Origin of the sequence: Streptomyces sp. WG7 (assembly GCF_049975785.1) — a bacterium.
Lineage (GTDB): Bacteria > Actinomycetota > Actinomycetes > Streptomycetales > Streptomycetaceae > Streptomyces.
Genome location: NZ_JBNGGE010000004.1, coordinates 57,672 through 111,668 on the forward strand (window position 1 = coordinate 57,672; position 53,997 = coordinate 111,668).

At 72.9% G+C, this 53,997-nt stretch carries 56 protein-coding genes (2 of these 56 running past the window's edge); 27 read left to right on the forward strand and 29 right to left on the reverse strand.

Going from position 1 to position 53,997, the window contains the following annotated elements; translation table 11 throughout:
• The 6 genes in view from ACP4J0_RS06165 to ACP4J0_RS06190 are tightly spaced (at most 34 nt apart) and all read left to right on the forward strand, a layout consistent with a single transcriptional unit that may run on beyond the window.
• A protein-coding gene (locus tag ACP4J0_RS06165) for an SDR family NAD(P)-dependent oxidoreductase (protein WP_426597577.1) crosses the window boundary here: on the forward strand, positions 1–288 show its end. It extends 714 nt beyond the left edge of the window; 288 of the gene's 1,002 nt are visible here — the last part of the coding sequence; the start codon falls outside the window, past its left edge; the stop codon is at positions 286–288.
• Positions 289–322: 34 nt separating this feature from the next.
• Positions 323–1,036, forward strand: a complete 714-nt coding sequence (locus tag ACP4J0_RS06170) for a nucleotidyltransferase family protein (RefSeq protein ID WP_426597578.1) — start codon at positions 323–325, stop codon at positions 1,034–1,036.
• Positions 1,037–1,043: 7 nt separating this feature from the next.
• Entirely contained in the window at positions 1,044–1,970 is a 927-nt protein-coding gene (locus ACP4J0_RS06175; protein WP_426597579.1) for an NAD-dependent epimerase/dehydratase family protein, read from the forward strand.
• The gene (locus ACP4J0_RS06180; protein WP_426597580.1) at positions 1,967–2,629 is read left to right on the forward strand and encodes a spherulation-specific family 4 protein; all 663 of its coding nucleotides are present in this window, start codon (positions 1,967–1,969) and stop codon (positions 2,627–2,629) included. Before ACP4J0_RS06175 ends, ACP4J0_RS06180 begins: the two co-directional genes overlap by 4 nt.
• The gene (locus ACP4J0_RS06185; RefSeq protein WP_426597581.1) at positions 2,626–3,432 is read left to right on the forward strand and encodes an endo alpha-1,4 polygalactosaminidase; all 807 of its coding nucleotides are present in this window, start codon (positions 2,626–2,628) and stop codon (positions 3,430–3,432) included. Before ACP4J0_RS06180 ends, ACP4J0_RS06185 begins: the two co-directional genes overlap by 4 nt.
• 26 nt (positions 3,433–3,458) lie before the next feature.
• A complete protein-coding gene (locus tag ACP4J0_RS06190) occupies positions 3,459–3,788 on the forward strand; it encodes an antibiotic biosynthesis monooxygenase family protein (RefSeq protein WP_219179743.1) in 330 nt (109 codons plus the stop codon).
• Between the two features lie 54 nt (positions 3,789–3,842).
• On the opposite strand, the gene ACP4J0_RS06195 is transcribed toward ACP4J0_RS06190, so the two are convergent.
• The gene (locus ACP4J0_RS06195) at positions 3,843–7,217 is read right to left on the reverse strand and encodes a pyruvate carboxylase (RefSeq protein ID WP_426597810.1); all 3,375 of its coding nucleotides are present in this window, start codon (positions 7,215–7,217) and stop codon (positions 3,843–3,845) included.
• A gap of 316 nt (positions 7,218–7,533) precedes the next feature.
• Here ACP4J0_RS06195 and ACP4J0_RS06200 point away from each other — a divergent pair, with 316 nt between their 5' ends.
• On the forward strand, positions 7,534–8,412 hold the full coding sequence (locus ACP4J0_RS06200) for a CAP domain-containing protein (RefSeq protein WP_426597582.1): 879 nt from the start codon (positions 7,534–7,536) through the stop codon (positions 8,410–8,412).
• 39 nt (positions 8,413–8,451) lie between these two features.
• Here ACP4J0_RS06200 and ACP4J0_RS06205 read toward each other — a convergent pair whose 3' ends face one another.
• Genes ACP4J0_RS06205 through ACP4J0_RS06215 form a run of 3 tightly spaced genes read right to left on the reverse strand, consistent with a single transcriptional unit; the run spans position 8,452 to position 10,870 of the window.
• Complete coding sequence (locus ACP4J0_RS06205) at positions 8,452–9,783, reverse strand: ATP-binding protein (protein ID WP_426597583.1); 1,332 nt, start codon at positions 9,781–9,783, stop codon at positions 8,452–8,454.
• Positions 9,780–10,469 (reverse strand): response regulator transcription factor, encoded by a 690-nt coding sequence (locus ACP4J0_RS06210; RefSeq protein ID WP_426597584.1) that lies wholly within the window; start codon positions 10,467–10,469, stop codon positions 9,780–9,782. The genes ACP4J0_RS06205 and ACP4J0_RS06210 overlap by 4 nt, the downstream gene beginning before the upstream one ends.
• Positions 10,470–10,522: 53 nt before the next feature.
• Positions 10,523–10,870: a hypothetical protein gene (locus ACP4J0_RS06215; protein WP_426597585.1), complete on the reverse strand. Its 348-nt coding sequence runs from the start codon at positions 10,868–10,870 to the stop codon at positions 10,523–10,525.
• Position 10,871: 1 nt separating this feature from the next.
• Between ACP4J0_RS06215 and ACP4J0_RS06220 the strand changes: the two genes are divergently transcribed.
• On the forward strand, positions 10,872–11,084 hold the full coding sequence (locus ACP4J0_RS06220; protein ID WP_426597586.1) for a hypothetical protein: 213 nt from the start codon (positions 10,872–10,874) through the stop codon (positions 11,082–11,084).
• 78 nt (positions 11,085–11,162) lie between these two features.
• Here the strand turns inward: ACP4J0_RS06220 and ACP4J0_RS06225 are convergent, their stop codons facing one another.
• Both ACP4J0_RS06225 and ACP4J0_RS06230 read right to left on the reverse strand, forming a co-directional pair.
• Positions 11,163–12,833: a cellulase family glycosylhydrolase gene (locus ACP4J0_RS06225; protein ID WP_426597587.1), complete on the reverse strand. Its 1,671-nt coding sequence runs from the start codon at positions 12,831–12,833 to the stop codon at positions 11,163–11,165.
• 545 nt (positions 12,834–13,378) lie between these two features.
• A complete protein-coding gene (locus ACP4J0_RS06230) occupies positions 13,379–14,971 on the reverse strand; it encodes an alpha/beta hydrolase (RefSeq protein ID WP_426597588.1) in 1,593 nt (530 codons plus the stop codon).
• Positions 14,972–15,092: 121 nt separating this feature from the next.
• Here ACP4J0_RS06230 and ACP4J0_RS06235 point away from each other — a divergent pair, with 121 nt between their 5' ends.
• Positions 15,093–16,103, forward strand: a complete 1,011-nt coding sequence (locus tag ACP4J0_RS06235) for a MerR family transcriptional regulator (RefSeq protein WP_426597589.1) — start codon at positions 15,093–15,095, stop codon at positions 16,101–16,103.
• Between the two features lie 61 nt (positions 16,104–16,164).
• Here ACP4J0_RS06235 and ACP4J0_RS06240 read toward each other — a convergent pair whose 3' ends face one another.
• Complete coding sequence (locus tag ACP4J0_RS06240) at positions 16,165–16,431, reverse strand: hypothetical protein (RefSeq protein ID WP_426597590.1); 267 nt, start codon at positions 16,429–16,431, stop codon at positions 16,165–16,167.
• A gap of 212 nt (positions 16,432–16,643) precedes the next feature.
• Positions 16,644–17,963: an MFS transporter gene (locus ACP4J0_RS06245; RefSeq protein ID WP_426597591.1), complete on the reverse strand. Its 1,320-nt coding sequence runs from the start codon at positions 17,961–17,963 to the stop codon at positions 16,644–16,646.
• Between the two features lie 71 nt (positions 17,964–18,034).
• Here ACP4J0_RS06245 and ACP4J0_RS06250 point away from each other — a divergent pair, with 71 nt between their 5' ends.
• Positions 18,035–19,048: a GlxA family transcriptional regulator gene (locus ACP4J0_RS06250; RefSeq protein ID WP_426597592.1), complete on the forward strand. Its 1,014-nt coding sequence runs from the start codon at positions 18,035–18,037 to the stop codon at positions 19,046–19,048.
• An 84-nt stretch (positions 19,049–19,132) separates the two neighbouring features.
• Here ACP4J0_RS06250 and katG read toward each other — a convergent pair whose 3' ends face one another.
• Positions 19,133–21,355, reverse strand: coding sequence for a catalase/peroxidase HPI (katG, locus tag ACP4J0_RS06255; protein WP_426597593.1), 2,223 nt, complete (start codon positions 21,353–21,355; stop codon positions 19,133–19,135).
• 24 nt (positions 21,356–21,379) lie between these two features.
• The gene (locus ACP4J0_RS06260; protein ID WP_426597594.1) at positions 21,380–21,826 is read right to left on the reverse strand and encodes a Fur family transcriptional regulator; all 447 of its coding nucleotides are present in this window, start codon (positions 21,824–21,826) and stop codon (positions 21,380–21,382) included.
• Between the two features lie 203 nt (positions 21,827–22,029).
• On the opposite strand from ACP4J0_RS06260, the gene ACP4J0_RS06265 reads away from it, so the two are divergent.
• Together ACP4J0_RS06265 and ACP4J0_RS06270 are read left to right on the forward strand one after the other, a co-directional pair.
• Positions 22,030–23,130, forward strand: coding sequence for a DUF475 domain-containing protein (locus ACP4J0_RS06265; RefSeq protein WP_426597811.1), 1,101 nt, complete (start codon positions 22,030–22,032; stop codon positions 23,128–23,130).
• Positions 23,131–23,258: 128 nt separating this feature from the next.
• Complete coding sequence (locus ACP4J0_RS06270) at positions 23,259–23,681, forward strand: DUF350 domain-containing protein (RefSeq protein WP_426597595.1); 423 nt, start codon at positions 23,259–23,261, stop codon at positions 23,679–23,681.
• Between the two features lie 12 nt (positions 23,682–23,693).
• Here ACP4J0_RS06270 and ACP4J0_RS06275 read toward each other — a convergent pair whose 3' ends face one another.
• From ACP4J0_RS06275 to ACP4J0_RS06300, 6 genes are all read right to left on the reverse strand, one after another.
• Positions 23,694–25,127: a WGR domain-containing protein gene (locus tag ACP4J0_RS06275; protein WP_426597596.1), complete on the reverse strand. Its 1,434-nt coding sequence runs from the start codon at positions 25,125–25,127 to the stop codon at positions 23,694–23,696.
• A gap of 127 nt (positions 25,128–25,254) precedes the next feature.
• The gene (locus tag ACP4J0_RS06280; protein ID WP_426597597.1) at positions 25,255–26,415 is read right to left on the reverse strand and encodes an oxygenase MpaB family protein; all 1,161 of its coding nucleotides are present in this window, start codon (positions 26,413–26,415) and stop codon (positions 25,255–25,257) included.
• Positions 26,416–26,428: 13 nt separating this feature from the next.
• Complete coding sequence (locus ACP4J0_RS06285; RefSeq protein ID WP_426597598.1) at positions 26,429–27,595, reverse strand: polyprenyl synthetase family protein; 1,167 nt, start codon at positions 27,593–27,595, stop codon at positions 26,429–26,431.
• Entirely contained in the window at positions 27,588–27,872 is a 285-nt protein-coding gene (locus tag ACP4J0_RS06290) for a polyprenyl synthetase (protein ID WP_426597599.1), read from the reverse strand. The genes ACP4J0_RS06285 and ACP4J0_RS06290 overlap by 8 nt, the downstream gene beginning before the upstream one ends.
• A 138-nt stretch (positions 27,873–28,010) precedes the next feature.
• Positions 28,011–28,202 carry a hypothetical protein gene (locus tag ACP4J0_RS06295; protein WP_426597600.1) on the reverse strand — a complete coding sequence of 64 codons (192 nt, stop codon included), beginning with the start codon at positions 28,200–28,202 and terminating at the stop codon, positions 28,011–28,013.
• 196 nt (positions 28,203–28,398) lie between these two features.
• The gene (locus tag ACP4J0_RS06300) at positions 28,399–29,472 is read right to left on the reverse strand and encodes a polyprenyl synthetase family protein (RefSeq protein ID WP_426597601.1); all 1,074 of its coding nucleotides are present in this window, start codon (positions 29,470–29,472) and stop codon (positions 28,399–28,401) included.
• A gap of 150 nt (positions 29,473–29,622) precedes the next feature.
• Between ACP4J0_RS06300 and ACP4J0_RS06305 the strand changes: the two genes are divergently transcribed.
• Entirely contained in the window at positions 29,623–31,572 is a 1,950-nt protein-coding gene (locus ACP4J0_RS06305; protein ID WP_426597602.1) for a TerD family protein, read from the forward strand.
• A 13-nt stretch (positions 31,573–31,585) separates the two neighbouring features.
• Here the strand turns inward: ACP4J0_RS06305 and ACP4J0_RS06310 are convergent, their stop codons facing one another.
• The 7 genes from ACP4J0_RS06310 to ACP4J0_RS06340 all read right to left on the reverse strand — a co-directional run bounded on the left by ACP4J0_RS06310 (position 31,586) and on the right by ACP4J0_RS06340 (position 37,901).
• Positions 31,586–31,759, reverse strand: coding sequence for a hypothetical protein (locus ACP4J0_RS06310; protein ID WP_426597603.1), 174 nt, complete (start codon positions 31,757–31,759; stop codon positions 31,586–31,588).
• A gap of 63 nt (positions 31,760–31,822) precedes the next feature.
• Complete coding sequence (locus tag ACP4J0_RS06315; RefSeq protein WP_426597604.1) at positions 31,823–32,698, reverse strand: phosphogluconate dehydrogenase C-terminal domain-containing protein; 876 nt, start codon at positions 32,696–32,698, stop codon at positions 31,823–31,825.
• Entirely contained in the window at positions 32,698–33,507 is an 810-nt protein-coding gene (locus ACP4J0_RS06320) for a sugar phosphate isomerase/epimerase family protein (protein ID WP_426597605.1), read from the reverse strand. The genes ACP4J0_RS06315 and ACP4J0_RS06320 overlap by 1 nt, the downstream gene beginning before the upstream one ends.
• Positions 33,507–34,286 carry a triose-phosphate isomerase gene (locus tag ACP4J0_RS06325; protein WP_426597606.1) on the reverse strand — a complete coding sequence of 260 codons (780 nt, stop codon included), beginning with the start codon at positions 34,284–34,286 and terminating at the stop codon, positions 33,507–33,509. Before ACP4J0_RS06325 ends, ACP4J0_RS06320 begins: the two co-directional genes overlap by 1 nt.
• Entirely contained in the window at positions 34,286–34,768 is a 483-nt protein-coding gene (locus ACP4J0_RS06330; protein WP_426597607.1) for a ribose-5-phosphate isomerase, read from the reverse strand. The genes ACP4J0_RS06325 and ACP4J0_RS06330 overlap by 1 nt, the downstream gene beginning before the upstream one ends.
• Positions 34,769–34,779: 11 nt before the next feature.
• Positions 34,780–36,537 carry a dihydroxyacetone kinase family protein gene (locus tag ACP4J0_RS06335; RefSeq protein ID WP_426597608.1) on the reverse strand — a complete coding sequence of 586 codons (1,758 nt, stop codon included), beginning with the start codon at positions 36,535–36,537 and terminating at the stop codon, positions 34,780–34,782.
• Positions 36,534–37,901, reverse strand: a complete 1,368-nt coding sequence (locus ACP4J0_RS06340; protein WP_426597609.1) for an MFS transporter — start codon at positions 37,899–37,901, stop codon at positions 36,534–36,536. The genes ACP4J0_RS06335 and ACP4J0_RS06340 overlap by 4 nt, the downstream gene beginning before the upstream one ends.
• A gap of 235 nt (positions 37,902–38,136) precedes the next feature.
• On the opposite strand from ACP4J0_RS06340, the gene ACP4J0_RS06345 reads away from it, so the two are divergent.
• The 8 genes from ACP4J0_RS06345 to ACP4J0_RS06380 all read left to right on the forward strand — a co-directional run bounded on the left by ACP4J0_RS06345 (position 38,137) and on the right by ACP4J0_RS06380 (position 46,221).
• A complete protein-coding gene (locus ACP4J0_RS06345) occupies positions 38,137–38,898 on the forward strand; it encodes a FadR/GntR family transcriptional regulator (RefSeq protein ID WP_426597610.1) in 762 nt (253 codons plus the stop codon).
• Positions 38,899–39,040: 142 nt separating this feature from the next.
• A complete protein-coding gene (locus tag ACP4J0_RS06350; RefSeq protein WP_426597611.1) occupies positions 39,041–40,912 on the forward strand; it encodes a LamG-like jellyroll fold domain-containing protein in 1,872 nt (623 codons plus the stop codon).
• A gap of 530 nt (positions 40,913–41,442) precedes the next feature.
• The gene (locus tag ACP4J0_RS06355; protein WP_426597612.1) at positions 41,443–42,345 is read left to right on the forward strand and encodes a PhzF family phenazine biosynthesis isomerase; all 903 of its coding nucleotides are present in this window, start codon (positions 41,443–41,445) and stop codon (positions 42,343–42,345) included.
• A gap of 87 nt (positions 42,346–42,432) precedes the next feature.
• Positions 42,433–42,861 carry a hypothetical protein gene (locus ACP4J0_RS06360; protein WP_426597613.1) on the forward strand — a complete coding sequence of 143 codons (429 nt, stop codon included), beginning with the start codon at positions 42,433–42,435 and terminating at the stop codon, positions 42,859–42,861.
• A 53-nt stretch (positions 42,862–42,914) separates the two neighbouring features.
• Positions 42,915–43,412, forward strand: a complete 498-nt coding sequence (locus ACP4J0_RS06365) for a hypothetical protein (protein WP_426597614.1) — start codon at positions 42,915–42,917, stop codon at positions 43,410–43,412.
• A gap of 78 nt (positions 43,413–43,490) precedes the next feature.
• The gene (locus ACP4J0_RS06370) at positions 43,491–44,297 is read left to right on the forward strand and encodes a DsbA family protein (RefSeq protein WP_426597615.1); all 807 of its coding nucleotides are present in this window, start codon (positions 43,491–43,493) and stop codon (positions 44,295–44,297) included.
• The gene (locus ACP4J0_RS06375) at positions 44,290–45,135 is read left to right on the forward strand and encodes a cytochrome c biogenesis CcdA family protein (protein ID WP_426597616.1); all 846 of its coding nucleotides are present in this window, start codon (positions 44,290–44,292) and stop codon (positions 45,133–45,135) included. The genes ACP4J0_RS06370 and ACP4J0_RS06375 overlap by 8 nt, the downstream gene beginning before the upstream one ends.
• Before the next feature lie 249 nt (positions 45,136–45,384).
• Entirely contained in the window at positions 45,385–46,221 is an 837-nt protein-coding gene (locus tag ACP4J0_RS06380; RefSeq protein WP_426597617.1) for a lysozyme, read from the forward strand.
• A 32-nt stretch (positions 46,222–46,253) separates the two neighbouring features.
• Here the strand turns inward: ACP4J0_RS06380 and ACP4J0_RS06385 are convergent, their stop codons facing one another.
• The 5 genes from ACP4J0_RS06385 to ACP4J0_RS06405 form a co-directional block, all read right to left on the reverse strand.
• Positions 46,254–46,976 (reverse strand): FAD binding domain-containing protein, encoded by a 723-nt coding sequence (locus ACP4J0_RS06385; protein ID WP_426597618.1) that lies wholly within the window; start codon positions 46,974–46,976, stop codon positions 46,254–46,256.
• Positions 46,977–47,160: 184 nt separating this feature from the next.
• Positions 47,161–47,733 (reverse strand): hypothetical protein, encoded by a 573-nt coding sequence (locus ACP4J0_RS06390; RefSeq protein WP_426597619.1) that lies wholly within the window; start codon positions 47,731–47,733, stop codon positions 47,161–47,163.
• Positions 47,730–48,029 (reverse strand): hypothetical protein, encoded by a 300-nt coding sequence (locus ACP4J0_RS06395; RefSeq protein WP_426597620.1) that lies wholly within the window; start codon positions 48,027–48,029, stop codon positions 47,730–47,732. The genes ACP4J0_RS06390 and ACP4J0_RS06395 overlap by 4 nt, the downstream gene beginning before the upstream one ends.
• A gap of 302 nt (positions 48,030–48,331) precedes the next feature.
• Positions 48,332–48,949, reverse strand: coding sequence for a sigma-70 family RNA polymerase sigma factor (locus tag ACP4J0_RS06400; RefSeq protein WP_426597621.1), 618 nt, complete (start codon positions 48,947–48,949; stop codon positions 48,332–48,334).
• A gap of 193 nt (positions 48,950–49,142) precedes the next feature.
• The gene (locus ACP4J0_RS06405) at positions 49,143–49,877 is read right to left on the reverse strand and encodes a hypothetical protein (RefSeq protein ID WP_426597622.1); all 735 of its coding nucleotides are present in this window, start codon (positions 49,875–49,877) and stop codon (positions 49,143–49,145) included.
• Positions 49,878–50,231: 354 nt separating this feature from the next.
• Here ACP4J0_RS06405 and ACP4J0_RS06410 point away from each other — a divergent pair, with 354 nt between their 5' ends.
• From ACP4J0_RS06410 to ACP4J0_RS06425, 4 genes are all read left to right on the forward strand, one after another.
• The gene (locus ACP4J0_RS06410; protein ID WP_426597623.1) at positions 50,232–50,447 is read left to right on the forward strand and encodes a hypothetical protein; all 216 of its coding nucleotides are present in this window, start codon (positions 50,232–50,234) and stop codon (positions 50,445–50,447) included.
• Between the two features lie 141 nt (positions 50,448–50,588).
• Positions 50,589–51,194 carry a flavodoxin family protein gene (locus ACP4J0_RS06415; RefSeq protein WP_426597624.1) on the forward strand — a complete coding sequence of 202 codons (606 nt, stop codon included), beginning with the start codon at positions 50,589–50,591 and terminating at the stop codon, positions 51,192–51,194.
• A gap of 311 nt (positions 51,195–51,505) precedes the next feature.
• Positions 51,506–52,069, forward strand: coding sequence for a Dps family protein (locus ACP4J0_RS06420; RefSeq protein ID WP_426522634.1), 564 nt, complete (start codon positions 51,506–51,508; stop codon positions 52,067–52,069).
• Positions 52,070–52,161: 92 nt separating this feature from the next.
• Positions 52,162–52,326, forward strand: coding sequence for a hypothetical protein (locus ACP4J0_RS06425; protein ID WP_426597625.1), 165 nt, complete (start codon positions 52,162–52,164; stop codon positions 52,324–52,326).
• A gap of 56 nt (positions 52,327–52,382) precedes the next feature.
• Here ACP4J0_RS06425 and ACP4J0_RS06430 read toward each other — a convergent pair whose 3' ends face one another.
• The gene (locus ACP4J0_RS06430) at positions 52,383–52,739 is read right to left on the reverse strand and encodes a PRC-barrel domain-containing protein (RefSeq protein WP_426597626.1); all 357 of its coding nucleotides are present in this window, start codon (positions 52,737–52,739) and stop codon (positions 52,383–52,385) included.
• 173 nt (positions 52,740–52,912) lie between these two features.
• Between ACP4J0_RS06430 and ACP4J0_RS06435 the strand changes: the two genes are divergently transcribed.
• On the forward strand, positions 52,913–53,266 hold the full coding sequence (locus tag ACP4J0_RS06435) for an STAS domain-containing protein (RefSeq protein ID WP_426597627.1): 354 nt from the start codon (positions 52,913–52,915) through the stop codon (positions 53,264–53,266).
• Positions 53,263–53,997, forward strand: the 5' portion of a protein-coding gene (locus ACP4J0_RS06440; protein WP_426597628.1) for an anti-sigma factor RsbA family regulatory protein. It continues 195 nt past the right edge of the window; only the first 735 of its 930 coding nucleotides appear in the window; its start codon is at positions 53,263–53,265; its stop codon lies off the right edge, out of view. Before ACP4J0_RS06435 ends, ACP4J0_RS06440 begins: the two co-directional genes overlap by 4 nt.

The window sequence follows — 53,997 nt, forward strand, 5'->3', positions numbered from 1 at the left end:
GTGGGCCGCACCTTCAACGCCGGGACCGGCGGCGAGATCTCCGTCGGCGACCTGGTGGCGCTCATCGGCAAGGTGATGGACACCGCGCTCGACGTACGGGAGGACGCGCAGCGTCTGCGGCCCGCGAACTCCGAGGTGATGCGGCTCGTCGCCGACGCGAGCCGGCTGCGGGAGGCGACCGGCTGGAGCCCGGCGCACGACCTGGAGCAGGGCCTCGCCCACACGGTGGAGTTCTTCCGCGACCCGGGCAACCTCGCCCGCTACAAGACCGGCATCTACAACATCTGACCACGACCGGCACGTTGACCGAGGGGGGAACCTCATGCACGCAGTGATCCTGGCCGGAGGCAAGGGCGTCCGGCTGCGGCCCTACACAACCGCGCTGCCCAAGCCGCTCGTGCCCATCGGCGACCAGCACGCCATCCTGGAGATCGTCCTGCGCCAGCTCGCCACGGCCGGGTTCACCGGCTGCACGATCGCCATAGGCCACCTCGGTGAGATCATCCGCGCCTACGTCGGCGACGGCTCGCAGTGGGGTCTGACCGTCGACTACGCCACCGAGGAGAGCCCGCTCGGGACCATGGGGCCGCTGCTCACCATGCGCGAGCGGCTGCCGGAGCACTTCCTGGTCATGAACGGCGACATCCTCACCGACCTCGACTACGCCGACGTCCTGGGCCGGCACCGCGCCTCCGGTGCGCCGCTGACCATCGCCACGTACGCCAGGAAGGTGCACATCGACTTCGGGGTCCTGACCACCGACGCGAGCCGGGTCGTCGCCTTCACCGAGAAGCCCAGCATGGACTACCGCGTCTCCATGGGCGTGTACGGACTGACCCGGGCGACACTCGACGGCTACACCGCCGGACTACCGCTGGGCTTCGACGAGTTGGTGCTGGACCTGCTCAAGGACGGCAACCCGCCGCACGCCTACGACTTCGACGGCTACTGGCTCGACATCGGCCGTCCCGACGACTACGACCGGGCCAACGCGGAGTTCACCAGCCGCAAGTCCCTGCTGCTCAAGGGAGCCTGAGCACCGCATGCGCATTCTCGTCCTGGGTTCCACCGGCTATCTGGGCGCCCACGTCGCCGAGCGGCTGCGCGCCCTGCCCGGCGCGCGGGTCCTCGGCGGCGGCCGCTCCGCCGCCGCCGACGTGACCGTCGACCTCGCCGGCGACCCTGTCGACCGGCTTGCCGAGGCTCTGGCGTCGGCGGCCGTCGACACCGTCGTCAACTGCGCGGGCGCGACCGGCGGCGATCCGGTGACGCTCGCCGAGCTCAACGCCCGCGGCCCCGCCGTCCTCTGTGCGGCGTTGCGCCGGGTCCGTCCCACGGCGCGACTGATCCACCTCGGTTCGGCCGCGGAGTACGGGCCGGGGACGGAGCGGGTCAGGGTGCCGGAGTCGGGGCCCACCCGGCCCCTGTCCGCCTACGGGGCCACCAAGCTGGCCGGCACGGTCACGGTCGCCACCTCCGAACTGGACGCGGTGGTCCTGCGGGTCGGCAACCCGGTGGGACCCGGCGCGCCGCCCACCGGCCTGCCCGGCCGGGTCACCGGACTGCTGCGCGCGGCGGGCACGGACCCGGAGGCGGTGCTCCGGCTGGGCGACCTGTCGGCGTACCGGGACTTCGTGGACGTACGCGACGTCGCGCGGGCGGTCGAACGCGCGGTCACCGCGACCGGGCCGCTGCCGCGCCTGCTCAACATCGGTGGCGGCGACGCCGTGCCGGTGCGCCGGCTGGTGCGGACACTCGCGGACACCGCGGGCTTCCGCGGCCGGATCGAGGAACAGGGCGCCGGCTCGGCCCGCTCGGACCAGGTGTCCTGGCAGTGCTCCGACATCACCGCCGCCCGGGCCGCCCTCGACTGGCGGCCGTCGTACTCGCTGGACGAGTCGCTGGCCGCGCTGTGGTCGGCCGGCGCCCGGCCGGCGTCCCTCACCACGGAAGGCGACCGGCCGTCGTGAGCCTGCTGATCCCGCTGTACGTCCACCCGGCCGAGGACCCTGGCTCCTGGCACCGGCTCATCACGGCGGCCGACCGCACGTACGGGGTCGTCATCAACCCCGCGAACGGGCCGGGCCGTGCGCCGGATCCCGCTTTCGCCGCGGCGGCCGGGGCGCTGCGTGCGGCGGGCGCCCGCCTGCTCGGCTACGTCGACACGGACTACGGCACGCGTCCGGCGGCCGAGGTCGCCGAGGACGCCGGGCGGCACCGGGAGTGGTACGGGGCCGACGGCTGCTTCCTGGACCGGGTGAGTTCGGCCGCGACCGAACTGCCCGCCTGCAGAGCGCTGGTGCGTGGTCTGCGCCGGCGGGGATCGGCTCCCGTCGTGCTGAACCCGGGGGTCCACCCGGCACCGGGTTACGCACGGCTGGCCGATCTCGTCGTCACCTTCGAGGGGTCCTGGTCCGCCTACGTGTCCGCGTTCAGCCGGCCGGACTGGACGCTGCGGCACCCGCCCGAGCGCTTCTGCCACCTGGTGTACGGGGTGCCCGAGGCGCTGGTCCCGCTCGCCGTACGCACCGCGCACGAGCGCGGTGCAGCGGTCTCCGGGCCCGTCACCGGCGAGCCACCCAACCCGTGGGCCCGCCTGACCCCCGTACTGACCGGGGCTGAGCGATGAGGAGGGGGCGGGCGCTCGCCGCGCTGCTGGCGGCGCTCACCCTCTCGGTGGTGAGCGGGTGTGCCGGTGCGGACGGCACACCGCCGCCGGACCCGTCCGCCACCGCGGTGTGGCAGCCCCGCCCCGGGCTGGCCTGGCAGTGGCAGCTCGACGGCCGGGTCGATCCGTCGGCCGACGTGCCGGTCTACGACATCGACGGCTTCGAGAACGACGCGGCCGACGTGGACCGGCTGCACCGCGCCGGCCGCAAGGTGATCTGCTACGTCAACGTGGGCGCCTGGGAGGACTTCCGGCCCGACCGGGACGCCTTTCCCCGTACGGTGCTGGGCGAGCCCAACGGCTGGCGGGGCGAACGCTGGCTCGACATCCGCCGGATCGCCGTACTGCGGCCGATCATGGAGCGGCGGTTCGACATGTGCCGGGACAAGGGCTTCGACGCGGTGGAGCCCGACCTGGTGGAGGGGTACGGCAACGAGACCGGTTTCCCGCTCACCGCGCGGGACCAGCTGGCGTACAACCGGATGATCGCCCGCATCGCCCACGAGCGCGGTCTGGCGGTGGGCCTGAAGAACGACCTGCCGCAGATCCCGCAGCTGGTGGACGACTTCGACTTCGCCGTCAACGAACAGTGCGCCGAGTACGGGGAGTGCGCGCGGCTCACGCCGTTCGTCGAGGCCGGCAAGGCGGTCTTCCATGTGGAGTACAGCGAGCCGACCCGGGGATTCTGTCCCGAGTCACGCCGGCTCGGACTGTCCTCGATGCTGAAGAGGCCGGAGCTCGGGGTCTGGCGCGATCCTTGTTGACCGCGGCATACGGCAGGATGGTGCCCATGAGCGTAGTCAAGATCAACGTACTGACCGTCCCCGCCGAGCAGCGCGAGACGCTGGAGAAGCGCTTCGCCTCGCGGGCCCATGCCGTGGAGAGTTCCGACGGGTTCGAGTGGTTCGAGCTCCTGCGGCCGGTGGAGGGCACCGACGACTACCTCGTCTACACGCGCTGGCGTGACGAGGCGTCGTTCCAGGCCTGGATGGAGGGGCCGATGAAGGCTGCGCACCAGGGCGGCGGCGCCGAGGGCGGCGAGCGCCCGAAGCCCGCGGCGAGCGGGTCCACGGTGTGGTCCTTCGAGGTGGTGCAGCAGGCGGCTCCCAAGGAGGCGTGAACGCGGTGGTGGCGGCCACGGCCCGACGAGGCCGGGTCGTGGCCGCCGCCGTGCTCAGCCGAGCTGGACCAGGAGGTCTCCGCCCTCGACCTGCTGGATGCGGTTGATGGCGAGCCTGGTCACCGTGCCCGACTTCGGGGCGGTGATCGTGGCCTCCATCTTCATCGCCTCGATGGTGGCCACCGTCGCACCGGCCTCGACCTCGTCGCCCTCGGCGACGGCGAGCGTCACCACGCCCGCGAACGGCGCCGCGACATGGCCGGGGTCCGACCGGTCGGCCTTCTCCGTGACCGGCACGTCGGAGGCCGCCGACCGGTCGCGGACCTGGATCGGCCGGAGCTGGCCGTTCAGGGAGGACATCACGGTGCGCATACCGCGCTCGTCCGCGTCGCCGACCGCCTGGAGTTCGATGAGCAGCCGGACGCCGGGGTCGAGGTCGACCGTGTACTCCTTGCCGGGGCGCAGCCCGTAGAAGAAGTCCTTGCTGTCCAGGACGCTGGTGTCGCCGTAGGAGGCGCGGTGGGTGTCGAACTCGCGCGCCGGTCCGGGGAACAGCAGCCGGTTGAGGGTCGTCCGGCGTTCCTTGGCCAGGCCGGTGCGGTCGTCGGCGGTCAGTCCGGGCAGGGGCCTGGCCTCGGCGCGGCCCCGCAGGGCCTTGCTGCGGAACGGCTCGGGCCAGCCGCCGGGCGGGGTGCCCAGCTCGCCGCGGAGGAAGCCGATGACGGAGTCGGGGATGTCGAACCGGTCGGGGTTCTCCTCGAAGTCCGCCGGGGAGACGCCGGCGCCCACCAGGTGCAGGGCCAGGTCGCCGACCACCTTGGAGGAGGGCGTGACCTTCACCAGTCGGCCGAGCATGCGGTCGGCGGCGGCGTACATGGCCTCGATGTCCTCGAAGCGGTCGCCGAGACCGAGCGCGATGGCCTGGGTGCGCAGGTTGGAGAGCTGCCCGCCGGGGATCTCGTGGTGGTAGACGCGGCCGGTCGGTGAGGCGAGTCCCGCCTCGAAGGGGGCGTACACCTTGCGGACGCTCTCCCAGTACGGTTCCAGGTCGCCGACGGCCTGGAGGTCGAGGCCGGTGGGCCGCTCCGTGTGGTCGGTGGCGGCGACGATCGCCGACAGGGACGGCTGCGAGGTGGTGCCCGCCATGGACGCCACCGCCCCGTCGACGGCGTCCGCGCCGGCCTGGATCGCGGCGAGGTAGGTGGCGAGCTGGCCGCCGGTGGTGTCGTGGGTGTGCAGGTGCACCGGCAGGTCGAACTCCCGGCGCAGCGCCGACACCAGGGTCGCCGCGGCCGGTGCCCGCAACAGCCCGGCCATGTCCTTGACGGCCAGGACGTGTGCGCCGGCGTCCACGATCCGCTCGGCGAGCCGCAGGTAGTAGTCGAGCGTGTAGAGCCGCTCGGAGGGGTCGGACAGGTCGGCGGTGTAGCAGAGGGCCACCTCCGCGACGGACGTGCCGGTCTGCCGTACGGCGTCGATGGCGGGCCGCATCTGGTCGACGTCGTTGAGGGCGTCGAAGATGCGGAAGACGTCGATGCCGGTGGCCGCCGCCTCCTGCACGAAGGCGTCGGTCACCTCGGTCGGGTACGGGGTGTAGCCCACGGTGTTGCGGCCGCGCAGCAGCATCTGGAGGCAGATGTTGGGCACGGCCTCGCGCAGTGCGGCCAGCCGCTCCCACGGGTCCTCGGCGAGGAAGCGCAGCGCGACGTCGTAGGTGGCGCCGCCCCAGCACTCCAGGGACAGCAGCTGGGGCAGGGAGTGCGCGACCTGCGGGGCGACGGCGAGCATGTCCTTGGTGCGGACCCGGGTGGCGAGCAGCGACTGGTGGGCGTCGCGGAACGTGGTGTCGGTGACGCCGATGGTGGGCGAGGCCCGCAGCCACCGGGCGAAGCCCTCCGGGCCCAGCTCGGCGAGGCGCTGCCGGGAGCCGGCCGGAGGTTCACCCGCGGGCAGCAGCGGCAGCTTGGTCAGCGGGTCGACGATGTCGGGGCGCTCGCCGTGCGGCTTGTTCACCGTGACGTCGGCGAGGTAGGTCAGCAGCTTGGTGCCGCGGTCGGCGGAGTGGCGGGCGGTGAGCAGGTGCGGGCGCTGCTCGATGAAGGAGGTGGTGACCCGGCCGGCCTGGAAGTCGGGGTCGTCCAGCACCGCCTGCAGGAAGGGGATGTTGGTGGCGACGCCGCGGATGCGGAACTCGGCCACGGCGCGTCGGGCGCGGCCCACCGCGGTGGGGAAGTCCCGGCCCCGGCAGGAGAGCTTGACCAGCATCGAGTCGAAGTGGGCGCTGATCTCCGTCCCGGCGTGGGTGGTGCCGCCGTCGAGACGGATGCCGGAGCCGCCGGGCGAGCGGTAGGCGCTGATCCGCCCGGTGTCGGGGCGGAAGCCGTTGGCGGGGTCCTCGGTGGTGATGCGGCACTGGAGGGCCGCGCCGCGCAGGGTGATGTTCTCCTGGGCGAGACCGAGGTCGGCCAGTGTCTCGCCGGCGGCGATGCGCAGCTGGGACTGGACGAGGTCGACGTCGGTGACCTCTTCGGTCACCGTGTGCTCGACCTGGATGCGCGGGTTCATCTCGATGAAGACGTGGTTGCCGTCGCGGTCGACGAGGAACTCCACGGTGCCGGCGTTGCGGTAGCCGATCCGCCGGGCGAAGTTCACGGCGTCGGCGCAGATCCGCGCCCGCAGCGCCGGGTCGAGGTTCGGTGCGGGGGCCAGCTCGATGACCTTCTGGTGGCGGCGCTGCACCGAGCAGTCCCGCTCGAAGAGGTGGATGACGTCGCCCTGGCCGTCGGCGAGGATCTGGACCTCGATGTGGCGGGGTTCGACGACGGCCTTCTCCAGGAACACCGTCGGGTCGCCGAACGCGGAGGCCGCCTCCCGGGACGCCGCCTCGATGGCCTCGCGCAGCTGGGCGGGTTCCTCGACGCGGCGCATGCCGCGCCCGCCGCCGCCCGCGACCGCCTTCACGAACACGGGGAAGCCCACGTCGTCGGCGGCGCGGACGAGTTCGTCCACGTCGGTGGAGGGCGCGGAGGAACCGAGGACCGGCACACCTGCCTCGCGGGCGGCGGCGACGGCACGGGCCTTGTTGCCGGTCAGTTCGAGGATCTGGGCGCTCGGTCCGACGAACGTGATGCCGGCCTCTTCGCAGGCGCGGGAGAGTTCCGGGTTCTCGGACAGGAATCCGTAGCCCGGGTAGACGGCGTCGGCTCCCGCCCGGCGTGCGGCGCGGACGATCTCCTCCACGGAGAGGTACGCGCGCACCGGATGTCCCGGCTCCCCGATCTCGTAGGCCTCGTCGGCCTTCAGCCGGTGCAGCGAGTTGCGGTCCTCGTGCGGGAAGACGGCGACGGTGCGCGCGCCGAGCTCGTAGCCCGCGCGGAACGCCCGGATCGCGATCTCACCGCGGTTGGCGACCAGCACCTTGCGGAACATTGTTGATCCCTTCAGCCTGCCGGGTGACGAGACCATGGTGTCGGCGCCACCTCCGGTACGCCATGTGAGCCGGGCCACTCATGGCTCTGTTCTCGTGCGTCCCGACGCGGGTCGGTGCGGCTCGGTGCGGCTCGGGACCTCAGCGGACTTTGGCTGTTCTTTTAAGGCTTTCTGAAGAAGACCTTCGAACTGCCGTTTCCACGCCTGCCCCGTCCTAGGCTCTCGAACACCCCCCACAGTCCCGGTGGGCGCGGTCGCGTCCACCGGGTCCGGAGGGTGTTCCGTCAGCCGACAGACAAGCCGAGGTGTCCTGCGCATGGGTTCCCGCCGAGCCGCTCGCCCGTCCCGTTCCCACGCCCGGCCCCGCGGCGGGCTCCGGACACGCGGTGCCGCGCTGGTGCTCGGCGCCGTCACCGTGACGGCGGGCGTCGGGATCACCCTGGCCGTCGCCCAGGGCGAGGACGGCAAGGCCTCGGACCGGGTCGCCACGAACGCCGCCGGTGAGGCGCCGGGCGCCGAGGAACCGGCGGGCGGTGCGACGCCGTCGGCCTCCGCGTCGGCGAGCCCGATCGCCACGGCGAGCAGCTCGCCGAGCCGGAGCGCCGAACCGAAGGACGAGAAGGAGCCGAAGACGTCGGCGAGTCCGGCCACCAGCCCGGCGAAGGCGGCCGCCCCCGCGTCCAGGGCGCCCGCGCGGACGACGGCGAAGAGCGGCGGCGGCGACCGGGCGTCGGACGGTGGCGGCAGCGGCACGGGGTCGGGCACCGGATCGGGTTCGGCATCGGAGTCGGGATCGGGCTCCGGTGGGGTCGGCGGGTCCGAGGCGCAGGTTCTCGCGCTCGTGAACGAGGAGCGGGCCGCGGCCGGCTGCTCGCCGGTCACGGCGAACAGCCGGCTGACCCGGGCCGCCGACGACTACAGCGACGTCATGGCGAGCAGCGGCGTGATGTCCCACACGGGCCCCGACGGCTCCACCATGGCGAGCCGCGTCGAGGCCGCCGGCTACCAGTGGTCCACGCTGGGCGAGAACATAGCGCGGGGGCAGGCGGACGCCGCCTCGGTGATGGACTCCTGGATGAACAGCCCCGGCCACCGCGCGAACATACTCAACTGCTCCTTCAAGGAGCTGGGCGTCGGCGTCCACTTCGGCGACGGCGGCCCCTGGTGGACCCAGAACTTCGGTACGAGCCGCTGACGTCCGTCACCGGACCCCGCCTCCGGGTCCGCCCGTCCGTCACCGGCCCTCGCCTGCGGGTCCGCCCCCGCTCGTGCCGGCGAGCAGGAACGAGACCCGCACCCGTGCGCCTCCCAGCGGCGCGCGGGTGATCGTCAGTTCGCCGTCGGCCGCGCGGGCCGCCCGGGCCACGATGTCCAGGCCGAGGCCGGTCGAGCCGCCGACGCTGACGCCCCGGGTCAGCGCGGCCTCGGGGTCCGCCACTCCGGGGCCGGCGTCGTCGACCGTGAGGAACACGTGCCCGTCCGCCCGCTCCACGCGGACGGCGAAAGCGGTGCCCTGCGGGGTGTGCCGGAAGACGTTGCCGATCAGTGCGTCGACGACGGCCGCGAGGTCGTCCTCGGGGAAGGCGACGGGCGCCGGGCGAGGGGTCAGGGAGCGCTCGTACGGCCGGCCCTGCTGGGTGGCGAGGACCGACCAGAAGTCCAGGCGCATGGCGACCACCTCGGCGACGTCGCACGGTCTCGCCGGGCCCGCCGCCCCGCCGGGCTGTGCCGCGGCCAGGGGTGTGCGTGCCGCGGCGATGATCGAGTCGAGCTCGCTCTCCAGTTGTCCGGCCGCCTCCGTCACCCGCCGCGCGCTCGGGGTCGCGCCCATCCGGTCGGCCTCCAGGTAGAGGGCGGTCAGCGGGGTGCGCAGCCGGTGGGAGAGGTCGGCGACCAGCTCGCGTTCGACGGCGAGCAGGTCGACGACCCGGTCGGCCATGGTGTTGAACGCCACTCCGGCCTCCTGGAGCTCGGGCGGGCCGTCCGGTTCCACCCGTACGTCGAGGTCGCCGGAGCCGAGGGCCAGCGCGGCACGCTTGAGACCGCGGGAGGAGCGGACGACACGGGCGCCGAGCCGGTCGGCGACCAGCACCGAGCCGCCGACCAGGCCGAGCGCGAGCAGCGCCATCACACCCCATGACGCGGCCACGCCCCGGGTGAGGTCCGCGGCGGGCACGTAGGCCTCCACGACCGCGACCCGGTCGCCCCGCAGGACGACGGGCTGGAGGTAGACCCAGCCGTCCGCGGTGTCGACGGCGAGCGTCTCCCGGCCCCGCACGGCACGGTCCAGCGCGGTCTCGGGCGCGTGCGGCGTTCCGACGAAGCCTCCGTCGGGCAGCCGTACGACGAGCTGGTCGGACGAGCCGAGCTCGGCGACGGCCTGCTGTACGTCGGAGCGCCGGGTGGTCAGGGCGAGCACCGGAGACAGGGCCGAGGCGCGCTGCTCGGCGGCGGTGGTGACCCGGTCCCGGGCCTGTTCGCGGACGAGGAGGGCGAGCGGGATGAGGAACGACAGCGCCACCATCGAGGTGACGGCCAGGGCGATCCCGGCGAGGGCACGTCTCATGGCGAGCTGACCAGCTTGATGCCGATACCGCGGACGGTGTGGAGATATCGGGGCTTTCGTGCCTTCTCGCCCATTTTGCGGCGGAGTGCGGACAGGTGGACGTCCACCGTCTGGTCCTCCACGTAGGGCTGCTGCCACACCTCGGTGAGTATGCGCTGCCTGGATATGACCTGGTCGGCGTGGGCGGCCAGATAGGCGAGCAGGTCGAACTCGCGACGGGTGAGGAGCAGTTCCCGGCCGGCGAGCTGCGCGGTGCGCGCGGTGGGGTCGATGCGCAGGTCGGCGACCTGGAGGACGGGCCGCCGCGCGGCACGGACGTCGGCGGGCACGGACCGGCGCAGCACGGCGGCGAGCCGGGCGGCGAGCTGGCCGCCGGAGAACGGCTTGACCATGTAGTCGTCGGCGCCGGCGTTGAGCAGGCGGATGATCTCGGTGTCGTCGTCGCGGGCGGTGGCGACGAGGACCGGGACGCGGGAGATGCCCCGGATCATCCGCAGCACGTCGAGCCCGTCGAGGTCGGGCAGCCCGAGGTCGAGCACCACGATGTCCGGCGGGCTCTGGGTGATGTCGCGCAACGCCTCGAACCCCTGGTGAGCGGTCTTCACCGCGTAGCCGTGTCCGGTCAGGACCTCGATCAGCGCGGCCCGGATCACAGGGTCGTCCTCGACGACAAGTACGGAGGCCATGAGCAGGCACGTTAGCCGGTCCGTCACTATGGTGTCGTGTCCCGCCTCCTTCGCTACCTGATCATCTGGCTGTCGTGCACGGCAGCCAGTGTCACGGCTGTCATCATCACGATCCACTTCGTGGTGGGCTCGACCCGGCCGACCGCGCCGGTCGCGCAGTCGGCGCCGAAGGAGCTCCCGGCACCCACGGCGTCCCCCCGGCCCACCGCGTCCAAGACCGTGAAGCCGTCCCCCAGCCCTTCGGCGACCAGCCGAAAACCCAGCCCGGCGCCCGCCCGTACCAGCGAGAGGCCGCCCGAACCGAGCCCGACACCGACGCCGGCCGCCCGCACCACGCCCCCGCAGCCTCCGGCCGGCGGCGTCGACCCGGGGTGCCGGGACGGCGGGGCGGGCGTGTACACGGTGCCTTCCGAAGGCGGCAAGGCGACCGTGCGGTTCGGCGGCAGCGAGGTGTGTCTGATCTCGGCCGTGCCCGACCGGGGCTTCACGGTGAGTACGAGCCAGAGCGAGCCGCAGACGCTGACGGTGACGTTCTCGGCGAGCCGTCACCGTTCGGAGATCACCGCGACGACGCAGCCGCAGAGCCGGGCCGACGTCCGCGAGGTGTCGTGGTGACGCCCCTCGTGCGAACGCGCCGGTACCGGCCGGCGGAGGCAGGTGGCCGCCGCCGGCCGGTGAGGCAGCCGTACGCGGTCACGTCGTGACGCAGGCGGTCCCGTTGAGGCTGAACGCGGCCGGGGCGGTGTTGGTGCCGCCCTTCTGGGCGGTGAAGCCGAGGGTGACCGTGCCGCCGGCGGGGATGCTGGCCGTGTAGGGGGCCGGGGCGACGCTCACCGCGCCGGCGTCCTGGGTCGGGGTCCCGCCCCACATGTTCGTGATGGTCTGGCCGTCCGCGAAGGCGAAGGCGAGCGTCCAGGGGCTGACGGGCGCGGTCCCGGTGTTGCGGACGGCGATCTCGCCCTGGAAGCCGCCCGGCCACTCGCCCACCACGCGGTATCCGACCGAGCAGCCGGCACCGGGGGTGCCGCCGCCCTCGTCGGTGGTGACGTCCACGGTGGCGGAGCGGGCCGAGCGGTTGCCGGCCGCGTCGCGGGCGTAGACGGCGAAGGTGTAGGTGGTGCCGGCGGTGAGGCCCGTCACGGTGGCGGTGCTGGTGGTGGAGGCGGCGACCTCGGTCTCGCCGCCGTCGCCGATCCGGACGACGTCGTAGCCGGCGACGCCCACGTCGTCCGTCGCGGCGGCCCAGCCGAGGGTGACGGACGTGTCCGTGACCGCGGACGCGGTCGGCGTTCCCGGGGTGGTGGGCGCCTGGGTGTCGTCCGGGCCGGGGCTGCCGTAGACCGTGGCCTCCTCGGACGTCTGCGCGATGCCGTCGGCGCCGTGGAAGATGCGCTCGCCCCAGGAGCTGAGCCGGCCGGGGTCGAAGTCGAGGGCGAGGTCGAGGACCGGGTCGGTGTTGCCGCTCCAGGACCAGGCCAGGTAGCCGAGGTCGAGCTGCTCGGCGGTGGCCATCATGGTGTCCTCGTCCGGGTCGCCCCACTGGTCGGCGGGGCCGCCGAACTCACCGATGAGGATGGGAAGTCGGGCGTCGACGAAGGCGTTCAGGTAATCGGTGATCTCCTGGGCGGTGTCGTAGACGCTGTACATGTGGATCGAGAAGATCAGGTTGCCGGTGGGGTCGGCGTCGTAGACGGACTGGGCGTTGGCCCGCATGACCCCCTGCCAGTCCTGGCCCCAGTTGGGCGCGTCCACCATGATCGTGTGCTGGAAGCCGGCGTCGCGCAGCTTCTCGACCGCCGCGACGGTCGGCTCGGTCCAGCCGGCGGGGTCGGTGTTGCCCCAGGGCTCGTTGCCGATGTTGACGATGACGTAGTCCTCTTCGCCGGCCAGCACGTCCTTGAGGCCGATCCAGTAGTCGGCGGCGTGGTCGAGCGTGCCGGCGGCGGCGTCCTCGCCGTAACCCGTGGTGTCGTGCACCTCCAGCACGCAGATCAGCCGGTTCGCCTTGCACTGGCCGACGACGGCGGCCACGTCGGCGGGGCTGTTCTCGCTCCAGCGGTGGCCGTCGGACAGGACGACCCGGACGGTGTTGGCGCCCAGCGCCTTGACGTCGGCCAGCGACTGGGTCTCGCCGGGGTACCAGGTGTGGGCGTGGTTGACCCCGCGCATGACGAAGTCGTTGCCGTTGCCTTCCAGCAGCCGGCCGTCGCTGATGTGCAGGCCGGTGGCCTGGGTGCCCGGCGACTGGGCCAGCGCGACGGCGGGACAGAGGGCACCGGCGACGACCAGCCCGAGCAGGGCGGCCAGGCCGGTCAGCAGGCGGGGCAGCGGGCCTTTCGGTGTATCGCGTCTTGCTGTTCGCACGGCGACTCCAGGGCTGAGTAGTGCGGACACGGTGGACGATGAGGGCGCACGGACGCATGGGAACGCATGGGAGCGCTCCCATAGAATCCATTGCGCCGCGTACACGTCAAGACGTGGGACAGAAAACGCTTGCCCTCCGGCCCGGGCCGGTCCCCGGCACAGGGCCGGCCCGGCCCGGCCCGCGCCGCGGCCGCTCGGGCCGATGGCGGACCGGAAACTCGGCAGGGCCGTGATGGCCGGGTCGGGGTGCGCACCTGGCGGCGACGGCATCACCCTGCGGGAAGCGACGTCCTGACCACCGGCGCCGCTCAGGACGTGGCCCGGTCCTCCGGCCCCGGCACACGTCGCGGCAGCGGGCGGTCGCCGTGATCACGCAGCCGCGCCGGTCGGCCCTCGCCCGTCCGCTCCGGCGGTTCCCGGTACGGCGCCGGGAGGCGGCCGGCGAAGTGGTGGAGGAGCACCGCACCGATGGCCGTGCCCAGGACGGAGGGAAGGCGTCGGTGATCCTCGTGGAACCGGGCCGGCCGGTGTCCGCCGGGGACCGGTCACCGCACCGCCCGGCCGGGTGCCTCGGGCGGGCCGTCCCCGCTTCGTCGAGGCAGGTCGCGCCGGCCGACGTGGTCCAGTACCGCACGCATCGCGCGGTGGACCGCCTCGCGCGACTCGTCGGTCGGGTCGACGGTCTCGAAGGAGTGGTGACCGTGCGGCACGTCGACCACCTCGACGTCCGCCCCGCAGTCCTCGGCCGCGGCCAGGAACTCCTCGACCGTGGCGGCGATCTCGGGCATCTCCAGTCCCACGCGCGTGAGTACGACGGGCAGGGCGCCGGCGCCGGCCACCGCGCGCGCCGGGTGGAAGCGGGTGCCGGACAGCCCCCAGTTCGGCAGGGGTGCCAGGACCGGGTAGGTGGCCGCCAGGCAGCGCAGCCACCGCGGAGGCGCCGCCAGCCAGTCCGTCGTGATCAGGCCGCCGCCCGAGAAGAACCACAGCGCGATCCGGTCGGCGTCCACCCGCGGGTCGGCCCGGACCAGTTCCACGGCGGCGGCCACGTCGGCGGCGGCGCGCTCGTAGTCGCCCAGGTCGTGCAGGCGGTGGTCGAGGACCACGCCCACCGCACCGCTGCCGGCCGCGTACCGGGCGTACCCCGTCAGGGCCGGCCAGTCCCTCGGGGTCGGCCGGGCGTCGGCGGGGACCGGGCCGCCGTGCACGAACACCACCGCCGGGCGCGGCTCCTGGGCGTCGGGCAGGTACAGGTCGACGTTCCCGTGCCGTTCGCGGGGGACCTCGGGGACGTCCAGCAGGAACGGCCGCAGATGCGCGGGCTGTTCCGCCTCGTCCGCGGGCTTCAGCCGGTGTCCCTCGCCGGCCGCGGCCTGCAGCAGGACGTCCGCGAGTTCGGCGGGACAGGAGAGCATCGGCCAGTGCCCGGTGGGGAGTTCGAAGAAGCTCACCCGGGGATCGGTCAGGGCCTGCAGCGCGGGATCGCCGCCGAAGCCCACCAGCATCTGGACCATCTCGATGCTCGCGCCGTTGCCGGTGCACAGCACGCCGGTGGTGGGCACCGAGGTCACCGCCCCGGTCAGCCGCAGGGGCTGGAGCAGGGTGCCCAGGGGTTGTGGCGCGGCGAGGGCGGTGAGCCGGTCCAGTGCCGCGTCGGGAACGCCCGCGGTGCTGCCCCAGATCCGCCACTCGTCGTGCGCCGGGGGTGCCAGTACCGCGTCGGCCCCCGCCCCCCGGCCCGTCCCGGGCCGCCCGGCCAGCCGCTCGCGCAGGGACTGGTCGGGGACGGCGGCCAGGGCCGGGACGCCGTCCCGCGGCATGCCCGAGTCCAGGTGGACGATCCTGTCGACGCGCTCCGCCCGCCGGTCGGCGGCGCCGAGCGCCGGGTGGATGCCGTAGTCGTGGCCGACCAGCACGATCTTCCGGTCCCTCGCCGTGCCGACCGAGTCGATCACCGCGAGCACGTCCGCGATATGGGTCTCCAGGTCGGTGCCGGACACCGTCCCGCCGCGCGGGCCGTCGAGCCCGGTGAGGGCGACCGTGTGCGCCTGGGCGCCCGCGGCGGTCAGGCGCGCGGCTGTGTCCTGCCAGACGTGTGTGCCGGTGAACATGCCGGACACCAGGATGAACGCGGTCATCGCTTCTCCTCCGTACGCAGTCCGGTACGACGCCCGTTGCGGCGTCGTACGCCCGCGGACCGGCCCGATCACCGGCCCCCGCTCGCCGGTACGGTAGGAACTCCCCCTGAGGGAGGTTCAAGTGCTCACGTCGTACGACGGTCTGTGCGGCATCGGGGAACTCGCCGAACGGGCGGGTGTCACCGTCAAGACCGTCCGCTTCTATTCCGACCGCGGACTGCTGCCGGAGGCCTCGCGCAGCACCGGCGGCCACCGGCGCTACGGCCCCGAGGCGCTCGACCGGCTGCGTCTGATCCGGTCCCTGCGGGCCCTCGGCCTGTCGGTCCCCGAGGTGCGCCGGGTTCTCGACGACGAGGACGACGAGAACAACGGGCACCACAGGGACAACGAGGACCTGGCGGGCGGTGAGGGCCGGGCGGGCGGCGCGCTGGAGGCCGCGGTCGCCGGGCGGCTGCGTGAACTCGGCTCGGAGCTGAAGGCGTTGCGCTGGCGGGAGGCGGCGCTGCGGCTGGTGCAGGAGTGTCCGCCCGGGGAACGAGCCGGTCGGCTCCGGCTGATCGGCGCCGTGTCCGCCCCGCCCAGCACGGCGCCACTGGTCCGGTTCTGGCGCGGCTGGCTGCCGCCGCGGATGCCGGCCCGGGCGGTGGGCGCGTTCCTGGAAGTCGCGGTGCCGCAGCCGCCCGACGATCCGGCCCCGGCCCAGGTCCTCGCCTTCGCCCGGTTGAACGCCCTCACGCTCGCCCCGTGCCCGGGCACCGCACAGCCCCAGCCCGAGGCGCACCGGACCGCCGGGGCCCGGGGATCGGCCGTGCTGTACGCGGGGCTGGCGGAGGCGTACGAGCTGGCGGGCGCGCATCTGCGCCGGGGCCGACAGCCGGAGCCGGGCGAGGCGTTGGACGGCTTCGTCGCCGCGTACACGAGCGCGTACGGCGTCCGGGACACCCCGGACTTCCGCCGGCGGCTGGCCGGGCAGCTCGCGGCCGATCCGCGGATCGACCGCTACTGGGAACTGGTGGGCGAGGTGGTCACCCCGCCGGGGCGACGGCCCGAACCGACCCCCGGCTCCGCACACGACTGGCTGCTCGCGGCCCTGGTCGCGCAGACGGGGGCGTCCCCGGCACAGGCGACGTGACGTGGTGGCGACCCTGGCGCTGATCGGGCCGGAGGGGCGTCCCCGACCAGGCGGCATGACGTCAGGGCACGTCGCCCCGCCAGTCGAAGCAGCGGGGGTCGCCGGGCCTGGGGCCGTACGCGGAGCGGCCGCCCGGGCCGTAGCGGCCTATCTCCGTCGCCAGTGACACACCCCGGCCGCGCTCCGCCCCGGTGAGGTCGGTGATGTCCAGCAGCAGACCGTCCAGCGGGCCGCCCACCAGTTGCGCGTAGACGCGTCCGGTCCGTGGCCCGGGGTCGTCGTGGTCGGCGCCGTAGACCCTGCCCCGCATGAACTCCACCTCATCCATGACACGCAGCCTCGCATCCGCCACTGACAACGGCGTCCGGGCCGTCGGCCCGGTTCGAGGCGTTCCAGCGGGCAGCGGGCGCCCTGCGCGGCGGGGACCAGCCCGCCGCGGGTGCGGGCGCCCGGGCGCCCGGCGAGGCTCACCGCACGCCGTGGGTCCCGCCGTTGTCCGGCCGGCGCCCGTCCGTCGATGCGGGTAGGCGTCACGCCGTCTCAGCACCGTGTCCTACGGACGGCCACCGCTTGTCGCCCCGGCCGGAGTGCCGTGGCCGGGCGCGGCCCGGTACGGCGGACGGTGAGGGCGAGGAGGGCCGCGACGGCGCATGCCGCGCCGAGGACGACCCACACCGGGTCGTAGCCGGCGAAGGTGTCGCGGGCGACGCCGCCCAGGAAGGCGGCCAGGGCCGCGCCGGCCTGGTGGGCCGCGTTGGTCCAGCCGAAGACGATGGCGCTGTCGTCGCCGTAGAACCGGCGGCACAGGGCGATGACCGGAGGCACCGTGGCGAGGTCCAGGAGGCCGAAGAGGACGACGAAGGCCATCATGGGCGGCGTGACGGTCGCGCTCATGATCAGGGGCAGCGTGACCAGCAGGAGGCCACGCAGGGTGAAGACGACGGCGAGCAGCCTGCGGGCGTCGAGCCGGTCGGTGAGCCATCCCGCGGCGACGGTGCCGGCGACGTTGAAGACGCCGATGAGGGCGAGCAGTGCCGAGGCGGTGGTGACCGGCATGCCGTGGTCGTGTGCGGCGGGGGCGAAGTGGGTCCACATGATGCCGTTGGTGGAGGCTCCGCAGACCGCGAACGCGGCCGCGAGCAGCCAGAAGGGGGCGGTGCGCGCGGCGTCGCGCAGGACGGTGAGGGCGCGGCGTGCGGCACCGGGGACGGGCGGGGGCCTGGGGACGAACACGGAGCTGCCGTAGGGGCGTTGACCGGTGTCGGCGGGGTGGTCGCTCAGCGCGAGCCGGGCGAGGAGCGCGGTGGCCAGTGCGGCGAGCGCGAGGGTGACCAGCGCGGGGCGCCAGTCGTGGTGGTCGATGGTCCAGGACAGGGCGGGCAGGAAGACCATCTGCCCGAGGACACCCGCCGAGGCGAGGAAGCCGGTGACCAGGCCGCGTCGCTCGGTGAACCAGCGGTTCGCCACGGTGGTGGCGAGGGTCATGGACAGGGATCCGGTGCCCAGGCCCACGAGGAGCCCCCAGAAGAGGGTGAACTGCCAGGCGGCGTCCATGCCGGTGGTGAGCACCGCTCCCCCGGCGACGAGTCCCAGGGCGGTGAGGACGGTCCGCCGGATGCCGAAGCGGTCCATCAGTGCGGCGGCGAAGGGAGCGGTGAGGCCGTACAGGACCATGTTTACCGACGCGGCCAGCCCGATGGAGCCGCGGGACCAGTGGAAGTCGCGCTGCAGCGGGCCCTGGAGGACGCCGGGCATGGTGGAGAAGGCACCGGCGACGACGATCGTGGTCGCGGTGACGGCTGCCACCCACCAGGCGCGGTGTCCGAGGCGGGCGCGGATGTTTCCGGTCGTGTGGCGCATGGACACCACTCTTCGCCGGGCGCGGGACCCAGACCACTGACCAGATGGACCGCAAGTGAAAGAATCTGGCCATGAGGGTCACGACTGGTGAGGCGAACGCGGTGGACGAGGCGGTACGGGCGGCGCACCGTGTGGTGGTGTTCGTGCGCCCCGGGCTGCTGCCGATGGAACTCGGCATCGTGCACCGCCTGTTCGGAACGGCCGCCGACGACAGCGGGCGCCCTCTGTACTCGGTGCTGACGTGCGCGTCCACGCCGGGCGAGGTCGCCACCGACACGGACTTCAGCGTCAACGTCCCCCACGGGCCGGAGGTCCTGGAGAGCGCCGACACGGTGGTCGTGCCGGCGGCCGTGGAGGACTACGGGCCGCAGGAACGCGGGCGGCTCGCCGGCCCCGTGCGCGCGGCCCTGGCCCGGGTTCCCGGGACCGCCCGGCTGGCGTCCATCTGCACCGGCTCCTTCGTGCTGGCCGCGGCCGGCCTGCTGGAGGGGCGGCGGGCCACGACGCACTGGAAGTCCTGCGCCGAACTGGCCTCGCTCTACCCGGAGGTCGACGTCGACCCGGACGTGCTCTACACCGACGACCGGGGCGTGCTCACCTCTGCGGGTGTGGCCGCCGGGATCGACCTCTGCCTGCACATGATCCGCGCCGACCACGGCGCGGACGTGGCGAACACCGTGGCGCGCGGCACCGTGGTGCCGCCCCATCGCGAGGGCGGCCAGGCGCAGTACATCGACCGGCCCATCGGCCAGGCGGACGACTCCTCGACCGCCGCCGCCCGTACGTACGCGCTCCAGCGGCTGGGCGAGCCCCTCACCCTGGAGGACCTGGCGGGGCAGGCGGCGATGAGCGTGCGGACCCTCAACCGGAGGTTTCGGCAGGAGACCGGAGTGACGCCCATGCAGTGGCTCGGCCGGCAGCGGCTCGACTACGCCAGGCGGCTGCTGGAGCGCAGCGACGAACCGGTCGACCGTGTCGCCGCCCGCTCCGGCTTCGGCACCGGGACCGCGATGCGTCAGCACTTCCGTGAGGTCCTCGGCGTGTCACCGCGCGCCTACCGCAACACCTTCCGCGGGACGGCGTAGTACCGCAAGCGTGCGGGCCGGCCGGAAGCATGCGGCCTGGAACGTCCGGGCCCGCCTGTGCCGGCCGGGCCCGGACGCCGACGATCAGACCAGGTCGAAGCGGTCGAGGTTCATGACCTTGACCCAGGCGGCGACGAAGTCGTGCACGAACTTCTCCTTGGCGTCGTCGCTCGCGTAGACCTCGGCGAGCGCCCGCAGTTCGGAGTTGGAGCCGAAGACCAGGTCGGCACGGGAGCCGGCCCACCTGACCTCGCCGGTGGCGGCGTCGCGGCCCTCGAAGGTGGTCTGGTCCTCGGTCGTCGACTTCCAGGTGATGCCCAGGTCCAGCAGGTTCACGAAGAAGTCGTTGGTCAGCGAGCCGGGGGTCCTGGTGAACGCACCGAGCTGGGACTGCTGGTAGTTGGCCCCCAGGACGCGCAGACCACCGACCAGGACGGTCATCTCGGGGGCGCTCAGGGTGAGCAGGTTCGCCCGGTCGAGCAGCAGGAACTCGGCCGGCAGGCGGTTGCCCTTGCCGAGGTAGTTGCGGAACCCGTCGGCGGTCGGCTCGAGCGCCTCGAACGACTCGGCGTCGGTGTGTTCCTCCGTCGCGTCCACGCGGCCCGCGGCGAACGGGACCTCCACCTGGAAGCCGGCTTCCTTGGCGGCCTTCTCGACGGCGGCGGAGCCACCGAGGACGATCAGGTCGGCCAGAGACACCTTCTTCGCGCCGGCGCCGGAGTTGAACTCCTGCTGGACGCCCTCCAGGACGCGCAGGACCTGGGCCAGCTCGTCGGGCTCGTTGACCTCCCAGCCGCTCTGCGGCTGCAGGCGGACGCGGGCGCCGTTGGCGCCGCCGCGCTTGTCGCTGCCGCGGAAGGTGGACGCGGAGGCCCACGCGGTGGACACCAGCTGCGAGACGGACAGACCCGACTCGAGGAGCCTGGTCTTGAGCGTCGTGATGTCCTCGGCGTCGATGCGCTCGCCCTCGGCCTCGGGCAGCGGGTCCTGCCAGAGCAGGGTCTCCTCGGGGACCTCCGGGCCGAGGTACAGGGACTTCGGGCCCATGTCCCGGTGGGTCAGCTTGTACCAGGCGCGGGCGAAGGCGTCCGCGAAGTCCTCCGGGTTCTCGTAGAACCGGCGGGAGATCGGCTCGTAGATCGGGTCGTAGCGCAGCGACAGGTCGGTGGTGAGCATCTTCGGGCGGTGCTTCTTCGACGGGTCGTGCGCGTCGGGGACGATCTCGGGCGCGTCCTTCGCCACCCACTGGTGGGCGCCGGCCGGGCTCTGCTCGAGCTCGTACTCGAACTCGAAGAGGTTCTTGAAGAACCCGTTGCTCCACCGGGTCGGGGTCGTGGTCCAGGTGACCTCCAGGCCGGAGGTGATGGCGTCCCCGCCCTTGCCGGTGCCGTAGGTGCTCCTCCAGCCCAGGCCCATCTCCTCCATGGAGGCGGCCTCGGGGTCGTCGCCGACGTGGTCGGCCGGGCCGGCGCCGTGGGTCTTGCCGAAGGTGTGTCCGCCGGCGATCAGGGCGACGGTCTCCTCGTCGTTCATCGCCATGCGGCGGAACGTCTCGCGGATGTCGCGGGCGGCGGCGATCGGGTCCGGGTTGCCGCCCGGGCCCTCCGGGTTGACGTAGATCAGGCCCATCTGGACCGCGCCGAGCGGGTTCTCCAGCTCGCGGTCGCCGGTGTAGCGCCGGTCGTCGAGCCAGGTGGTCTCGGGGCCCCAGTAGACGTCCTCCTCGGCCTCCCAGACGTCGGCGCGGCCGCCGGCGAAGCCGAAGGTCTCGAAGCCCATCTCCTCCAGGGCGACGTTGCCGGTGAGGACCAGGAGGTCGGCCCAGGAGAGGCTCTGGCCGTACTTCTTCTTGACCGGCCACAGCAGGCGGCGGGCCTTGTCGAGGTTGCCGTTGTCCGGCCAGCTGTTGAGGGGGGCGAAGCGCTGCTGGCCGGCGCCGGCGCCGCCGCGGCCGTCGCTGATGCGGTAGGTGCCCGCGCTGTGCCAGGCCATGCGAATCATCAGCGGGCCGTAGTGCCCGAAGTCGGCGGGCCACCAGTCCTGCGAGGTGGTCAGCACCTCGGCGATGTCCCGTTTCACGGCCGACAGGTCGAGGGACCTGAACGCCTCGGCGTAGTCGAACTCCTCACCCAGCGGATCGGCCACGGCGGGGTTCTTGGCGAGGATCTTCAGATTGAGCCGCTCCGGCCACCACTGACGGTTTCCGCCACCCTGCGTGGGGTGCGGGGCGCGTCCGTGGGCGACCGGGCAGCCGCCCGTCTCCTCGGTTTTCGCGTCGGTCACGATGGCGTCGTGGTTCTCGGACATGGGAATCCTTCCGAACGGGGCGGATCAAGGTGCTGGGGAACTGCCGGTGGTGGAGCAGTCGGGGCACAGGCCCCGGTAGATGACCTCGGCCTCGTCTATCGAGAAGCCGTGGTCGTCGGACGCGGTCAGGCAGGGCGCCTCGCCCACGGCGCAGTCGACGTCGGCGAGGGCACCGCAGGACCGGCACAGGACGTGGTGGTGGTTGTCGCCCACCCGCCCTTCGAACCGCGCCGGGCCGCCGGGCGGCTGGATGCGGCGCACGAGCCCCGCCGCGGTGAGCGCGTGCAGCGCCTCGTACACGGCCTGGAGGGATATGTGGCCCACGCGCCGGCGCACCCCGGTGGCGATCGCCTCGGCATCGAGGTGATCGCCCCGTCGGACGGTCTCGAGCAACGCGACGCGGGCGGCGGTCACTCGCAGGCCGGCCCCGCGCAGTTCCGAGGCGACGGCCGGATCCCGGGATGCGGTCATGGCGGCGAACCTACTCCCGTAAACGCGAACCCCTCAAGGAAACGAACCGATCCATTTCGGTGACCGTCGGGTGCCGGAGCCGCCGCCGTGCCCGGCCTGCCGCGGTGACGGCGAACGATCGTGGTAGACAACGTGGGTGGTGGGCACTGGCAAGGAATGCCACATTCCGGCGCAGCTCTACAACAGGAGTGAGTGATCAGCCCGTGCTGTTGAAGACGTTCCGTTGGGCCTTCGCCGTCACCGCCCTGGGGCTGGCCGCGGGAATCCTGTACGAGGGGTGGACCGCCTTCGGTCTCGTGGCCATTCTCGCCGTGCTGGAGGTCTCCCTGTCCTTCGACAACGCGGTGATCAACGCCGGGATCCTGAAGAAGATGAGTGCCTTCTGGCAGAAGATCTTCCTCACCGTCGGCATCCTGATCGCCGTCTTCGGCATGCGGCTCGTGTTCCCGGTCGTGATCGTGGCGATCAGCGCCCGGCTGAGCCCGTGGGCGGCGGTCGACCTGGCGCTCACCGACAAGCAGCGCTACCAGGAGCTGGTGACGGACGCGCATCCGTCGATCGCCGCCTTCGGTGGCATGTTCCTCCTGATGATCTTCCTCGACTTCGTCTTCGAGGACCGGGACGTCAAGTGGCTGGGATGGGTGGAGCGGCCGCTGGCCAAGCTCGGCAGGATCGACATGCTGTCGGCCTGCATCGCCCTGATCGTGCTGCTGGTCTCCGCGATCACCGTCGGCGCCCACGCCCACCAGCACGGCGGCACCCATGTCGACAAGGCGGAGACGGTCCTGCTGTCCGGTGTCGCCGGCCTGATCACCTATCTGGTCGTCGGCGGTCTCTCCGGCTTCTTCGAGGAGAAACTCGAACGGGAGGAGGAGCGCGAGCACGCGGCCGTGGAAGAGGCCGAACGCGCGGGCAAGTCCCGCTCGGCCGTCGCTCTCACCGGCAGGGCCGCGTTCTTCATGTTCCTCTACCTGGAGGTCCTGGACGCCTCGTTCTCCTTCGACGGGGTCATCGGCGCCTTCGCCATCACCAACGACATCGTGCTGATGGCCCTCGGCCTGGGCATCGGCGCCATGTACGTGCGGTCCCTCACCGTCTACCTGGTCCGCCAGGGCACCCTCGACGACTACGTCTACCTGGAGCACGGCGCGCACTACGCCATCGGCGCCCTGGCCGCCATCCTCCTGGTGACCATCCAGTACGAGATCAACGAGATCGTCACCGGCCTCATCGGCGTGGTCCTGATCGGTTCCTCCTTCTGGTCCTCGGCGCGCCGCAACCGTGCGCTCGCGGCGGCCTCCTGACGGCACGTCCGGCCGAATCGCCGGATTGTCGGACCGCGGGAGTCGGAGGACCGAACGGGTGCGCTACATTTTGCAGCGCCTTGACCACGATCACTCACGATCTCTCACGCTACGGAGCCGGCAACCCCATGAGCGACATCGTCAACGGACTCGGCCGTGCCACCGCCTACGGCGGCCTGGGCCTGGTCCTCCTGGTCCTCGGCATCGTCCTGGTCGACGTGCTGACGCCCGGAAAGCTCGGCCGGCAGATCTGGGAGCAGCGCAACCGCAACGCGGCCATGGTGCTCAGCTCCGCGCTGCTCGGTATCGGCGGCATCGTCTTCACCTCCATCTGGACGACGTACGAGGACTTCGGCAAGGGGCTGGTGTCGACCGCGGCGTTCGGGCTGCTGGGCCTCGTGATGATGGCCGTGGCCTTCCTGGTGGTCGACCTGATCACCCCGGGCCGGCTGGGCGCGACGCTGGTCGAGCCGGAGCCCCACCCGGCGGTGTGGGTGACGGCGTCCTGCAACCTGGCCGTCTCCGCCGTCATCGCGGCTTCCATCGCCTGACCCGCTTCCCCGTCACAGCAGACGCCTGATGTCGCCGCGCACCCGGTAGAAACCGCCCGACGCGACGTGCAGCGCGTCGACCACGTAACGCGCGCCCGGTTCCCGTATCGCCCTCGGGAACTGGACGTTCCACGACCGGTCGTACCCTTCCGACACCACGTGGATCCGGGTGCGGCCGTTCTCGTTGACGCACTCCACGACCACCGAACCCGCGGGCGCCGCGGCGACGGTCGCCACCGAACCGGCCGTGGTGGCGGGCGCGTACGTCGGCAGGGCGGCGGCGAGCTTGACGTCACGGGCGACGGGCACCGAGCCCTGCTGGGCGGCCGTGACCGCCGCCTCGCTCGCGTCCACGCACACCAGTGAGCCGTCCGTGGTGACCAGGAAGAGCCGCTCGTCGCGGTACTGCATCGACAGGGCGGAGCCGCCGCCCGTCCCCAGCTTCCACAGCCGCGTGCCGTCCCGGTCGAAGCAGTACACCGAGGAGGCGGAGTCCCCGGCGAAGACGAACCGGCCGCCGGGCGAGGTGGCGCACGAGTACACCGCGCTGTCGCAGTGGTACGTCGCCTCGATGGCGCCGGTGGCCTTCGACAGCCGCTGGACCGTGTGGCGCGCCGTCCCCGCGTACACCGCGTCGTCCTCCTGCCAGCCGAAGAGCACGGCGCCCTGCGTGGGCGTGTGCCACAACTCGGCTCCGCCGTCCGGGGAATGGGCGGTCACGCCGCGCGTGTGTCCGTGGTAGACGGCCCGGTCGTCGGCGCGCACCATCCAGGCGTGCTCCCCGCGCCCGCCGCGCGCCCACTGGTGCTCGTCCTCGTGGTCGATCACGGTGAGCCGCCCGGCGCGGTCCGCGACGTTCAGCACGCCCTCGTGGATGTCGAGCCAGAAGATGTCCACGTCGGCCGCGATGTCGTAGGCCGCGAAGGGAAGCTTGGACGACAGGTCGTACACCCGGCCGTCGTCGCAGCCGGCGTAGATCCAGAAGTCGTCGGCCACCAGGCACTTGACGCCGTCCGGCAGCTGGTAGCGGGCGAGGACCTCGCCGCCGTGCGCGAGGGTGTAGACGTCCCCCGCCTGGTTCCCCACCCAGCAGCGCTCTTCGTCGATGTGGATGCCGAACGCGGAGGAGCCCGTGCGGAACCGCCACAGCACGGGGGCGACCGCGCGGGCCGTGGACGGAGCCGAGGTCACCTGCCGACGGGTGACCGCGCGGGGCGCGCGCTGTCCCTGCACGGCCGGGGCGTACCCCTTGCGCACCTTCTCGCCTATCTTCTTCGCGGCCGCCGCCTGAGCCTTCTGGGCGGTGGGGAAGGTCGACGTCTGGGTCTGCCCGTCGGCGCCGATCCGGCCGTAGCGCACGGACACGACCTGCCCCTGAACGGTGACTTCGTAGAACTTGTGCGCGCCCCCACCGTCCTGCGACAGCTCCAGATACGTCTTCGACATAGCAGACCTCTCCCCGGGTCGGGCCCCTGCGGCGTTTCCGCGGGTTCCACTGACTGAACCGTAGAAGGACCCACTGACAATCGGGCGTGCCGACCGGTCGTGACGGCCGGTCGGCACCTGCGGCGACTCAGGAGACGGTCGCGGGCGGCGGGGTCCAGCGACGGGTGCGGGAAGCGGCGCCGGAGACGCCGTACTCCTTCTTCAGCTGTTCGGGGATGGCGTAGTGCATGACGCGTCCCCGGGTCAGGGAGGACAGTTCGAGCGCTGTGGTGAGGTGTCCGAGCCGGTCGAGCGCCCAGGCGCCCAGCGGCGAGCGGTCCTCGATCGACTCCAGGATGCCGAGGAGGTGCGGGGCGGTCTTCACGACGGTGTCCCAGCTGGTGCGGGGCACGTCCAGCCAGTCGGCGCACGTGTCGCCGACGAGGTAGCGGATCAGGGCGGACACGACCGGGTCGAAGACGGTGCCCGGGACGACTTCCTCGTACAGGTCGATCAGCTGCCTCGTCAGATGGGCGCCCTCGTCGGACGGGCCCATGTGCCGCAGCATGTACAGGTCGAGGAACTGCCGCCCCGTGTCGAGCGTGCGGGGCACGGCCGCCTGGTCGACGCCGAGCATGGCGCCGACCACGCGCCAGGCGTAGAAGTAGGCGTCCGCCCCTTCGGCGGACATGTGGATGCCGAGACGGTGCAGGCTGTCGAGGACGAGCAGGGAGAAGAACATCTGCCCGCCGATCAAGTCCTCCTGGCAGATCGGCACGCCGAGGGTGTCGGTGTCCCAGCGGTTCTCCCGCTTCAGGTGGTGGCGGACGGCCGCGTGCAGCAGGCGCACCTTCTGGGCGGCCGGGATGAAGCGTCCGCCGGCCTCGAACGCGTCCGGCCGCATGAGGTAGACGGTGAACTGGCCGGTTTCCGCCATCCGTTTGGAGGGATAACTCAGCCCGTGGGTGGCCGACAGCAGCTTGGCCACGTGCGGGACGACGTAGCAGGCGGGCATGGACGCGAACGACAGCGCGGTGGAGATGTGCACGTTGTTGTCGATGAAGAACAGGCGGGCCTTCTCCATCTCGGCCCAGTCCACCCAGTCCGGAGGGGCGCCGGTGACCCGCAGGTACTCCCGGGCCACCCCGGGAAGGCCGTCCGGGAGTTCCTGCCCGGTGGTGGAGACGTAGCGCATCAGGGAGTTGAACGTGCCGACCTCTCCGCGCTCGAAAAGGGTGGCGACGACGGCGTCGGCCAGCTCGTCTCCGCCGTCGCGCAGGGCGTCCATCGACGTCTCGGTGTAGGTCATCGCGGTCTCCTCGTCAGTGGATGCGGTCGGTGGCCTGCTGTGCGAGTTCGCGCAGCACCCGGCGCGCCTGCGGGGGCGTGTCGGCGGTGTCCAGGGCGCGGGAGGCCCGTTCCACGCGGGCGAGGATCATCCCCTCGACCCGTTGCGGCGCCTTCAGCTCGAGCATGAGGTCGCGCACCTCGCGCAGATGGGTCACGTCCAGGTCGCCGCGGCCCAGCACGCCGCGCAGCCGCTCCCGCTGGGACTCGTCGGCGGCCTGCCAGGTCTCGGCCAGCAGTGCGGTGGGCCGGTGGGCGCGCAGGTCGTCCAGGGCCGCCTTACCGGTGCGTTCCGGGTCGCCGAACAGGCCGAGCAGGTCGTCGCGGAGCTGGAACGCCTCGCCGAGCGGCAGGCCGTAGGCGGAGTAGGTGTCCCGCAGCGCGGGAGTGGCGCCGGCCAGCAGGCCGCCGATGAGCAGGGGGTGCTCGACGGTGTACTTGGCGGTCTTGTACCGGACCACCTTCAGCGAGGTTCCGGTGTCCGGTGGTCCGCCGGTGTGCAGGATCTCCAGGCACTCGCCGGCGATGAGTTCGCGGGCGAGCGCGGCCCACAGGCCCCGGGCGCGGGCGAGGTAGGCGGCGGGGAGGCCGCTGGTGGTGAACAGCTGCCCTGCGAGGGCCATCAGGTGATCGCCCACCAGCATGGCCAGGGAGCGGGCCGCCGCGCGGACTCGGCGGCGGCCGTCCCGGGCCGGCTCCGGCGCCGGGTCCAGGTCCGGGTCCTGGTCCGACCACGGGCCCGACCACGGGTCCCGGGCCGATTCCGGGTGCGTCTCCCGGATCGCTTCCGAAGCCGCCGTCAGTACGGCTTCCAAGGCGACGTGAACGGTGGGCAGGCCGTGGCGCAGGGCGCTGTCGTCGATGAGGTCGTCGTGGACGATCGCCGCGGCGTGCACCAGCTCCATGGCGGCCGCCGCCCGTACCAGGGCGTCGCTGTCGGGCTGTCCGGCCGCCCGCCATCCCCAGTAGCAGAAGGCCGCCCGCAGCCGCTTCCCGTGACCGGCCGCACGCCGCAGTTGCCCGGCCACCGGCGCGAGGGCGTCGTCGACGGCCACGAGGTGGCCGGCCTCCTCGTCCAGGAAGTCCCGCAGGACAGCGTCGACGCGGGTTCTGAAGGCGGCCGGGTCCCACCGGTCAGACATCGCCGTGGCCGGCTGCCCGCCGTGCCCGCGCGTGCTGGGCGAGTACCTCCAGGTGGGCGGGTGGCACGTTCGTACACCGGTCCAGGGCCAGCCTGCCCCGGGCCTGGAGATCCTGTTCCGCTTCCCGCACCAGACCGGCGGTGTCCGAGCGACGCAGGAGACCGCGCAGTCCGCCCACCGCGGAGCCGATCGTGCTCACCGCCAGGTCGGCGAGTCCGGCGGCCAGCAGTACGGCCTGGCCGTCCAGGCCGCTGCCCCGTTGCGTCGAGTTCGGCATGCTTCTCCCCCAGGGATCGGGTCGTCACCGATGCGCCTGGTCAGCGGCGCATCCAGTCAGAGCATGACCGGGCATCCGGGGCGGAAGATCCCGAATACCCCATCGAGCGACGTGGGGAACAGGTGTCAGGCGGTCCGGTCAGTCGCCCGAGTCGTCCCGCCCGCCCGAACGACCGCCGGAGCTCTTCGAACCGCGCACCAGGTCGCTCGCCGCCAGGGTCACGGCGGACACCGCGCGTACCCAGGGCGGACCGCCCCGCGCCGCCCACACGACGCAGACACACGCTCCGACGACGAGCACGAGCACACCGGACAGGACCAGCACGGCCATGTTCCCCCACTCTCCCTTTCCTGCTTCCGTTCCCGAGACCCGGCTCCATCCTGTCAGTCGATCGACGGCAGGTCCGAGCCGGGCGGGCGGGTGCCCCGGCCGGCGCGACACGACCCCTCGCCGGTCGGCGTCCGTGCCGGGCCGGTTCCCGATACGCGGGTACCGGCCGGTCCGCGCCGGCCGGCGTGTGAGCTGGTCAACCGGCCCGCTCGACGCTCCACCGCGGCAGACGCTCGAAGAAGACGACCGCCTCCTCGCGCCACCGCGGACGCCACCCCTCGGCCACCGTGCGGGCCTCGTCGGCGTATCCCCGCATCTCCGCGCGCATCCGGTCGGCCACACCGCGGCGCTCGCCGATCTCGCGGAGCGCGGCGACGGTCTCCGGCGTGCAGGACGCGCTCCCCAGTGCCTCTTCCACGACGGCACGCTCGGCGCCGCTCACGGCGGACAGCAGGCGGGCGACGGTGTAGCTGTGCCTGCCCTCGCGGATGTCGGTGCCCGTCGGCTTGCCCATCGTGGCCGCGTCGCCGAACAGGTCCAGGTAGTCGTCGCGCATCTGCCCGCAGATGCCGACCAGTCGCGCGTAGCGGCGCAACTCCTTCTCGTAGGGGGCCGGTTGTTCGCCCGCGGCCAGGAGGCCGAGGTGCAGGGGGGCGAGGACCGAGTAGCGGGCCGACTTGTGGTCGGCGACGTCGTGCAGGACTTCGTCGTCCGGCGCCTCGGCGGCGAAGTCGCGCTCCAGGTCGGCGATCTGGCCCACGAACGTGTCGGTCGCGGCCCGTGTCTGCACCTCGACCATGGCCTGACGCACCTCGACCGGCAGCTCGGCTTCCAGGAGCACGCGAAGCGAGAGGGCGAGCGCGAGGTCGCCCGCGAGCACGGTGAGCCCCAGGGCCGCCCGCGGATGCCGGGGGAATCTCTCCCGGTAGGCGTAGTAGGTGGTGGGCCCGCCCCGGCGGGTGGCACTGTCGTCGATGAGGTCGTCGTGCACCAGGCCGTGGGTCTGCAGCAGTTCGATGCTCAGCGCGGCGGCGTCCAGCCCTTCGACCGGCGCGTCACTCACCAGGCGCGCGGCCTCGTGGAGCAGCACGACCCGCATCCGCTTGCCGCCGCGCAGGGACAGGTCACGCAGCAGCGCCAGGCAGTCCGGGGTGAAGCGGCTGAACTCCGGCGCGTCCAACGTCGCCTCCAGCGTGTCGAAGTACTCCGCGAAGACCCTGTTGAACCGTCGCTCGTACCGGGCGACACGGTCCAGCGGCTGCTCGGTCATGACGAAGTCCTCCTGAGGGCGGGCGGGTGACACTCCAGCAGTGTGCCAAGGGGCGCCCGGCCGCCGTGGGGCGCGGTCACGGCCGCCGTAAACCGGGATCAATCGGCGTTCGAGTTGAAGGAACCGTGGACACACATCCATCCTTCCTTCATGTCTCTCATGTCTGCCGCCGCCGATCCGTCCGACCTGCGCGACTACGCCTTCGAATGGGCGTTGGTCGACGTGGAGACCTCCGGTCTCGTACCGCGCCGTGACCGGGTGCTGTCCGTGGCCGTGGTGACGCTGGGCCCGGATGGCGAGCAGACCGGGGAGTTCTCGACCCTGCTGGATCCCGGCTGCGACCCGGGGCCCGTTCATGTGCACGGTCTGACGGCCGAGCGGCTGCGGGGTGCGCCGTCCTTCGAGGAGGTGGCCGAGCGGATCGGCGCGCTGCTGGAGGGGCGGGTACTGGTCGCCCACAACGCCCAGTTCGACTACGACTTCCTCGCCCACGAGTTCGCGCGGGCCGGGCTGCGGCTGCCCGTCGCCAGGCGGTTGTGCACGCTGGCCCTGAACCGCCGCGTGGACCCGCCGACCGACGACCTGAGACTCGGCACGCTCGCCGCGCACTACGGCGTCCCCCAGGTGAAGGCGCACGACGCGCTGGACGACACGCGGGTGCTGGCCGGCGTGCTGCGCGCCACGCTGCGGGAGGCTGCGCAACTGGACCTGTCGTTGCCGCTGGTGGCCTGCCCGCCCCGGCAGGACGCGCAGTTCGCGCCGAAGCCGCCCAAGACGCCGTGCGCCTTCCGCAACCCGGGACGGCTCACCACGGGCGGCCCGCTGGTGCAGGGCATGAAGATCGCCGTCACCGGGGAGACCGTGACCGCACGGACGGATCTGCTGCTGCGGGGCTCCGCCGCGGGGCTGAACATGATGACCTCCGTCAGCCGGCACACCAGTGCTCTGGTCGCCAACGACCTGTCGGCCGGATCCGCCAAGGCCCGGCGGGCGCTCACCGAAGGGGTGCCGGTCATCGACGAGGCGGCCTTCCTGCGGCTGCTCGGCGATGTCCGGCCCGGTGTCCCGCACGAGGGGGTGCCGCCGGAGACCGAGGCCGTCCCCTCGTCCGGCTCTCCCGCGCTGCCGGCCGTCCCGGCGCCGCGCACGCCCGAAGCGGCCGAGGCGGTCGAGGCGGTCGAGGCAGTCACCCCGGAGACCCCCGAGCCCGCCGCCCTCCCCGCCCCGGCCGTGCGGACGGAACCGGCCCCGCAGGCTGCCGGCCCGAAGCCCGGCAGGCGCCCCGGCAAACCGCGCGGCCCGCTGACCGGACGGCGGGTCCTGGTGCTCGGCGGCACCCACCCCGACGCGGTGGCCGCCCGTACGCGCGTCGTCGAACTCGGCGGGGCCGCGGCCATCAACCTGTCCGCCGGCGTGACCGACGTGGTCGTCCTCGACGGCGGCCACACCGACCGCAGACTGCCCCGCATCGCCGCGCTGCTGCTGCCCACGCACGACGCCGCGTGGCTGGTCGCACCGGTCGTGACGGCGGCGCCGCGGGCGGACGACCGGCGTACGGCCGCGCATGTGCTGCCGCGCGGCGGCGTCGTCGATCTGCCGCTCCAGAGCGGGCGGGGAGAGGCGCACCGCTGGACGGTCACCGCGTCGTGGGCGCAGCAGACGGCGTGCGAGATCGACGTGGTCGCGTTCGTGCTGGACGAGGACGAGCAGGTCTCCTTCGACGAGGACTTCGTCTTCTACGGCGCCCCGGAGAACCCGGGCGGGACGGTGCGGCTGCTGAGCGACGGTCCGACCGAGCAGACCGTCAGCGTGGACCTCGCCACCCTGCCGCCCTCGGCCCGCAAGGTCGTCATCGCCGCCGCCATCGACGGCTCCCCCGCGTTCGGCGACGTCGGCGCCCTGCACATCGTCTCCGGTCCGGGCAGCAGCGCGGCGGCCCTCGCGCAGGCCACGCTGGACGCGGCCACCACCGAGCGCACCATGCTGCTCGCGGAGATCTACCGGCGCGGGCAGAGCTGGCGGCTGCGGGCCGTCGGCCAGGGCTACGACCACGGTCTCGGCGCCCTCGCACGGGGCTACGGCGTCGACGTCGCCGACTGACCCCCGCCCCTTCTCAGCCGCCCTGCCTCGGCCGGGGCATCACCCGCAACCGCAGGCCCTTGAAGCCGAGGCAGCGGATGCCCGGCCCGGTGAAGGCCTTCGTGTCGGTGTCGCCCGGGTCGCGGTACGGCTCCGGGTGGCCGCGGGACGCGTCCGGACTGCCGGGTGTCACCGCCGCGTTCGGCACGCGGGCGTGGGCGGGACGACGCCGGAGGCCGTGAAGGCCTCCGACGTCACGGCCTCCGGCACGTCAGCGCTTGATCTCCTTGATCTTCAGCATGCGCGTGATGACCTTGTCCAGCTCCGCGTCGTCGAAGACCTTCTTCCAGTCGTCGCGCACGATGGACTCGCGGCCGTAGTCCATGGCGATCAGGCAGGCGTCCGAGAACGGGTTGGAGCCCTTCAGGGTGTTGGCCAGGGCGACCTGGGTGTGGCCCAGCAGCATCGCGCGGGCGGCCTTCTCCGGGACGCCGACGGTGTGGACCGTCTCGTGCAGGGCCTCGGTCAGCAGGGCGCCGACCATGCAGGCGATGGTCTCGACGAGGGTGGGCTCCAGCACGGCGAGCTGCTTGACGGTGACCCAGTGGACGTCGACCACGGGGGCGTACATCACGCGGATGACCGCGTCGGCGAGCTCCTGCTTGGCTTCATCCCCGCCCTCGTACGCGGCGACGACCTCCTGCGGGGCGGCGATGCCGCCGAAGGTGTCCTGCCACTCCTCCTTGGTGGTGCGCTCGAGGAAGACGGAGGGGTGGCAGGGGTGGGCGCAGGCGTAGTGGATGTCCTCGCGGGTGAGGAGCAGGCCGGCGTACGCGGCGGCCGGGTCGAGGGTGAGGACGACCGTGCCGGGCTTCATCAGCGGCACGAGCTCCTCGGAGACCTTGCCGAGGACGACGTCGGGCACGGCGAGGATGACGACGTCGGCCTCGGCGGCGGCGTCCTTCGACTCGGTCAGTTCGCGGCCCAGGCCGCGGATCAGCTCCTGGCCCTTGGGGGACGCCTCGCTGAAGAGGACCCGGAAGTCGCTCTTCACCAGGTTGTTGGAGACGCGCTGGCCCATCTTGCCGGCGGCCCCGATGACGGCGACGGTCTTCGCGTCGGCCCGGTGCTGGATCTCGGTGGCCATTACTCGCTCCTCAGGAGGGTGTTGATGCTGTGCTGCGTCCACTGGTGTTCGAGCCGGGCGGTGGCGTCGTAGCCCTCGTCCTGCCACGGGAGCCAGTGCTCCACGATCTGGTTGATGCCGCGGTCTCCCGGCCGGGCCGCGCGGACGGCGGCGATCATGCCCTCGTGGTCGAGGAGGCCCTCGCCGAGCGGGCAGCCCGCGTAGGTGAAGCCGACCCAGCCGTCGCGGCGGGTGAAGGCGAAGTCCTTGACGTGGATGTTGACCACGTGCGGCGCGGTGGCGGCGACGACGTCCACGGGCCGCTCGAGGCGGGCGACGCTGTTGCCGGGGTCGAGGACGATGCCGAGGTGCGGGCTGTCGACGGCGCGTACGACGGCCACGAGGTCGTCGGTGGCGACCTGCTCGTAGGTCTCCAGGCCGAGGGTGACGCCCGCGGCGGCGTAGCGGGGCACCGCTTCCTCCAGCAGGGCGACCGCCTCGGTGGTGCCGGGCCGGTGGTCGGCCGTGTTGAGCATGGAGCGGACCAGGGTGACGCCCAGTTCGCCCGCCATGTCGAGGTACTTCAGCAGGTGTTCGGGGCGGATGCCGCGGGTGCCGAGTTCCAAGGTGAGGCCGAGGTCGTCGGCGGTGGCGCGGACGTCGGCGAGCCGCGCGGCGTCGTAGGACTCGACGGGGGCGTAGTCGCAGATCTGGAAGACCTCGCCGCCGAGCTCCGCCGTGTCGCGGAGCATCGCGGTCAGGCTCATCGGCCGGTGAGCGCGGTCGGAGATACGCCAGAAGTAGGCGTAGGTGCTGATGCCGTACGCCATCACGCCACCGCCGCCGGGGCCGGTGAGCGGATCTCGTCGAGGATGGCCTCGACGTTCGCCGGGTCGTGGGCGAAGCGGCCGAGGAAGAGGCCCTCGGCGGTGCCGGCCAGGCGGGTCAGCAGGCCGGGGCCCGCGCTGCCGCCGTAGATGACGGTGGAGCCGGCGTGTCGCGGGCGGGTGGCGAGCCAGCCGCGCAGGGCGGTGCACACGGTCGCGATGTGGTCGGCGGAGGCGGGCTCGGGGGCGCCGATGGCCCACTGGGGTTCGTAGGCGAGGACGACCGCGCCGTCCAGGCCGTGCAGCAGGCGTTCCGCCTCGGCGACCGTGCGGGCCGCGGCGTCGGCCGGGTCGGCCTCGTCGCGTTCGCCGACGCACAGGACGGGGGTGAGGCCGTTGCGCAGGGCGGCGGCGGTCTTGGCGGCGACGACGGTGTCGCCCTCGCCGTACAGGCGGCGGCGCTCGGCGTGGCCGACCTCGGCGTAGCGGCAGCCGATCTCCTTCAGGAGGGGGCCACCGACCTCGCCGGTGTAGGGGCCGCTGTCCTCGGCCGCGATGTCCTGGGCGCCGATGGCGACGCCGTACGGGGCGAGGATGCCGGTGGCGGGGACGAGGGTGGGGAAGGCGGGGAGGACGAAGAGGCGGGCGGCGCCGGACGTGACCGCGGGGTGCCGTTCGGCCAGGGCCGCGATCCGGCGGGACCAGTTCAGCGTCTGGTGGTGGCCGAAGTACATCTTCAGGCTCACCCCCAGCAGGACGGGCGACGGTGCGGAGGCGGACATCAGGCGGCTGCCCCGTCGCCCGCGGCGGTCTCGTAGTCGCACATCAGCTGGACCTTGGCCGCCGACGCCGAGCTCTCGTCGAAGCGGTAGGTGAGCCACTCGGCGGCCAGGCGGCGGGCGAGTTCCAGGCCTACGACGCGCTGGCCGAAGGTGAGGACCTGCGCGTTGTTGGAGAGGATCGCCCGCTCGACGGAGAAGGAGTCGTGGGCGGTGACGGCCCGGATGCCCTTGACCTTGTTGGCGGCGATGGCGACGCCGAGTCCGGTGCCGCACACCAGCAGGGCGCGGTCGGCCTCGCCGCGGGCGACCATCTCGGCGGCGGCGATGGCGACCTTCGGGTAGGCGGTGTGGCCGTCGGCGTCGACGCCGACGTCGGTGACCTCGGCGACCAGGGCGCTGCCGCGCAGGTCCTGCTTGAGGACTTCCTTGTACTGGTGGCCGGCGTCGTCGGACCCGACGACGATGCGGAGCTTGTCGGTCATGTCGGCTTTCCTCAGAGGTGGTCGTGGGGGTGGTCTTCGCGAGGGTGGTCGAGGAGTGCGCCGTGGACGGCGCGGGTGATCAGGGCGAGGGAGTGCGCGCCCGCGTCGGGGGTGCCGAGGGACTTCTCGGCGTGCGGGCGGGCCCGGCCCTTGCGGGGCAGCAGGCCGGCGGTCGCGGCGGCCGCCTCCGTGGCGGCGGTGGCGGCGCGGTCCCAGGCATCCGTGAGGCCCAGGCCGTGGGCCACGCCGTCGGCGAGTGTGTCGGCGAACGGGACGAGGACGTCGACCATCGTCTTGTCGCCGACCTCGGCCCCGCCCAGCCGGCGTACGGCGGCGGAGGCCTCCGTGACCCCGGCGGCGACCCTGGCGGCGTCCGGGGCGTCCTGGTCGCCGAGGGCGGTGCCGAGGCAGCGCAGGACGGTGCCCCACAGGGCGCCGGAGGTGCCGCCCGCCTTGTCGGCCCAGGCGTCGGCGGCCTGTGTCAGGACGGTGCCTGCCCCCGCGCCGCGGGCGTGGACGTCGGCGGCGGCCCGGCGGGCGGCGGTGGAGCCGCGCCGCATGCCGATGCCGTGGTCGCCGTCGCCGGCGACGGCGTCGATGCGGCCGAGTTCGTCGGCGTGCGTGTCGACGGTGGCGGCCACCGCGTCCAGCGCGGCCAGGGCGGCTCCGGCGGCGTGCCGGGAGGTCCCGGAGGCGGGGGGTACGGCGGTGTCCGGGGTGTCTTCCGCCAGAGGGTCCCGGCCGCCGTGTTCGGGCGCGTCGAGAGTGCCCTTGCGGAAGGCCGGGGTGTCGGCCGGCGCCCGCCACAGCTCCTCCAGGCGGTCGTCCAGCCAGGTCAGGGTGAGGGAGACGCCGGCCATGTCGAAGCTGGTGACCAGTTCACCGACCTCGGGGTCGACGATCTCCACGCCGGTCTCGCCGAGGAGGGACGCGACCTTGCGGTAGACGACGAACAGTTCCTCGTACTTGACCGAGCCGAGTCCGTTGAGGATGACGGCGGCGCGCTGTCCGGCGGGGCCCTCGACGTCCTCGGGGAGTTCCTTCAGCAGGGTGTCGACCAGGAGCCGTGCCGCCTCGTCGGCGGTGGGCAGGGGCTCCTCACCGATGCCGGGCTCCCCGTGGATGCCGAGGCCGACGGCCATGCGGGCCTCGGGGACGGTGAACAGGGGGTGGTCGGCGCCGGGCAGGGTGCAGCCGGAGAAGGCGATGCCGAAGGAGCGGGTGCGGGCGCCTGCCCGTTCGGCGACGCGCAGCACCTCGTCCAGGGGCAGTCCCTGCTCGGCCGCGGCGGCCGCCGCCTTGAAGACGGGGAGGTCACCGGCGATGCCGCGCCGCTTGGCGGACTCGTCGGGGGCGGCACTGGAGATGTCGTCGGCGACGGCGAACGTCCGGGCGTCGATGCCGTCGGCGGCGAGCCGCTCGGCGGCCTGCCCGAAGTGCAGGACGTCTCCGGCGTAGTTGCCGTACATCAGCAGCACCCCGGCGCCGCCGTGGGCGGCCCTGGCCACGGAGCGTATCTGCTGGGCGGAGGGCGAGGCGAAGACGTTGCCGACCGCGGCCCCGTGCGCCAGGCCCCGGCCGACGAGGCCCGAGAAGGCGGGGTAGTGGCCCGAGCCGCCGCCGATCACCACGGCCACCTGACCGGGCGGCGTGGCCGTGGCCCGGACGACTCCGCCGGTGACGGAGCGGACCCAGCGGCGGTGGGCGGCGGTGAAGCCCTCCAGCGCCTCGTCGGCGAAGGCGGCGGGGTCGTTGAACAGACGGGTCATCGGAGGGCCTCCACGGCCTGGTGCTCGGGGGCGGCGGCCGGTTCGTCGGTGCGATTGCGGGCGGCGAGCCAGATCATCAGGGCGGCGGACAGCAGCATGAAGAAGCCGACGAGGTAGAGCGGTACGTGGTAGCCGCCCGTCCAGTCCTTGAGCCAGCCGGTGATGTAGCTGGAGGCGAATCCGGCGACGTTCCCGGCCGTGTTGATCAGGGCGATGCCCGCCGCGGCGGCGGCTCCGGTCAGGAACCGGGAGGGCACGGACCAGAAGACGGGCAGCGCGGCGAAGATGGCGCAGGCGGTCACGGTGATCACGGCGACCGTGGCGGTCGGCGAGCCCATGTAGAGGGCGAGGGGGATGGAGACGCCGCCGACGACGGCCGGGCCGGCCACGTGCCAGGTGCGGGTGCCGTGGCGGGTGGCGTGCCGGCTCCAGAAGTAGAGGACGACGGCCGCGGGCAGGTACGGGATGGCCGTGATCCAGGCCTTGTCCATCACGCTGAACGTGGTGTCGTACTGCTCCTGGAAGCCGTTGATGATCGTCGGCAGGAAGAAGGCGAGGGCGTACAGGCCGTAGACGAAGCCGAAGTAGACCGCGGCGAGGGTCCAGACCCGGCCGCTGGTGAAGGCCTTCTTCAGGTCTCCCTTGGCGTGCTTGCTCTCGTGCCCGGTCTTCTGGGCGTTCTCCGCGGCGAGCTCGCCGGTCAGCCAGTCGCGTTCGGCCGGGGTGAGCCACTTGGCGTCGGCGGGCTTGTCGATCAGGTAGAACCAGGCGACGACGCCGAGGATGATCGCGGGCAGCGACACGAACAGGAACATCACGCGCCAGCCCTCGAGACCGAACAGGCCGTGGCGGCCGATCAGCCAGCCGGCCAGCGGGGCGCCGAACACGGTGGTCAGCGGCTGGGCGAGGTAGAACAGGCCGAGGATCTTGGTGCGGTGGCGGGAGGGCACCCACTGGCTGAGGAACAGGATCGCGCCGGGGAAGAAGCCGGCCTCCGCGACGCCGAGCAGGAAGCGCAGGGTGTAGAGCTGGCCGCTGCTGCTGACCCACGTGAAGAGCAGGGAGACGACGCCCCAGGTCACCATGATCCGGGCCAGCCAGCGGCGGGCCCCGAAGCGGTGCAGGGCCATGTTGCTGGGGACCTCGAGCACGATGTAGCCGAGGAAGAAGATCCCGGACGCGAAGCCGAACTGTGCGGCGGTCAGGGCGAGGTCCTGCCCCATGCCGTTCGGTTCGGCGAACGAGACGGCCGTCCGGTCCAGATAGTTCACGAAGAACATCAGCGCCACGAACGGCACGAGGCGGACTGAGACCTTCTTGATGGCAGTTCTCTCGACTGCCGCGGATGGCGCTTGGGCACCCATGGGCGACTCCTCGGCTCGCCCGGACAGCTCCGTCCGGGGTGGGTCGTGCCGGACGGTCCGCCACGGGGCGGCCGGCCGGTTCGCCTTCACGCTATGCCTCGGGGCCAAATTGGTCACCAATTTACCAGTGTGGTGACGATCATAGATTTCCCGGCGGCCCAACTCTTGACAAACCGCACCCAAGGGATGGGTGAACTGCCTGGTCAGTCGGGTGGGTACGGCATCTGGTTGACTGGTGACCGTGACCAGTCAGCCTGATCAGCAGAGCTCCGCCGCCGCGCCCGATCTCGCGCAGCTCCTGCGCCCCGTGGTACGCGAGTCCTCCGTGAGTGAGGTCGCCAAGCGGCTTCTCGACCACCTCTCGGCCGGTGACATCCGGCCCGGCACGCGGCTGCCCGCCGAGCGGCAGCTGGCCGAGGCCCTCGGCGTCGCACGCTCCAGCGTGCGCGGCGCACTGTCCGCCCTGGACGTCCTCGGGATCATCGAGATCCGCCCGGGCTCCGGCTCCTACGTGCGCGAGGGCACCTCCGAGTTCCTGCCCCGGGCGATCAACTGGGGGCTGATGCTGGGTCAGCGGCGCACCCGGGACCTCGTCGAGGTGCGCACGTACATGGAAGGTGTCTCGGCCCGGCTGGCGGCGCAGCGCGCCACCGACAAGGACGTGGCACTGCTGGAGGAGCATCTCCAGCACATGCGCGACGCGGGCGGCGACGTCAGGGCGTTCATCGACGCCGACATCGCCTTCCACCTGGAGACGGCCCGCATCGCGGGCAACACCGTCCTCAGCGACATCCTGCACAGCATCCGGGCGCTGCTCCAGGTGTGGATGGAGCGCGTGAGCGACATCGAGGGCACCGTCAGCGGCACGCTGTGCGAGCACGACGCGGTGCTCCAGGCGATCCGCGCGCGCGACCCGGAGGCCGCGGACCGCGCGATGGCCGAGCACATGCGGATGGCCAGCGCACGGCTGCGCGCCTCCGTGGACGGCGACGCCTGACCCGTCCGCGCCCCACCAGCCCCACCAGCCCCTCCAGTGGCCCGCCGCCCACCATGCGGCGTTCAGCTCACCGTCAGCACACGGTCAACGCCCGTGAGCACCGTGAGCCTCGCACGGTGGACTTCCCGCTCCTGGAGGGCAGATGAGCACGACGGAACAGCACGAGAACCCGGGCAGACGCACGGTACTGAGAGCGGCCGTGGCCGGCTCGGTGGCCGCGGCGGCGACCGGGACCGTGGCAGCGGTACCCGCGCAGGCCGCGGAGGCGTCCGGCGGACGGCACTTCGACACCGACAGCCCGCGCTTCACGCTGGCCGTCCTGCCGGACACGCAGTACCTGTTCGACGCGGACAGCACCGACCCCGCTCCCCTGCGGGAGACCTTCCGCTACCTGGTGGCCGACCGGTCCGCGGCCAACATCGCCTTCATGACCCACCTCGGAGACGTCACCGAGCACGGCACCGAGGACGAGATCCGCCGCGCCGCCCAGACCTTCCGCACGCTGCACGGCAAGGTGCCCTACAGCGTGCTGGCGGGCAACCACGACATCGCGTCGTCGACGGACGACCAGCGCGGCGACTCCGCCTACCTGCGGGAGTTCGGGCCCCGGCGCTACGCCTCGATGCCGACCTTCAAGGGTGCCTCACCCGACGGCTACAACAGCTACCACGTCGTGCGTGCCGCGGGCCGCGACTGGCTGGTCCTCGCCCTGGACTGGAGGATCAGCGACAAGGGCATGGAATGGGCGCAGGGAGTGCTCGACGCGCACCCGGCGCTGCCCGCCGTGCTCACCACGCACGACCTCGCCTTCGCGGACGACGAGGGATCGGCCCGGCTCTCCGGCAACGGGCAGCGGCTGTGGGACGGCCTGATCCGCGGCAACGACCAGATCTTCCTGGCGCTCGGCGGGCACTACTGGCCACCCGGCCGTACGGTCCTGCGCAACGACGCCGACAACGATGTCCACATCCACATCACCAACTACCAGGACCGCTACTACGGCGGTGCCGGCATGATCCGGACCTACGGGTTCGACGTCGTGCGCGGGGTGATCGACGTGGAGACGTTCGCGCCGTGGTTCCTGGCCCGCGACCCCGGGCGGCGGACGCCGCTGGAGGCCGAGACGGTCGAACTGACCGGCCCCGCCGACCGGTTCAGCCTGAGCATCGACTTCGACGAGCGCTTCCGGGGTTTCTCCCCCGTCGTGGGACCGAAGCCCCGCCCCGCCGCCGCGGTGATGCCGCGCGGCACGGTCGCCTACTGGAGGTTCGACGCCTCCGGCATGACGACCGCCCCGGACGACGGCCCGGTCGCGGACGGCTCCGTCGTGCGCGACCTCTCCGGCCACGGCAACGACCTCGTCGTCGGCCGTCTGCACTCCAGCGGGCCCGAGGTGCTCACCTGGTCGCCGGACCACCATCCCGGGCAGCCCGCGCACGCCAGCCTCCGCTTCGACGGCGGCAAGGGACCGGACCGCGGCGCCGTCCTCCGTACCGGCCCGCGAGCACCCCTGAACAGCGAGAAGTTCCTGCGCGGGTACACCATCGAGACCTTCGTCCGGCTGCCCGAGCCGTTCGAGGGCGATCACAGCTGGATGGGCATCCTCAGCTGGGAGGGGCGCAACGGGGACGCGGGCAAGACCACCGGCTGGTCTCCGCTGGAGCCCACGTGCAGCCTCAACCTGTCCCCGGAGCGGTTCCTGCAGTTCGTCGTGTACCCCCACCGCCAGGACGCGGATCCCACGTCGTGGAGCCACGCCGTGCCGGTGGGGCGCTGGATGCACGTCGCCGTGGTCAACGACGGCCGCCGAACCGTCGTGTACGTGGACGGCTCGAAGATCGCCCGCAATCCCACCGCCCCCTCCACCGGAATCGCCACCCTCGGCAAACCCTTCGTTCTCGGGGGCACCCAGTTCGACGGGCGTTTCGGACAGGGCTTCTACGGCTGGATCGGCGACACCCGCATCGTCGACCGGCCGCTGCGGACACGGGACTTCCTCACTCCGTTCGACTGACGTCCGCCCGGGGGCCGGTCGGGCGACGTGGCCGTCGGGGCGCACCGCGATCGTGCGCGCGGCACTCCACTTCGGGCCGGCGCCCACCGGACGGACGGTGTGGCGCCGGGTGCCGTGCGGCAACGGGCGGTCGGCCGGCACGGCGTCGGCGCCCTCGTGGCCGTCGGGTTCGGGCAGCAGGTGCCTGGCGTCCCGCAGCGGCGAGAAGAGACCGGTGCCGTCCGTCCTCGAAGGCCGGGTCCGGGAGCCGGCTGCCGGTCAACGGGTGCGCGGAGCGACGCCCGGTTCGAGGACGGCGTCAACCGCGTCCTCGGCGGTGTCCCGGGCGCCGGCCGAGACGGTGCCCGCTCGGTCTGCCGGGGGCGACACGTTCGTCCATAGCCTGGTGCGGCACCGCCGTCGCCGGCCGAGGAGCCTCATGTCCACCGCGCAGCGGATCCCCGACATCCTCTCCCCGGTGCCGCAGCGGCGGTCGCGCGACCTCGCCCGAGGCCGGTGACGTCCACCGCCGGGGGTGAAAGGGTGGGGCCATGACCACCTACGTGAGGGGACCGAGCGACGTGGAAGACCGTTCCGAGCAGCCTGCCGAGACAGGCATCCTGCGCTACTCCGCCTTCACCCACGTTCCCGAGGGCGGGAATCCGGCCGGGGTGGTCCTCGACGCCTCCCGGCTCGACAGCACGGCGATGCGGACGATCGCCGCCGAAGTGGGCTACTCCGAGACGGCCTTCGTCACCGGCGGCGACGAGGCGACGCGACGGTTCCGGGTCCGCTACTTCAGTCCCCTCGCCGAGGTGGCGTTCTGCGGGCACGCGACGGTCGCGCTGGCCGTCGCTCTCGCCCAGCGGCTGGGGCCCGGCGGAATCGTCCTCGACACACCCGCCGGCGAGATCCCCGTGTCCACCGCGGCCGATGACGCCGGAGCGGTGCGGGCCACCCTGACCAGCGTGCCGACGCGTTCCCGTCCGGCTCTCGCGGCGGAACTCGACGCCACGCTCGGGGCGCTCGGCTGGACCGCAGCCGACCTGGACCCCGCCCTTCCCGCCCACGTGGCGTTCGGCGGCAACGACCACCTCGTGCTCGCCGCCGCGTCCCGGGCCCGACTGGCCGGCCTCGACTACGACTTCGAGGAGCTCGCCGAGGTCATGCGGCGCCACGGCTGGACGACGGTGGACCTGGTCTGGCGCGAGTCCGCGGAGCGCTACCACGCCCGCAACCCGTTCCCCGTCGGCGGCGTCGTGGAGGATCCGGCGACGGGAGCGGCGGCGGCCGCGTTCGGCGGGTACCTCCGTGAGCTGGGCCTGGTCACCCGCCCCGGCACGATCGCGATCCGCCAGGGAGAGGACATGGGCCGCCCCAGCGACCTGCTGATCGACGTGAGCCCACAGGATCCCCGCATCCGGGTCACGGGACAGGCGGTGCCCATCCCTTAGGTGCGTCGACCGGCTCGACGGGGGTATGTAGGGTGGGCTCCGCATACGTCCGTCCCCAGGCAGTCCCAGCGGTAGGAGCCGTCCCCGATGTCCCAGCGCGGCAGGCACGCCCGAGCGGTGTCGCTGCTGCGCTGCGCACTGGCGATGGTCACCGTGGCCGTCGCCGTGCTGTGCGTGTCGGGGGCGAGCCGCTCGCCGGCCACCGGCGACGGGACGGCCGTGACCGGCTACTCGTCGTCGGTCGTCGTGCCCTCCGCCGACGTCCCCTCCGCGGCCGGACCGGCAGCGGACGAACCGGCGTCCACCGCACCTCGTCCGTGCGAGAAGAAGGGCCTGTCCGAGCCCTCTTCGACGCGCGGGGACCTCCGCGTTCCCGAGCCGTCGCCCGCCGGGTCCGTGGACACGGGCACGCAGCGCGGGACGCCGCTGTCGTCGACGCCCCTGCATCCGGCCGCGGGGACCTCGCCGCCGCCGAGCTGTGCCAGTAGTACCTCGACCACCGTTCTGAGGATCTAGACCGGACCTTCGTGCCGCGTCCGTCGCATCCTTTCGAACGGAGTCCATTCCCCATGCCTTCCTCCTCCCGGTCGCCGCGCCGGGCGGGAGCGGCCCTCGCGTCCTGGCGGCCCGCCCAGTGGGCCGCCGCCGGAGCCGGTGCCGCTCTGACCGCCGCCGTCGTGGGTGTCCCCACCGCGGTCGTGCCCTCCCCCTTCTTCGGCCGGACCGTCCCCGTCCAGTGGTGGAACTATCCGGTCCTCGCCGCCACCGCCGCGCTGGCGGGCGTGGTCCTGGCCACCTTCGTCCGCCTTCCGGGGACGGCGGACTCGCCGCGGACCGACGGTCCCGGCAGCAGGCTGGGTCCACTCGGCGGCCTCCTGTCCTTCCTGGCCGTGGGCTGTCCCGTCTGCAACAAGGTGGTCCTGCTGCTGCTCGGCAGTTCCGGCGCGCTGACCTACTGGGCTCCGCTCCAGCCGGTCGTCGCCGTCGCCTCGCTGGTGCTGCTGGCCGAGGCGGCACTGCGCAGGCTGTCGACGGCCGAGGCCTGTCCGCTGCCCGTCCGCACCTGAGCGCCGTCCGCCGCGCTTCCCACGGAGCCCCCTCCCGCGCTCCGTCCCACCCTCTTCCTCCTGCTGTGGAGTCGACCCATGCACGCTGCATCACGCCTGCCCGAGAAGCCCCGCGCGGGCGCCACCCCCGGCGGCGGCGCCGTATCGCGCCGCCGGCTTCGGCCGGTCCTCGCCGGCCTCGTCCTGGTGGCCGCCGTCGTCGTCGCCGTCGTCGCCCTGGCCGGCGGCGGGGACTCCGCCGGCCGTCCCGCCGGCACGCCGGCCTCCGCCGCTCCGTCCGCGGCGGCTCCCGCCGATCCCTCCCTGCTCGCGCTCGCCCGACGCGAGTCCGGTGACCCGTACGCCCTGGGGAAGCCGGACGCGCCGGTCGTACTGATCGAGTACTCGGACTTCCAGTGCCCCTTCTGCGGCCGGTTCGCCCGCGAGACCAAGCCGGAACTGCTGCGCGACTACGTCGAGAAGGGCGTACTGCGGATCGAGTGGCGCCACTTCCCGCTCTTCGGCGCGGAGTCGGAGCAGGCGGCCCGCGCCTCCTGGGCGGCGGGACGACAGGGCCGGTTCTGGCAGTTCCACGACACCGCCTACGCCCATCCGCGCGAGCGCAACAAGGGCGACTTCGCCGAGAAGGCGCTGCTCACCATGGCCGAGGAGGCGGGCATCGAGGACCTCGACCGCTTCCGCGCGGACATGAATTCCGCCGCGGCCGACGCGGCCGTGACCCGGGACGTCGAGGAGGGCTACGCGCTCGGCGTCAGCAGCACCCCCGCCTTCCTCGTCAACGGCCGGCCGATCCTGGGCGCCCAGCCCACGGACGTGTTCGCCGAGGCGGTCGAAGCCGCCGAAGCCGCCGAAGGAACGCGCGCACAGGGTGGCACCGATGAGTGACCCGGGCTTCGCGGTCGCCTTCCTCGGCGGGCTGCTGGCGCTGCTCAGCCCTTGCTCGGCTCTTCTGCTGCCCGCCTTCTTCGCCTACTCGTTCACCAGCCGCACCCGGCTGCTGGGTCGCACCGCGCTGTTCTACGCGGGGCTGTGCCTGACCATGGTGCCGTTGGGCGTGGCGGGATCGCTGGCCGGGCGCCTCTTCTACGGTCACCGCGACCTGCTGGTCACGGCGGGCGGCTGGCTCGTCATCGCCCTCGGGGCGGCGCAGTTGCTGGGCCTGGGGTTCGGTTCGCGCCGTATGCAGCAGGCCGCGGGCGGGCGCCGGTCGGGTTCGGCACTGTCCGTGACGGCACTGGGTGCGGTGTACGGGCTGGCCGGCTTCTGCGCCGGCCCCATCCTCGGCAGCGTCCTCACGGTCGCCGCGATCGGCGGTGACCCCTGGCGGGGCGGGGCGCTGCTCGCGGTGTACGCGTTGGGCATGGCCGTGCCGATGTTCCTGCTCGCGGCGCTGTGGGACCGGTTCGACCTGGGCCGACGGCAGTGGCTGCGCGGCCGGCCGGTACGGCTGGGCCCGCTGCGGACGCACTCCACGTCACTGCTGGGCGGGGCGATGTTCATCGCCCTGGGCGTGGTGTTCCTGCTCTTCGACGGCACGTCGGCGCTGCCGTCGCTGATGGGCGTGGACACGGAGTTCGCCTGGGAGCAGCGCGCGTCCCGCCTCGGGGACGCCGTCTCCGACCGCACGCTGCTGGGCGTGCTCGCCCTCGCCCTGGCCGCGGGGGCCCTGGCCGTCCTGGTGCGCGGGGTCCGCGAGGCGCGCCGCGAGGGACGCGAACGCTGACGTCCTCGGCGCGACGCAGAGGGGCGCGTGCGGGCGTCCCTCTGCCCGGCCCGTCGGTCAGGCCGTTCCCGGCAGCCGTGTGCGCCGTGTGCCGTAGGGAGCCACCCGCCGGGCCCGGGTCCGGCGCGGCTCCGGTGAACTCGTTCACCTGGTGGGTGACACGGCTTCGCGCCTCGGGGGCCCCTTCCCCAACACCGTCCGGCCGATTGTGAGATGCGGTCGGGCGGGACAGCGGATCGGATGGGTGCCATGCGCAGACCCATAGCCGTGGCGTCCAGCCACTCACGCCGCCTGCTCACGTCAGGCATCCTCCTCGCCGCCCACTCACTCCTCCTCACCGTGTCCGCGGTCCCCGCGTCGGCCGACGACGCGGGGACACCCGTCCGCGGCTCCGCCTACATGGGCGGAGGCGTTCTCGCCCACGAGGGAGTCCAGGGGCGCCCCGCCGGCACCCGGGCCACCCAGACGGAAGGCGTCGACGTCTCCAGCCATCAGGGCAGCGTCGCGTGGGCGACCCTCTGGAACAGCGGGGTGAAGTGGGCCTACGTGAAGGCCACCGAGGGGACGTCCTACCGAAACCCCTACCACGCGCAGCAGTACGGCGGTTCGTACGACGTCGGAATGATCCGCGGCGCGTACCACTTCGCGATCCCGGACGGTTCCGGCGGCGCGGCCCAGGCCGACTACTTCGTCGACCACGGCGGCGGCTGGTCGAAGGACGGCAGGACGCTCCCGGGCGTGCTCGACATCGAGTACAACCCGTACGGGGAGACCTGCTACGGCAGAACCCCGAGTGGGATGGTCGGCTGGATCCGCGACTTCCTGGACCGGTACAAGGCGCGCACCGGCCGCCACGCCGTGATCTACACGTCCACCAGCTGGTGGAAGCAGTGCACCGGGGACTACAGCGGTTTCGGCTCCACGAACCCGTTGTGGATCGCCCGGTACGCCTCGACCGTGGGCCCCCTCCCGGCCGGCTGGGACCAGCACACGATGTGGCAGTACACCTCGTCCGGGCCGGTCGTCGGGGACCACGACAAGTTCAACGGGGCACTGGACCGCGTCAAGGAACTGGCAAACGGCTGACGCCGGCCGCGGGCCGGCCGGCGCCGGCTCCGTCAACGACCGGTGAGAGGACCGAGGATGTCGGCGACCTGCTCACGCACCACGTCCCGGGCAACGGGAGGCAGGGCGCCGACGTCCGTCCGCTCCAGCGTGTCGAGCGCCTCGTCGACGCCCGCGTCGCACGGCGCGGTCTCGCTGAGCACCTCGTAACCGTCGCGCACGGCGACCCGCAGTCGGCGCCGGCCCTCACCGTCGGCGTGCACGGCGGTGGCGACGACCAGTGGCGGCGGTCCGCCGGCCTCGGCGGGCTGCTTGCGGTAGCCGCTGGCCACCGGGGTGCGCCAGCTCAGTGCGAGCAGCAGGTGACGCTTCGCCATGACCTCGGCGAGATCGGTCTCGTAGGCGCGGTCCGGCCCCAGCACCGTGGCGCGGGCGTCCAGGACGAGGGCGGCGGGCAGCAGGCAGCGCAGGCTGCTGCCGACGAGGTTGCCGCCGACCGTGGCCGTCCGGCGTACGGCTCCGGTGCCCACCGTGCCGGCCGCCCTTCGCAGTACCTCCGGTACGCGGTCGTCGACGCGGTGCAGCACCACGGCCGCACCCAGCTCTTCGGGTCCGACCGCGGTCGCGTCGGGCAGGTCGCGCAGCGACATGGCCAGCTCCGGGAAGCCGTCCCGCTGCCAGGTGGCCCACACGAGGGTGGCACCGCCGATGGGCACCGCTCCCTCGGCCATGCACTCCTGCGCTTCGGACACGGACGTGGGCAGACGCAACAGCATGGCGATCGACCTGCTTTCCCCGGAGGGCGGCGGTCGGACGACGCCGCGCCTCCCGCCGCGTGATCACGGCCACTGCGCATTGTCCGTACCGCCGCGGGGGCGCGTACAGGGCTCACACCGCCCACTGCATGCGCCCTTCGCGCGCCGGAGCACCACGTGAACGCCGGGCCACGCCCGGCGGACACTATCCGCGCTTCAGGGGGCGCTTGTAGTACCGCCAGGGGAAGGACCCGGAGCCGACCTGCGTCCACCCCTGTCCCTCCAGCCGGCGGTGCCGGGCGCCGATCGCGAAGGGGACCCTTCGGTGTTCCCAGGGATGGTCGGACTTCTCGACGACATGGAAGAACGGGCCGAAGTCGACCACGTGCCAGCCGTCCGCGCCCGCCTCGGCGAGCGCCTGCATCTCGTCGAACGCGGTCAGTGGTGTCAGTACCCGCCGTTCCGCCGCACCGGACGCGTCCGGACCGGGCCGCCCCTTGCCGGCGAACCGCTGCTGCGCGGCCTGCCGGCTCACCCCGAGCACGGTGCCCACGGTGTCCCAGCTCTGCCCCGCGGCTCGCGCGCCCTGGACCGCCTCGCGGAGCAGCCTGCTCGTCTCCTCGGCACCGACGCGGCTGGCGGCCACCAGCCGGAGATAGCCGACCGGGTCGTGCTCCAGCGACTCGACGAGCCCGTCCGGGGCATCGAGTACGGCGGCTGCGACGCCCTCCCGGATCCGCAGGATCTCCTCCTCGGTGAGCAGTTCGGTCCCGCTCACCGGCGCTCACCGTCCGGCTCGTCGGTGCGCAGCGGCTCCAGGACGGCGAGTGTCTCCAGGTCCCGCTCCAGCCTCGTGGCGTCGGCGGAGGCGGCGGTGCTGTTCGCCAGGGACGCCGCGAGGAGTACTCCCATGACGAGGACGATCAGAAGGTCCGCGGCCACCAGGACGAGGAAGGCCGGCGTCTCCAGGTCGTCGGCGAGGGACATCGCCAGGGCGATCAGGGCGGTCACCACGGCGAGCAGGCCGGTGGCGAGCGGCAGCGCCGCTACGGAAGGGCGTGGGGAAGTGTGCATGGCGTCAAGGAAACATTGACACCCTGCACGCTGTCAAGGAAATCTTGACAGCGTGCAGGGCGGGGCAGGGAACCGCCGATCGCGCCCGGTTCCGGGGTGCGCCCGGCCGGCTCGTCCGGCGCGTGGGGTGCTCACGGGGTGCGGTTGAAGGGGTGCCCGTGGATCAGCGGAACAGAAATTGGGAGACCGGCCGAGGGATCGGAGTCGTCGTAGCCGATCGAGGCTCCGCGCGCGGTTCGTCGCGGCGGCGGCCGGCCCGGGTCGCTCGAGTGACCCGGGCCGGCCGCCGTACGGGAAGGCCGTCACGCGGCGGGGGCCACCGGCACGGGGCGCTCGGCGTCGTTCAGCCATTCGATCAGGGAGGTGCGGGCTCGGGCGACGCGTGAACGCACCGTCCCGGTCGGGCACTCGCTGACGTCGGCCGCCTCCGCGTAGGGCAGTCCGAGCACCTGGGTGAGGACGAAGGCCCGGCGGCGGTCGGCGGGGAGCATGGCCAGCAGTTCGGCGAGGGCGATGCCGTCGTCGAAGCCGGGCAGATTCCGCGGCTGGGTGCGCTCGGCGGCCGACTCCCAGTCGTCCGTGGCCGCCAGGCGTGGCCGGGAGGCGTCGTGGCGGATGCTGTCGACCACCGCGCGGCGGGCGATGGAGAGCAGCCAGGTGCGGGCCGAGGAACGTCCTTCGAAACGGTGCAGGCTGCCGAGGGCCCGCAGGAAGGTGTCCTGGGTCAGGTCGTCGGCGCTCTGCGGATCGGCGCCGAGGAAGGTCACGTAGCGGCGGACGTCCCGGTGCAGGGCCCGTACGAAGTGGTCGACGGCGTCGGGGTCGCCGGTGCGCGCGGCGAGCGCCCAGGCCGTGATCGACGCCTCCTTCGGGTCCGTACCCGGTTGTCTGCGTGAGGGGGGCGGGGCAGGAGTGATCACCTGTGTCTGTCCTTCTCGGGATCAGGGATCCGGTCTCCGTGCCGGGGCGGCCCGTGCGGGACGGGCCGACGGCACGGCGGGACCGGCGACGGGGTGGCGGCCGGGCGCGGGAGCGCACGACCGGTGCCCGAGGCGCGACGGCGGCGCTCGACGGCTCGCGGGTTCGTCGACGGCTTCGGGGAGCCTGCTGTCCTCAGACGACAGCGCCCCCGGCCGGCGGGCCCCGAGAAGTGATCGCATGGGCGAGGAGGAGGCGGCGCGGTGCCCGGTCCGAGGCGGCCCGGCGGGCCCGGACGCGCGGCCGGTACGACGGCGCCGGCGGCCTGAGCAGCAGACGCAGCGGCGCGACGAGCCGGGCGGCGAGGGACCGTACCAGGCGGAACGCGGCGCGTTCGCCGTGGGCGAGCCAGAGCCCGCACAGCGATGCGGCCACCAGGTGGGCGGCGAGCATGCCGGTCGAGGACATGCCGCCGAGGGCATGTCCCGCGGGATCCACAGCGTCCATCGCGTTCATACCGGGCATGGAGTGCGCGGCGTGGGCGCCGTGGTCCACGGTGCCCACGGACTTCGGCACGGCCTCCTGCTGCGCGCCCGGGGCGGACGGCATCCGGCACAGCAGGATGTCCAGCCACCGGTGCACGAGGGGCTCGCCGCCCGGGGAACTCGGCCGTCGCGTCGCCTGGGCGAACGAGAACGACGCGTGCAGTACGGTCTGGGCGGCCACCGCGACACAGACGACGGCGAGCGGTCCGCGTTCCCGGCCGGCGAGCCACCAGGCGGTGCCGCCCGTCACCAACGTGCCTGCGGCGACCGCCCACCAGGGCACCGCGGTGCCGGACATCAGGAGGTGCCCCAGGGCGGCGAGCAGCACACACACGGCCGCGAACACCGCGGCCCGTACGGTGCGAGAACACCACCCTGCAGTCATGGCGGCCTCATCCTTGCATCCGGGCTTCCGTGATCACCTGTGGGTACGGACTTCGGTGCGGCCTCCCACTCAACCCGACGGACGTGATCCGCGCCATACTTCGCACGCGAACGGTCGGAACGGATGCCCGCCCGGTTCCCGGCCGTCCCCGCCGGACCGGAGCGGCGGAAGCGGACGCGGGAGCACCGGCGCACGGGCGCCGCCCGCCGTGCCTCCGCGCCCGGCGGGGGCCGCGCGTCCATGGCCGCCGCACCGGGTATCTCCCCGGCAGTCCCCCACGGCCGCCGGTGCGGACACCGGCGCGGTGACCGACCCGCCCCATGACTGACCCGCCCCCAAGGAAGGTGTCCCGGTATGACCGATCCTCATGGCCTGGAGCCCATCGCGGCGTTCTGCGGGAACTGCGACTGCGGCTGCCCCCGGCTGTTCGTCGACCCCGACGCCCCCGCGGAGCAACGGATCGTCCTGACCGACGACTTCGGCCAGCGCGTGCAGATGAGCGCCGACCAGTTCTCGTCGCTGGTCGACGACGCCAAGCAGGGCAGACTGGACGGCATCGCCCTGCCCTGAGCAGAGAACGCCGCACAGAGACCACCGCGCAGGGACCGCCGAGCCGCCGTCCACCCGCTCCCTCGATCGCCGTACGTCCAGGCGGGTGAACGGCCTCGCGGTGCGACGGTCGAAGGCCACCGCCCGGGGAAGGGGGTAGGCATGCGCGCACTCGTCATCAACTGCACCCTCAAGCCCTCCCCGCAGCCGTCGAACACCGAGGCCCTCGCCGCCACGGTCATCGCGGCACTGATAGGCCACGGGGCGGAGGTGGACGTCGTGCGGGCCGTCGATCTGAACCTGAAACCCGGGGTCGAGACCGACATGGGCGACGGCGACGACTGGCCGGGCGTGCACGCGAGGCTGCTGGCGTCGCAGATCCTGATCATCGCGTCGCCGACCTGGCTCGGCCGCCCGTCCTCGGTCGCCCAGCGGGTCCTGGAACGCATGGACGCCATGCTCGCCGAAACCGACGACGAGGGGCGCCCCGTCGCCTACAACCGCGTCGCCGGAGTCCTGGTCACCGGCAACGAGGACGGCGCCCACCACGTCATCAGTGAGATCAGCGGCGCACTCGCGGACATCGGCTACACCGTTCCGGGCCAGGCCTGGACCTACTGGCACCTCGGCCCGGGGCCCGGTCCCGACTTCCTCGACGACGACCGCGGCCACGACTGGTCGACCTCCACGGGCCGGGCCATGGCGTCCAACCTCGTCCACGCGGCGCGTGCGCTCAGCGCGATGCCACTGCCGGCCCCGCCGTCCTGACCTCGTCGGCGCGCAGCGTACGTACCTGCGGGAGGGGCAGCGCCGCCGCGGTGGCCGGCACGGTCAGCGCCGGGCCGGCGACGAGCAGACCGAGCGGGGCGTGTCGGGGGTGCCCGGGGCATCCGTCACGGACAGGCACCCTGGAAGCGGTCCGGAACCCGGCGCCGGAGTGACATCCCGGCGGTTGGCCCACCCACTCGGGGAGACCCGTCCTCCTCAGGCACAGTGCCCGTACATGTCTGCCGCCGCCGAAGCGGGGCAGTCGTGCACGTGCAACGACGTACGAGACACATGAGGAGCTGGTGTCCGCCATGACGCACGACCTGACCCCGAAGTACACGGTCCCCGGCATCGAGCGCGAGGCCGCCGGACGGCTGATCGGCGTGCTGCGACTGCGCCTGCACGCCCTCAACGACCTGCATCTGACCCTCAAGCACGTGCACTGGAACGTCGTGGGACCGCACTTCATCGCCGTGCACGAGATGATCGACCCCCAGGTCGACCAGGTGCGCGACATGGCCGACGACGTCGCGGAGCGCATCGCCGCGCTCGGCGGGGTGGCGCAGGGCACGCCCGGTGCCCTGGTGGCCGAGCGGCCCTGGGACGACTACTCCATCGGACGGGCCGACGCCATCGCCCATCTCGGCGCGCTCGACGTCGTGTACACGGGTGTGATCGAGGGCGTGCGCGCGGCCGTGAAGGAGGCCGGCGAGATCGACCCCGCCACGGAGGACCTCCTGATCGGCCAGCTCAGGGACCTCGAGCAGTTCCAGTGGTTCGTGCGCGCCCATCTGGAGAGCTCCGGAGGCACGCTGGCGACGGGCAGCGCGACCTCCGAGACCGAGGCGGCGGAACGCGGCGCGGAGCTTTCCTAGCGGCGCGGAGCTCTCCTGGACGAGCCTGCCCGGTGGGGGAGCAGGACGGCCGACCGCCGACCCTGTGCCGGTGACGGAGCGGTCGGCCCCCTGTGTCCGCCCGGCGTGCGCACTCGGTGTGCGGGGCGTCCCCGGCGTCCGATGAGCACTCCGGCGAGGACCGGGTCGGCGACCAGGACCACGACGCCGACGCCGCACAGGCAGAACAGCCCTTCGACGCCCGGCCCGCTCACACCCAGGACGAATACCACCGGTAACAGCAGGAGGAACAGGCTCACGTGGCCCCTCCCCCCGGGAGGGCCCGTCGGACGGTTCAGCGCCGGCCGAGCCGGCGTTCGCCGCGGCTGCCCTGCTCGTAGGGCAGGTGGTAATGGGCGAAGACGGCTTGCTCGTCCTCCGCCGCGAGTTCACCGTCCGGGTCGATCCCGGGCGCGTCCTTGACCAGGCTCTTGTCGTAGGTCACCTTCAGGTAGCCAGGTCCGACGGTGGCCTTGTCCACCGGGACGAACACCAGACGCCGGCGGGTCGGCAGCCCGACCAGGACCGCGGCGAACGCGGGCCGGTCGGTGGCGGTGTCGACGTAGACGGACTCCAGAGTCCCGATCTTGCGGCCGTCGCTGTCGACGACGTCATGGTCACGCCAGTCACGAATGTTGTCGGCTTCAAACATGTCCGGTCTTCCCTTCCCGAGGACGCGCTCACTGTCTAGTTCCCCACTTCGCACCTCCCTCGCATGTTTTGTCCCCGCAACGCCGTACCGCACCCGATCGCGATAGGCTGCCTGGCCGGACGAGGCGCCGCGGGTGCGGACGGACACCCGACGGATTCCGAAGGAGATCGAGTGTGGATGCCACAGGCCCCACGGACGGCCCGCCCCGGGTGCGGAGCGGAGCCGTGCTGGAGGTGGGCCCGCTGCCGGGCCGTCCCGGTATCCGCGCCAGTGGAGAGATCAGCGTGACCACACGCCTGTCCTGGGAGAAGGCCCTCACCGAGCTGTCCAGACGGCACGCGGACGTGTCCTACGTGGAACTGTCCGGCGTGCGGTTCGTCGACGTGGCCGGGGTCACGGCACTCGCCGTCACTGCCATGAACCTGCCCGGTGGACGGGTCGTGGTGGAACAGCCCCCGCCACAACTCCCCCGCGTCCTGGAAATGTTCTGGCCGTCGCTGCACCGGATCGAGGTGGCGCCGCGATGAGCACGGTGCACACCGACGCGAACTTCGCGCATCCCGCGCTGTTCTACCGCTCCGAGGGCGAGTACACCGACCGGACGGTGACGTTCGTCCGGGAGGGGCTCGCCGCGGGCGAACCGGTGGCGGTGGCCGTGCCCGCCCCCAACCTGGAGCTGATCAGGGCGGGCCTGGGGACGGAGGCGCGGGACGTCTCCTTCCTGGACATGACGGATGCCGGGCGGAACCCGGGGCGGATCATCCCCGGCGTGCTCAGGGCGTTCGCCGACGCGCACGCGCACGAACGGGTGCGCATCATCGGCGAGCCGGTCTGGGCCGGTCGCAGTACCGCGGAGTACCCGGCGTGCGCCCAGCACGAGGCGTTGATCAACGTGGCCTTCGCGGGCCGTTCCGCGACGATCCTGTGCCCGTACGACGAGACCCGGCTGGACGCGGACGTCCTGGCCGACGCCTTCGTCACCCATCCGACGGTCATCGCCGGGGGCCGTCAGCGGGCCAGCGAGGCCTACGACTGGCGTGCGGTCGTCGCCCGCTACAACGAGCCGCTGGGGCCGGCGCCGCACGCCGACGTCTTCGCCTTCGGTGCCGGGGAGTTGCCGGACGCGCGCCGCTTCGTCGTGGACCGGGCGACGTCGCTCGGGCTGGCCGACCGGAGGCTGCAGGACGCGGAACTGGCGGTGGCCGAGCTGACCACCAACAGCGTGGTCCACGGCGGCGGTCACGGGACGCTGGCGGTC

What these genes read in the sequence shown, in the direction of transcription:
- ACP4J0_RS06320 (WP_426597605.1), bottom strand. Translation starts at nt 33,507, where the DNA reads ATGGCGTACGGCATCAGCACCTACGCCTACTTCTGGCGTATCTCCGAC.
- ACP4J0_RS06405 (WP_426597622.1), bottom strand. Translation starts at nt 49,877, where the DNA reads ATGACTGCAGGGTGGTGTTCTCGCACCGTACGGGCCGCGGTGTTCGCG.
- ACP4J0_RS06190 (WP_219179743.1), top strand. Translation starts at nt 3,459, where the DNA reads ATGAGCGTAGTCAAGATCAACGTACTGACCGTCCCCGCCGAGCAGCGC.
- ACP4J0_RS06370 (WP_426597615.1), top strand. Translation starts at nt 43,491, where the DNA reads ATGCACGCTGCATCACGCCTGCCCGAGAAGCCCCGCGCGGGCGCCACC.
- ACP4J0_RS06340 (WP_426597609.1), bottom strand. Translation starts at nt 37,901, where the DNA reads ATGGGTGCCCAAGCGCCATCCGCGGCAGTCGAGAGAACTGCCATCAAG.
- ACP4J0_RS06350 (WP_426597611.1), top strand. Translation starts at nt 39,041, where the DNA reads ATGAGCACGACGGAACAGCACGAGAACCCGGGCAGACGCACGGTACTG.
- ACP4J0_RS06285 (WP_426597598.1), bottom strand. Translation starts at nt 27,595, where the DNA reads ATGTCTGACCGGTGGGACCCGGCCGCCTTCAGAACCCGCGTCGACGCT.
- ACP4J0_RS06195 (WP_426597810.1), bottom strand. Translation starts at nt 7,217, where the DNA reads ATGTTCCGCAAGGTGCTGGTCGCCAACCGCGGTGAGATCGCGATCCGG.
- ACP4J0_RS06330 (WP_426597607.1), bottom strand. Translation starts at nt 34,768, where the DNA reads ATGACCGACAAGCTCCGCATCGTCGTCGGGTCCGACGACGCCGGCCAC.
- ACP4J0_RS06430 (WP_426597626.1), bottom strand. Translation starts at nt 52,739, where the DNA reads ATGTTTGAAGCCGACAACATTCGTGACTGGCGTGACCATGACGTCGTC.
- ACP4J0_RS06325 (WP_426597606.1), bottom strand. Translation starts at nt 34,286, where the DNA reads ATGTCCGCCTCCGCACCGTCGCCCGTCCTGCTGGGGGTGAGCCTGAAG.
- ACP4J0_RS06200 (WP_426597582.1), top strand. Translation starts at nt 7,534, where the DNA reads ATGGGTTCCCGCCGAGCCGCTCGCCCGTCCCGTTCCCACGCCCGGCCC.
- ACP4J0_RS06205 (WP_426597583.1), bottom strand. Translation starts at nt 9,783, where the DNA reads ATGAGACGTGCCCTCGCCGGGATCGCCCTGGCCGTCACCTCGATGGTG.
- ACP4J0_RS06360 (WP_426597613.1), top strand. Translation starts at nt 42,433, where the DNA reads ATGTCCCAGCGCGGCAGGCACGCCCGAGCGGTGTCGCTGCTGCGCTGC.
- ACP4J0_RS06375 (WP_426597616.1), top strand. Translation starts at nt 44,290, where the DNA reads ATGAGTGACCCGGGCTTCGCGGTCGCCTTCCTCGGCGGGCTGCTGGCG.
- ACP4J0_RS06415 (WP_426597624.1), top strand. Translation starts at nt 50,589, where the DNA reads ATGCGCGCACTCGTCATCAACTGCACCCTCAAGCCCTCCCCGCAGCCG.
- ACP4J0_RS06380 (WP_426597617.1), top strand. Translation starts at nt 45,385, where the DNA reads ATGCGCAGACCCATAGCCGTGGCGTCCAGCCACTCACGCCGCCTGCTC.
- ACP4J0_RS06185 (WP_426597581.1), top strand. Translation starts at nt 2,626, where the DNA reads ATGAGGAGGGGGCGGGCGCTCGCCGCGCTGCTGGCGGCGCTCACCCTC.
- ACP4J0_RS06305 (WP_426597602.1), top strand. Translation starts at nt 29,623, where the DNA reads ATGTCTCTCATGTCTGCCGCCGCCGATCCGTCCGACCTGCGCGACTAC.
- ACP4J0_RS06170 (WP_426597578.1), top strand. Translation starts at nt 323, where the DNA reads ATGCACGCAGTGATCCTGGCCGGAGGCAAGGGCGTCCGGCTGCGGCCC.
- katG (WP_426597593.1), bottom strand. Translation starts at nt 21,355, where the DNA reads ATGTCCGAGAACCACGACGCCATCGTGACCGACGCGAAAACCGAGGAG.
- ACP4J0_RS06230 (WP_426597588.1), bottom strand. Translation starts at nt 14,971, where the DNA reads ATGACCGCGTTCATCCTGGTGTCCGGCATGTTCACCGGCACACACGTC.
- ACP4J0_RS06240 (WP_426597590.1), bottom strand. Translation starts at nt 16,431, where the DNA reads ATGGATGAGGTGGAGTTCATGCGGGGCAGGGTCTACGGCGCCGACCAC.
- ACP4J0_RS06295 (WP_426597600.1), bottom strand. Translation starts at nt 28,202, where the DNA reads ATGGCCGTGCTGGTCCTGTCCGGTGTGCTCGTGCTCGTCGTCGGAGCG.
- ACP4J0_RS06270 (WP_426597595.1), top strand. Translation starts at nt 23,259, where the DNA reads ATGAGCGACATCGTCAACGGACTCGGCCGTGCCACCGCCTACGGCGGC.
- ACP4J0_RS06280 (WP_426597597.1), bottom strand. Translation starts at nt 26,415, where the DNA reads ATGACCTACACCGAGACGTCGATGGACGCCCTGCGCGACGGCGGAGAC.
- ACP4J0_RS06410 (WP_426597623.1), top strand. Translation starts at nt 50,232, where the DNA reads ATGACCGATCCTCATGGCCTGGAGCCCATCGCGGCGTTCTGCGGGAAC.
- ACP4J0_RS06250 (WP_426597592.1), top strand. Translation starts at nt 18,035, where the DNA reads ATGAGGGTCACGACTGGTGAGGCGAACGCGGTGGACGAGGCGGTACGG.
- ACP4J0_RS06245 (WP_426597591.1), bottom strand. Translation starts at nt 17,963, where the DNA reads ATGCGCCACACGACCGGAAACATCCGCGCCCGCCTCGGACACCGCGCC.
- ACP4J0_RS06210 (WP_426597584.1), bottom strand. Translation starts at nt 10,469, where the DNA reads ATGGCCTCCGTACTTGTCGTCGAGGACGACCCTGTGATCCGGGCCGCG.
- ACP4J0_RS06355 (WP_426597612.1), top strand. Translation starts at nt 41,443, where the DNA reads ATGACCACCTACGTGAGGGGACCGAGCGACGTGGAAGACCGTTCCGAG.
- ACP4J0_RS06420 (WP_426522634.1), top strand. Translation starts at nt 51,506, where the DNA reads ATGACGCACGACCTGACCCCGAAGTACACGGTCCCCGGCATCGAGCGC.
- ACP4J0_RS06290 (WP_426597599.1), bottom strand. Translation starts at nt 27,872, where the DNA reads ATGCCGAACTCGACGCAACGGGGCAGCGGCCTGGACGGCCAGGCCGTA.
- ACP4J0_RS06260 (WP_426597594.1), bottom strand. Translation starts at nt 21,826, where the DNA reads ATGACCGCATCCCGGGATCCGGCCGTCGCCTCGGAACTGCGCGGGGCC.
- ACP4J0_RS06365 (WP_426597614.1), top strand. Translation starts at nt 42,915, where the DNA reads ATGCCTTCCTCCTCCCGGTCGCCGCGCCGGGCGGGAGCGGCCCTCGCG.
- ACP4J0_RS06300 (WP_426597601.1), bottom strand. Translation starts at nt 29,472, where the DNA reads ATGACCGAGCAGCCGCTGGACCGTGTCGCCCGGTACGAGCGACGGTTC.
- ACP4J0_RS06175 (WP_426597579.1), top strand. Translation starts at nt 1,044, where the DNA reads ATGCGCATTCTCGTCCTGGGTTCCACCGGCTATCTGGGCGCCCACGTC.
- ACP4J0_RS06315 (WP_426597604.1), bottom strand. Translation starts at nt 32,698, where the DNA reads ATGGCCACCGAGATCCAGCACCGGGCCGACGCGAAGACCGTCGCCGTC.
- ACP4J0_RS06335 (WP_426597608.1), bottom strand. Translation starts at nt 36,537, where the DNA reads ATGACCCGTCTGTTCAACGACCCCGCCGCCTTCGCCGACGAGGCGCTG.
- ACP4J0_RS06385 (WP_426597618.1), bottom strand. Translation starts at nt 46,976, where the DNA reads ATGCTGTTGCGTCTGCCCACGTCCGTGTCCGAAGCGCAGGAGTGCATG.
- ACP4J0_RS06395 (WP_426597620.1), bottom strand. Translation starts at nt 48,029, where the DNA reads ATGCACACTTCCCCACGCCCTTCCGTAGCGGCGCTGCCGCTCGCCACC.
- ACP4J0_RS06275 (WP_426597596.1), bottom strand. Translation starts at nt 25,127, where the DNA reads ATGTCGAAGACGTATCTGGAGCTGTCGCAGGACGGTGGGGGCGCGCAC.